The following is a 54,732-nucleotide window of genomic DNA, read 5'->3' as shown; positions in this document are numbered from 1 at the left end:
TGAGAAGCTGATGTTTTGGGGATCGGTGGTGCGCAGCTTGTCTCCACTGAAGGGAAAGTTGATCAGGGGTGGGTCATTGAGTACTACCCAGGCATTGGCCCGGGACTGGTTGGAGATGCGCACGCTGCGGTTGTACTCCAGTACTTCGATGGTGAAGGTGTAGAAGCCTTCGGGCAGCTTGCCGCTTTTGATGAACTCAGCGCGGGTGATGCCTTCAAAAATCAGGTTGTTGGGGTTGAGGTAGCCTCGAATATCAAAGCCTGAGAGCATCTCGGGTACGCCACCCTGCAGCACGAGGGCCGGGGGCACATAGGCGGGGCTGGTGTAGAGTCGCACGCCGGCACCTTCTATGGTCACACGCAGTTTGGCTCGCAGATCACGGCGGTCGAGCTCCATCACGTGGATGATCACCTGCAGGTTGTTGGCATCTGCGGCAGTGTAGTACGACAGCACAGGGCTGTATGGGGGAATGAGCGTGGTGGTGACCTGGACGGGGTAGGTTTGGGCACGGCCTGCAATGAGGAGCAACAGACACGCAAGCATCAAAAAATACCGCATCCATTGTCTGCCTGCTGTCCGGGCACAGAAAAGGCGGGATTTATTCATTCAGGATAGTGAGTAGCTGGAAACCAGCGCTGAAAATAAATCCGAAAAATGTAAATACCAAAAAGCGGTGGGAGATATCACAACATCCAATCAAACAAAAAAAACGGGCTCCAAAAATTTGGAGCCCGTTTGTATGAACTATATCTCTGATCGTAAGCCTTACAGCGTACGCTTCACTTCTTTCTCTGTGAATCCTTCTATGATATCTCCCTCCTTGATGTCATGGAAATTCTTAATAGAAACCCCACATTCGTAGCTCTGCTTCACTTCGGCCACATCATCCTTGAATCGCTTCAGCTGGTTGATTTCACCTGTGTGAACCACGATACCATCACGCACCAGTCGTACTTTGTTGGAACGTTTCACGGTTCCTTCAGTCACATAACAACCGGCAACCGTTCCCACTTTGGTGATTTTGTACACCTCACGCACTTCTATGTTACCAGTGATTACTTCCTCGGTAGTAGGCTCAAGCATACCTTCCATCGCATCCTTCACGTCATTGATGGCGTCATAGATGATAGAGTATAGCCTGATCTCGATTTCCTCGTTCTCAGCCACTTTACGTGCACTGGAAGATGGTCTTACCTGGAAACCGATGATGACCGCATCAGATGCAGAAGCCAGCAACACATCAGATTCTGAGATCTGACCCACGGCTTTGTGGATGATATTCACCTGCACTTCTTCGGTAGAGAGTTTCAATAACGAATCGGAAAGTGCTTCAATAGATCCATCCACGTCACCTTTCACAATCACGTTGAGCTCCTTGAAGCTACCGATGGCCAATCGCCTACCGATCTCATCCAGTGTAATGTGCTTCTTGGTACGGATAGACTGCTCACGCTGGATCTGCTCACGCTTGGTAGCAATCTCACGGGCTTCCCTGTCAGATTCCATTACGTTGAACTTATCTCCCGCCTGTGGTGCTCCATCCAGTCCCAGCATCAGCACAGGCGTGGATGGTCCTACATTGGTGAGTTTCTTCCCTCTGTGGTCAAACATGGCTTTTACCTTACCAAAGTTTGATCCGGCCAATACCACATCCCCCACTTTCATGGTACCAGACTGTACCATCAGTGTAGTCACATAGCCACGACCTTTGTCCAGGGTAGCTTCTATTACGGAACCAACTGCAGGCTTATCCGCATTGGCTTTTAGTTCCAATAGTTCTGCTTCAAGCAAGACTTTCTCCAGCAACTCATCGATGCCTTCTCCGGTCTTGGCGGAAACATGCTGGCACTGGTATTTACCGCCCCAGTCTTCTACTAGTATATTGATTCCCGAAAGCTCCTCCTTGATTTTATCCGGATTGGCGTTGGGCTTATCTACTTTGTTAATGGCAATTACGATAGGTACACCGGCCACTTGTGCGTGGTTGATGGCCTCCTTGGTCTGTGGCATCACCGCGTCGTCCGCAGCCACCACGATGATCGCAATATCAGTGATCTTGGCACCCCTGGCTCGCATGGCCGTGAAGGCTTCGTGACCAGGTGTATCCAGGAATGCGATTCGTTTGCCTGTCTCAGTCATCACGTCATAAGCACCAATGTGCTGTGTGATACCACCGGCCTCACCTTCAGTGACCTTGGAATCTCTGATAAAGTCAAGGAGAGAAGTTTTACCGTGATCCACGTGTCCCATGATGGTCACGATAGGTGCACGATCGGTCAAATCCTCCGGACTATCTTCGGCTTCTTCTATTTCAGTGTCGTCATCCTCAGAAGTAAACTCTATGTCGTAACCAAACTCATCGGCTATTACTGTGATGGACTCTGCATCCAATCGCTGATTGATTGACACGAACATTCCAAGTGACATACAGGTAGAAATCACTTCGTTGACCGATACATCCATCAGAGATGCCAGGTCACTGGCCGAAATAAATTCGGTCACCCTGAGTGTTTTTGCATCCTCCTGCTCCGCCTGCAGCCTTTCCTCCTCAGCTTCTGCTTTGGCACTTCGCTTGTCTTTTCTGTATTTGGACCTCCCCGTACCGCTTCCTGACTTACCACCAGAAAGCTTGGCCAGTGTCGCTTTGATTTTATCCTGAATTTCTTTGTCAGAAAGCTCTTCGGTCTTTCTCAGATCGCGCTTCTGACCTCTGCTACCCGGTGCTCCCCTCGGAGGCAGAGCTGTAGTATCTCTACTCTGTCTGTTGGGCGCAGGGCTGTTAATTCTTTTCCTTGGTCTCTTTTTGCGATCCTTTCGCTCATCAGAGCTGGCCACCGGTTTAGGCTTCTTCTTATCTGCCGGCAGCTCGATTTTACCCAAAACCGTCAAGCCTTTCAGCGAATCTGCCTTAGCGGCGATGGTCTTTTCCTCAGGTTTTTCAGGTTTCTTCTCTTCTGCCTTAGGAGCTGCAGGCTTAGGTGTCTCTTTCACCTCTTCCTTAGGCTTCTCTGCTTCTACAGGAGGTTCAGGTTGCTTCTCTTCAGCTTTAGGCTTTTCCTCTACCGGCTCTGGCTTTGGCTTCTCCTCCACCGGCTCTGGTTTCTCAGCTATTGGCTCTGGTGCCTTAAGAGTCTCTTCCTCTTTCTTCTCCACCTCTTTCGGTGGTTCAGGCACAGCTTCTTCTTTCGCCTTTTTCTTAGGTTCCAGATCAATCTTGCCTATCACCTTAGGTCCTTCCAGTTTCTGACGGAGTATTACCTTGTCAGTATCGTCCGCCTCTGGCTCAGCTGGCTTTTCTTTCTCCTTTTCTTTTGGCGCCTCTTTAGCATTGTTGTCTTTGATGAGGATTTCCTCCTCGTCATCACCTTCGCTCTTGTCGGTATCCTGCGAATCTTTGATGACCATGTTGTCAACATGCTTGTTTCCAATGGTTAAACCAGAGGCCTCCTCTTTTTCCATGGCAGAAGAAGCAAACTCCTTGGATAGCAAGGAATATTGTTCCTGGGTAATTTTCGAATTGGGACTGCTATCCACCTCAAAGCCCTTTCCGGATAAGTAATCCAGAATGGTGCCTCTGCCGACATTCAGTTTTCTAGCAACCTGACTTAATCGATAAGTTTTCTCTTCTGCCATATAATTTTGTCCTGTATTTTAAAAGTAGCTGGTTATTCAAATTCTTGTTTGAGGATGCTCAATACAAATTGAACAGTTTCTTCCTCAAGGTCAGTTCTCCTGACCAACTCCTCTCCGGATAATGTCAAAACACTCTTTGCGGTATCTAAACCAATTCTTTTTAGTTCATCAATTACCCAACTTTCAATTTCATCTGAAAATTCATCCAGATCCACATCTTCGTCTTCAAGGCCATCGAGTTCACGGAACACATCTATTTCCAGACCCACCAATCTTGAAGCCAGTTTTATATTTTGTCCTCCTTTGCCTATGGCCAGGGATACCTGATCAGGTTTCAAAAAAACCGACACTCTGTCTTTCTCCTCGCTGATCTTCATGCTGAGGATTTTAGCGGGACTCAGTGCTCTGGCGATGTAAAGTTCAAGATTATCTGTGAAATTGATCACATCGATATTCTCATTTTGTAACTCTCTTACAATGGAATGAATTCTTGATCCCTTCATACCTACGCATGCACCTACAGGATCTATTCTGTCGTCATAGGACTCTACCGCCACCTTGGCACGCTCGCCCGGCTCCCGCACCACATTCTTTATGGTGATCAGGCCGTCGTACACCTCAGGAACTTCACTTTCGAAAAGACGCTCCAGGAAGGTTGGGGAAGTTCTGGACAAGATAATCTTAGGATTACCATTGGACATTTCTACCCTGTGCACAATTGCGCGCACAGAATCTCCCTTTCTGTATCGGTCCTTTGAAATTTGCTCGTTCTTAGGAAGGTTCAACTCATTGCCCTCTCCATCGATCAAAAGAATCTCACGACTCAAGGTCTGATACACCTCGCCTGTGATAATCTCGCCAACCAAATCTTTATACTTCTGAAAAAGGATGTCCTTCTCCAGGTCCTTGATCTTCTGAATGAGTGTCTGACGTGCAGTCATCACAGCCCTTCGTCCAAAATCTTCAAGCTTAATTTCTTCAGAAACCTCTTCTCCGATTTCAAAATCAGGCTCAATCTTACGCGCTTCGGTCAAACTAATCTTGTCATGATCCCAGATGTCTTCTGAGTTGTCATCCACGATTTCTCTGAATCTCCAAATCTCAAGGTCACCTTTATCGGTGTTGATGATAATATCAAAATTATCATCTGTCTTATATTTCTTGCGAATCATGGTTCTGAAGACATCCTCCAGAATCCTGATCATCGTAGGTCGATCGATATTTTTGCCCCTGGCAAAATCCGCAAATGAATCGATTAAAATTCCAGTATCCATTGTTTACTTGAATGAAACTAATACCATTGATTTACTTATTTCATTGAAATTGATTTGATGCTGCCGAAGCTCTTTCTTCTCCTGCACCTCTATCATGATCATTTCACTATTCACTTCTTTGAGCAATCCGCTTATCGTGGAAGCATCATTCAGCTCCACTTTCAGAGACCTGCCAATGTTCTTGGTGTATTGTCTTACATTTTGCAATGGGAAATCAACCCCCGCAGAAGAAACCTCCAAAAAGTACTTGTCTTCAAAAAGTTCTTTTTCTTCGAGAATCTGAGCCAGTTGTCGGCTCACAGCGCTACACTGATCGATGGTCACCCCATGATCACCATCCAGCAATACAATAAGGCGCTGATTACCAGCATTTCCTTTCAGAATGACCCCAACCACAAAAAGCGAAGGATCATCCGAAATGATCTCATGTACAAATTGCGATATCTCTTCTTCCACTGGTTTCACCACAACCATTTATTATGAATAAAAAGAGGGGACCTGCGTCCCCTCGAACCTAAATTCTATATTTGCATGCAAAGCTAACAGAAAAAATATTCATTTCAAATTGGCTAAAAAACAAACTATTAGGCGCTGAGTTCGTCATAAAGTAGATATTTTTAAAAAATTTAATTAGATGATCGGTAAACTCCGAATTGTAAACTCCCTCACCAAGGAGAAAGAGGTCTTCGAGCCATTAAGTGCTCCGCATGTAGGAATGTACGTTTGTGGGCCTACAGTATATAGTGATGTGCACCTGGGGAATGTACGCACATTCATCTCCTTTGATGTCATCTATAGGTATCTCCAGTTTATAGGATATAAAGTCCGGTATGTCCGAAACATCACTGACGTGGGTCACTTGCTGGATTCCGGCGAGGATAAGATCTCCAAAAAGGCCAAACTGGACAATCTGGAGCCCATGGAAATCGTTCAGAAATATGCCAATGACTTCCACAGGGTGATGGATACCTTCAATGCCCTAACACCGGATATCGAACCTACAGCCACCGGACATCTGATGGAGCAACTGGTGATGATAGAGCAACTAGTGGAGAAAGGATTTGCCTATGAGTCCAATGGCTCTGTTTATTTTGACATAGAAAAATACAACGAGGCCCATGAGTATGGTAAGCTCAGCGGTCGCAAAACCGAAGACCTTCTCAACCAGACCCGTGAGCTGGATGGGCAGTCGGACAAGCGAAACCCACTGGATTTTGCCTTATGGAAAAAAGCCGCCCCAGAACACATTATGCGCTGGAAAACCAAGTGGAGTGACGGATTTCCGGGCTGGCACCTGGAGTGCTCTGTGATGAGTACCAAATATCTGGGAGATGAGTTTGATATACACGGCGGGGGCATGGACCTTAAGTTCCCTCATCATGAATGTGAAATAGCCCAAAATGCCGGGTCTACCGGGAAAGATGGCGCCAAGTACTGGATACATACCAATATGCTCACCGTCAATGGCCAGAAAATGAGCAAATCACTCGGCAATTCATTCCTTCCCAGCCAGCTGATCTCCGGCAACCATGAGCTGCTTCAGCGTGGTTACAGTCCCATGACCATCAGGTTTTTTATGCTGCAGTCTCATTATGCCAGCACGCTGGACTTCTCCAATGATGCCCTCAATGCTGCCCAAAAAGGATATACCAAACTGGCCAACGGCTTGCGTCTGATTAAAGGCTATGAGTTTCCAGAAGGGCTGGCAGACACTCCGGATCCCAAGCAGGTGGAGCAGATCAACAAGATTTGTGACAACTGCCACCATGCCATGAATGACGACTTTAACACGGCATTAACCATTGGCCATCTATTCAATCTGGTCAAAAAGGTGAATTCCATTCAAACGGGTCAGCTCGAACTGGCAGCCATCGGAAAAGACACATTCGAGCGAATGAAGGAAACTTTCATTTCTTTCACGGAAGAAGTCCTGGGGCTGAAGCTCGAGTCTTCGGTCTCTTCTGATCACCTGCTGGAAGTGATTCTAAATGAATACAAGTCGGCCAAGGAAGCCAAAAACTATGAAAAAGTGGATGAACTCCGAGCTCAGCTCAAAACCGAGGGCGTGATCGTAAAAGACATGAAAACCGGAATAGACTGGGCATTTGAGGAATAAAAATGAGGATTTGAATAAAAAAAGCCCCTTGGATTGACATCCAAGGGGCTTTTTGTTAATGATGATTAGCGATCAGCTTCTCCTTATGCTTTTTAAGCTGCCTTCTTAAGGCCTCTACTGCCTCATCCGTGGCTGCCTCAAAAGATCTGGATTTCTCCTTGGCAAAAAGCTGACTGCCAGGGATATTCAATTTGATCTCTATTAATTTATTTTCATTCGCATCATCTTGCTCTACCCTTAGAAACACTTCCCCATCTATAATCCTATCATAGAAAGTATCCAGTTTATCAGCCTTGTGCTGGATAAAGTTGACCAATTTTTCGTCAGCGTCGAAGTGGATAGAATGCATTTGTAGTTTCATGATACTAAAATTTAAAAGGTTAAACCATTAAGCTTTAGGATGAGCCTGGTCAAAAACTGACTTCAGCTTCTCCATAGAATTATGTGTATAAACTTGGGTGGCTGCCAAACTGGTGTGACCTAAAAGGTCTTTCACCGCATTGAGATCGGCCCCCTTATTTAATAAATGCGTGGCGAAGGTGTGCCTCAGAACATGAGGGCTTCTTTTAGAAATGGTTGTGACTTGATCAAGGTATTTTTTCACTATCCGATACACCATCATAGGGTATAATTTATTACCACTATCCGTTACCAACAAATAATCACAGAAGCCAAACTCAGCGTTTCGCAATTGTTGGTATTCCTTTATGGACTTAACGATATATTCGGCAGTTGGTATAACTCTTTCCTTATTTCTTTTTCCTAAAACTTTGATGGACCCCTGATAGAGGTTTATATCCGGGTCGGAAAGGTTAATTAACTCCGTCAGACGGATGCCGGTGGCATATAGTAGCTCAAGAATGAGTCGGTCCCGTGCACCGGGAAAATCCTTAGAAAATTCAATTTGATCGAGCAGGGTGATCATCTCACTTTCCCTCACAAAGGAAGGAAGCTTCTTGTCTACTTTTAAAGACTTGAGACGGCCTGTTGGGTTGCTGGCCACATGTTCCCGTGCCAGAAGGAATTTAAAGAAAGCCTTCACAGAGGCCATCTTGCGGTTGACAGACTTTGGCTCAAGGCCAGACTCCATCAGACTGACCATCCAATTTCTCAAATGGGCATGCTGAACTTCTCTGAAATCAGAAATTTCAAATTCTGCACTTAAAAAAATCTCTAGCTGAGTTAAATCCTTACGGTACGCAGTGAGCGTGTGTTCGCTATAGCGCTTTTCGAATCGTAAGTATTTGAGGAAGGTGTCAATCATAAGCTAGTACTTCCCAGAAGCTGAGAAATACTAACTTAATAATTAAGTATCATTTATCCCTGTTTGGGATTAGTTATTTTCACGCTCGCGCAGGTGCTGAATGTATTCAGCCTTGATCACTTCGTGTCTTCTTTTTACAGAAGGCTTAGTGAAAAAAGTTCTTTCTCTGAGTTCTCTCAAAACACCTGTTTTTTCAAACTTCTTCTTGAACCTTTTAAGCGCCTTGTCGATTGACTCGTTTTCTTTTACGTTTACTACAATCATCGTTTTTCTATTTGAGCTTGCAAAAGTAGAAGAAATTTTATTGCGAGCAAAGCATTATCTCAATACTTCTCTGGAAATCACCAATTTTTGTATCTCCGAGGTGCCTTCCCCGATGGTGCAAAGCTTGGCATCCCGGTAATACTTCTCTGCCGGATAGTCTTTGGTGTATCCATAGCCTCCAAAAATCTGCACGGCTTCATTGGCCAGCTCCACAGAAATCTCTGATGCATACAACTTGGCCATTGCTCCGGCCTTCGTGACCGACTTGCCCTTATTTTTGAGCTCCGCCGCCTGATGGGTCAATAACTTGGCCGCCTCCAGCTTAGTGGCCATCTCGGCTATTTTGAAGGAAATACCCTGAAAACTACTGATGGGTTTGCCAAACTGCTCGCGCTCCTTGGAGTATTTCACGGCCACATTCAGGGCACCTTCTGCGATCCCACAGCTCAAGGCGGCAATTGAAATTCTTCCACCATCCAGCACCTTAAGGGACTGCACAAAACCATCTCCCACTTCGCCAATCAGATTGGCGGCCGGAATCCGGCAATTATCAAAGATCATCTCAGCAGTCTCCGAGCACCGCATACCTAATTTGTTTTCCTTTCGTCCGCCAGAAAAACCAGGCGTGCCACGCTCCACAATAAATGCAGAAGCATTGCGTGAAGCGCCTGCCTCTCCTGTTCGGGCAATGACCACTGCCACATCGCTGGAGATGCCATGGGTAATAAAATTCTTGGCGCCATTCAACACCCATTCGTCTCCTTCCCTTATAGCTACCGTCTTCATGTTGCCCGCATCCGAGCCGGTATTGGGCTCTGTGAGACCCCAGGCACCTAACCATTCTCCTGAAGCCAGCAGCGGAAGGTATTTTGCTTTTTGTGCTTCATTAGCATGCTGATAGATATGCCCGGTGCACAAGCTATTGTGTGCCGCCATAGACAGCCCTATGGAGCCATCAATTTTTGACAACTCTATGATGGCCGTAACATATTCATGGTAGCCAAAGCCCGATCCTCCGTATTCGTGGGGTATGAATACGCCCATCAGGCCAAGTTCTCCGAGTTTATGAAACAGTGCTCTTGGAAACTCCTGAGATTCATCCCACTCCATTTTAAAGGGCTCTATTTCCTTCGCACCGAAATCCCGGATCATCTCCGAGATCATTGCTCTGTTTTCTTCCTCCTGTTTTATCTGAGGATCGTCTGTTAATAGTTGCATGTTTGTTTTGGGGTATAATGTTGTTCCTCACAAAATTAGCAATCTAAGTTCAGTGTTTCAGTTTTAAATAAACTTTTACATGTTAGGTCAGGATTATTCATTTTCCGACCAAAAAAATTACTTTTGCCCCCTATTGAACTAAATGTTACTGTAAAATGAAAATTGCTGTAGTTGGAACCGGATATGTAGGATTGGTAACTGGAACCTGTTTTGCTGAAACAGGAAACCATGTAACCTGCGTGGATATAGATGAGAAAAAAGTACAAATGCTTAACAATAAGCAGATCACCATCTATGAGCCCGGGCTGGAGGTGCTTTTTGAAAGAAACATTCGACAAGGCAGGTTGGAGTTCACCACAGACCTGAAAGAAGGCATCAAAGGCGCAAAAATCATTTTCCTGGCTCTGCCTACCCCTCCCGGTGAAGATGGATCTGCGGACCTGAAGTATGTCCTCAAGGTGGCTGAAGATTTGGGTCCAATATTGGAAGACTATACAGTGATAGTAGATAAGAGTACTGTGCCCGTGGGTACAGCGGATAAGGTACATGCTGCGATCGCGGCTAATGCCAAAGTTGACTTTGATGTGGTTTCTAACCCTGAGTTTTTAAGAGAAGGGGTAGCCGTAGATGATTTCATGAAGCCTGACCGTGTAGTCATCGGAGCAGAATCCGACAAAGCCAAGAAGGTGATGGAAAAACTCTATGGACCATTTGTACGTCAGGGAAATCCAATCATTTTTATGGATGTGAAGTCGGCGGAACTTACAAAATATGCAGCCAATTCCTTTCTGGCCACTAAAATCACTTTCATGAACGAGATCGCCAACCTGTGTGAGCTCCTGGGAGCTGATGTGGATATGGTCAGAAAAGGTGTGGGTACGGATACACGTATCGGTAAACGCTTTCTTTTTGCGGGGATTGGATACGGAGGAAGCTGCTTCCCAAAAGACGTACAGGCACTGGCCAAATCTGCCAGCCAGGCGGATTATGATTTCAAAATCCTGAACTCCGTGATGGAGGTAAACCAAACACAGAAAGAGAGACTCATCGATCCTTTGAAGGCCTATTTCAACAATGACCTGACCGGAAAAACCATTGCCATCTGGGGATTGGCATTCAAGCCGTATACTGACGACATCCGTGAGGCTCCGGCTTTGGAAAACATCTCTAAACTTTTAAGCCTGGGGGCTAAAGTAAAGGCTTACGATCCTGAAGCCATGGAGAATGTAAAAGGAGTATTTGGTGATCAAATTTATTTCGCCGAAGATGAGTATGATGCTCTTGAGGATGCGGACGCATTGATGATCATGACCGAATGGCCGGTATTCCGCACACCAGAGTTTGACAAGGTGGAGGCCAGCCTGAATAATAAAGTGATTTTTGATGGAAGAAATCTATATGAGCTCGGACAAATGGAAGAACTCGGGTTTACTTACCACAGCATTGGAAGAAAAATAATCAATGGCTAAACCTCAAATCCTGGTCACAGGGGGTCTCGGATACATTGGCTCACATTCGGTGGTGGAACTCCACAAAGCCGGATATGAGCCAATCATTATCGACAACCTATACAACTCTACCGAAGCTGTCCTTGACGCTCTGGAAGAAATCATGGGTGAACGCCCTGTATTCAGGAAAGTGGAGATGTGTGATAAAGCCCCTCTGCGGGCCTTGTTTGCAGAGTTCCCCAATATTGTTGGGAGCATCCATTTCGCCGCATTTCTGCAGGTGAAAGAATCCGTGGAGCAACCGGTGAAGTATTATCACAATAACCTGCTTTCCACCACCAACCTGCTAGAGCTTTCTCTGGAGTTTGGGGTGAAGAATGTGGTGTTCTCTTCTTCCTGCACAGTATATGGCAACCCGGAAATCCTGCCTGTAAAGGAAAATGAATCTATTAAACCTGCGCAATCTCCTTACGGAAACACCAAAAAAATTGGAGAGGAGATTATCAAAGATGCCTGTGCTGCTCACGACCTTCAGGCCATTTCGCTCAGGTATTTCAATCCCATAGGGGCTCACCCCTCCTCACTTATAGGAGAGGTACAGCACGATGTACCGCATCATTTGGTTCCCTACATTACAGAGACTGCAGCTGGCAAACGTCCATTTGTATCAGTACTGGGTGGAGACTATGACACCAGAGACGGGTCATGCATCCGCGACTACATTCACGTCATGGACATTGCCCGGGCGCATGTCAACGCCTTGTCCCGACTGTTGAAGAACGAAAACGAATCCAGCTATGAGGTCTACAACCTTGGATCAGGCACCGGTAGCTCGGTGATAGAGATGATCAAGGCCTTTACTGAGGCAACCGGACTGGACGTGCCCTACCAAATCAGTGACCGCAGGCCTGGTGATGTGGAAGCAGTGTATGCAGATATAAGCCTTGCCAAAGAAAAGCTGGGCTGGAGTCCTCAGTTTGATCTAAAGGAAATGCTGAAGAGTGCGTGGGACTGGGAAGTCAAGCAGTCCAGGAATTAATTAGTATCATTCAACTTCCAATTGTATTCCTTGTAGGTGATTTTGGTCTCCTCTGAAATTTTTTGATCAGCATACTGATTGATGAAATCCCTGAGTGGCATAAGCTTCCCGAAATCACCACCAAACCAATCAAATATTTTGGAGAGTTCCGCTGACTGTTCGGTGATATCATTTCTAAAGTCATCGTTGATAAAAGCCCTGGCCTGCTCGTCTAACTGACGCTGCAGTAAAGCTCCTTCATAGGCTTCTCTTCTTAGTTCCGGACACGAATATGAAGCACAATTAATCGCAAAATGGATCCGAGGTTCTGCCCACTTCTTTCTGAGAATATTGTGCTCAATGTTGTTCAGGTCATACTGCTTCCCAGCAATTTCAATGAATTGGATGTCCCAGGGGGTATTCACAAAAGGCACCTGAATGCTACTGCCAATATCCTTGATGCTTTCTACGGGGTAGTATTTCAACACCAAATCGATGGTGGCGGCATTGTATAAGTTAATCCAGTAGGCCATCTGGTCGTCCTCTGACCAGTTAGAATCATTGGGAGCATTGTTGCTAAGTAGCTCAATGTATGCTGTCAACTGCACACTATCCGTCATAAATCCCTGATAGTTCACCAGCCCTTCATCGGTTACGTGTCGCTTCAGCAGCTCATCAAAAAGCCGGTGGCTCACAGGTTTTGTTTTAGCTTGTTGAGGGTTTAAGGTCCCACAGGCGTTTAAGAAGAATAAACCAACTAACAAGATGGCTACTCGCATATGATCAGGCTTAGTTATCAGTTATTTTTAAGGAAACTCAAGGTAACATAACTAATTATCAGAAATGATTGTTACCACCAAACCAATGACTGTCTCATGAAGCATTCTATCAACCTGGCCCTAATGATAATCACCCTGTTGCTCTCGGGTAGCGCATGCCATGACAAGACAGAAGACCCAAAGCCCTCACATGAACAACTACAGGTGGCTATATTGATCGGCATCAACCAACACAGGGTGTCGCAGGGGCTGGTGGCGCTAAAGGAAAATGACATCCTGGACAGAATAGCCACGGAACACAGCACCAGCATGGCTAAGGGCGAGATTCCATTAAGCCATGAGGGATTTGTTCAAAGGTTTGAGCAAGCGAGTAAAGAGACTGGTGCTTCCGCCATAGGTGAGAATGTGGGCAGTAATTATGCTGATGCCGATGAGCTGGTGAGCGCCTGGCTTGCCAGTGAAGAAAACAGGGAAAATATTGAATCAGATTATACCCATGTAGGCATAGGCATTGCCGATGATGCTGACGGCAACCGCTTCTTCACTCAATTGCTGGCCAGAATCTAAATTCATCATTTAAACTCCCAAAAGATGGTCAAAATTTTATCTTTGCGGCTATGGCAAATTCTGAAGAAGCAGCAACGCTAAAAAATATAGCCTCACACTGCAAGGAATACGGTTTTATTTACCCCTCAAGTGAGATTTACGATGGTCTGGCAGCTACCTACGACTATGGCCCATACGGCTCAGAGTTGAAAAACAACATCAAAGAATATTGGTGGAAAGCCATGGTGCGCCTCAATGAAAACATTGTGGGCATAGATGCGGCCATCTTCATGCATCCAACCACCTGGAAAGCATCCGGTCACGTAGATGCATTCAACGACCCTTTGATTGACAACAAGGATTCAAAAAAGCGCTATCGTGCTGATGTCCTGATCGAAGAGCAAATGGCCAAGATTCAGGCCAAAATAGACAAGGAAGTGGATAAGGCCGCCAAGCGATTTGGTGACACTTTTGACAAAGATCAGTTCATCACCACCAACCCAAGGGTGGTGGGCTATGCGGAGCAGATTGCCGAAATAGAAAACCGCATGAAGTCTTCGATCGAATCCGGAGACCTGGAAGCACTGAAGCAACTCATCGTGGACCTGGACATTGCAGATCCCATATCGGGTACCCGAAACTGGACCGACGTGCGTCAGTTCAACCTGATGTTTAGCACCGAGCTGGGGTCAGTAGCAGGAGAATCCGGCAAAATTTACCTCCGCCCGGAGACTGCACAAGGTATTTTTGTCAACTACCTGAACGTACAGAAAACCAGCCGCCTCAAGCCTCCCTTTGGTATTGCCCAGATAGGAAAAGCTTTTAGAAACGAGATCATCGCACGTCAGTTTATCTTCAGGATGCGTGAGTTCGAGCAGATGGAAATGCAATTTTTCATCCAGCCCGGCACTGAAATGGAATGGTACGAACACTGGAAAGCCAAAAGGATTGCCTGGCACAAAGCCCTTGGATTGGGTGATGACAACTATCGTTTCCACGATCACCTGAACCTGGCTCATTATGCCAATGCCGCCTGCGACATAGAATTTAACTTCCCAATGGGATTCAAAGAATTGGAGGGGATCCACTCCCGTACTGATTTTGACCTGGGAGCGCACGAAAAATTCTCTGGAAAGAAACTTAAATATTTTGATACCGCTACCAATGAGAGCTACACACCTTACGTGCTTGAAACGTCTATAGGTCTGGACAGAATGTTCCTGGCTGTGATGTCAGCCTCTTATGTAGAAGAAAAGCTGGCGGATGGCAGCGAACGCACCGTCCTCAAAATACCACCGGTGCTGGCACCTGTAAAAGTAGCAGTGCTTCCACTACTGAATAAAGATGGGCTCCCTGAAAAGGCAGAGGCCATCATGCGTGAACTCAAGCTTGATTTCAATGCCCAGTATGATGCCAAAGACGCGATTGGAAAACGTTACAGAAGACAGGATGCTATAGGTACACCCTACTGTGTAACTGTGGATCACCAGACATTGGAAGACAGCACCGTCACCATTCGCGAAAGGGACAGCATGGAACAGCAAAGAGTTTCTATCGAAGAGCTAATTGGCACTTTGGAAGAAAAGGTGAGCATGAAAACACTCCTCAAGAAACTCTAAGCTTTGATCTCCGGGATTGTCATTGCGCTGGGGGGATTGTTTGGGCTGGGTGTTTATTACCTGCTCTTCGGCAATCTACTGAGTGAAGCCACCATGGCAGGTCTCAGAATCAAAGGTGGCCTCAGCTCAGCGCAAAAGGAAAAGCTTAACAGCCATTTCCAATTCTATCAGCAACTGCCACCCAAATCGAAGGCCCTTTTTGAGTATCGGGTGGCTAAGTTTATTCGGATGAAGGAGTTTGTGCCGCGGAACATGACCCATGTCACCGAAGAGATGCAGGTGCTGATTGCTGCCTCGGCCATCCAGCTCACCTTTGGCTATCCCAAAGTATTTCTGAGCTACTTCAAGTACGTGATCGTCTTCCCGGACCAGTTTTTCAGCAACTCCGGACAGCGCTATCACAAGGGTGAGGTAAACCCAAAAGCTAAGGCTATTGTCCTTTCGTGGAAGCATTTTGTGGAAGGCTATTCAAAATCTGATGGTGTCAACCTGGGCCTGCATGAAATGGCCCATGCCCTGCAGCTGGAAAACATCGTGATGAATGATGAATATGACTTCCTGGACAGTGAAGCCATCAAACACTGGCAAGCGCTGGCTTCAGCCGAGATCGTCAGAATACAGAATGATGCCGCTTCATTTTTCAGGGAATATGGTGCCTCCAATCATGCGGAATTTTTTGCGGTGGCAGTAGAGAACTTCTTCGAACGACCAGTCGCATTTCACGATTACCAGCCGGCCCTGTACAGTGCATTGGCCCGGCTCCTAAAGCAGGATCCAATGTTGCTAAGTCGTAAGTGAGACTTTTGAAAACTGAAAACAACCAGATAACGTTTATTTGCTAACTTGTATAAAAGAAAAACTTATGACGGAGATTATTTTTATTGTTGAAGAATCTGCGGAAGGAGGGTTTGAAGCCAAAGCACTTGGAGAATCTATTTTTACAGATGGAGAAACCATTGATGAGCTGAAACAGAATATAAGAGAAGCTATTCAATGTCATTATGAAACAAACGCCCCCAAGATTGTACGCTTACACTATGTGAAAGAAGAAGTATTTGCGGCATGAACCTGCCAAAAGACTTGACCGGATCTGATTTAATCAAACTATTGACAACCTTGGGATATGAGCCCACCCGTCAGACTGGAAGTCACATCAGACTGACTACCAGAGAAAATGGCACCCACCACATCACGGTTCCAAATTACAAGCACTCAAAATAGGAACCCTGTCTGGTATCCTAAAAGACATAGGCCATCATTTTAGCATCAGCAAAGAAGAAGTGTGGGATCGCCTAAGTCGAAGGTGACAATCAATAAGAATAACCGTACTGCCAAGGAAACAAGGAGCTCCTAATCGATTAAATAAGCACATCACTTTGACGAAATCCCTCAAAATGCGGAGGATTAAAGGGTTTAAATAAATTCGGGGTTAAGTTTGCGTCCACGGTACCTGAGCGACTCTATCTAAAGCATGAACTGGTTACAACTACTCTCTCCCAAAAGATTCGGTGACAAAACCGAAGCGACAATTTCAAAAGACAGCAGAAGCCGGTTTGAGCAGGACTATGATCGCCTTATTTTCTCACACCCATTCAGGAAGCTCCAGGATAAAACTCAGGTTTTTCCGCTACCGGAAGATGATTTTGTACACACCCGCCTCACCCATAGCCTGGAGGTGAGCAGCGTAGGACGCTCTTTGGGCAAAGCGGTGGGCGAACGCCTACTGGAAAAGTACCCGGAGCTCTCCGAACGAGGGTTCACTTTCTATGATTTTGGAGGTATCGTGGCTGCGGCCAGCCTGGCCCATGACCTGGGCAACCCCCCTTTTGGACACTCAGGAGAATCGGCCATTTCTTCGTTCTTCACGGATAACCCCAAGGGCAAAACCTTCCAGCAAAAAGTGGATCTGGCCGAGTGGTCTGACCTCATCAGCTTTGAAGGCAATGCACAGGGGTTCAGAATCCTTAATGACGAAGAAAACAGTGCCCTCAGGCTCACCTTTGCCTCCCTTGGCGCGTTCACCAAATACCCCAAGTCTTCCTCAGCACCCAAAGACCAAAACCGCAAAAGCCAGAAGAAATACGGCTTTTACAAGAGCGACGGTAAAAAATTCTCTGAGCTGGCTGCCGAGATGGGGCTCACGTCTCTGGGGAAAGAGGCCTGGTGCAGGCATCCACTTACCTTTTTGGTGGAGGCGGCTGACGACATCTGCTACAACATCATAGACCTGGAAGACGGCTGCCGACTGGGGCTTGTGCCCTATGAAACCACCCGAGACCTGATGGCGGCCATCATTGGTGAAAAATACCAGCAGGAGAAGTTGGAGCGCTCACGAAATGTCAACCAGAAAATTGGTCTGCTTCGTGCATTGGCCATCTCGCAATTGATCGGTGAATGTGTGGACCTGTTTCTGAAAAAAGAAGAAGACATCCGCTCCGGCTTATTTGACGGTGCGCTCACCGAGCACATTCCTTCAGGTAAAGCCCTTCAGGCCATCACCACCCTTTCCATTGAAAAAATCTATCGCTCCAAACAAGTGCTGGAACGCGAGGCTGGTGGATTTGAAGTGATCGGACGGCTGATGGAAGCCTTTTGCATGGCCACATATCACAAGTTCTTTGACAAGGAAAATTACACGCCCCGAATGAAATCGATTTTCCGGTTATTGCCGGATTCCTTTCAGGATAAACTGGATCAGGAGCAAATGACAGTATACGATTCACTGCTCATCGTCATGGATTTTATCTCCAGCCTGACCGACTCACACGCCATTAAATTATACAAAACCATTTACGGTTTTTCACTTCCGGTTTCTAAAGCATAAAAAGCCTCTTTATCAACTACTTAATTGAGTTCTCGGAACTGATAAAATCATTACATTTGCAGCTTCATTTTCCATGTGGACACGTTTAGCCAATATTATCCTCAAGTACCGAATCTCCCTAATGATCGTTTTAGGGGTGATAACCATCTATATGGGGTACCAGGCCCAGTACATTCAGTGGTCATACGACATGGCCAACATCGTTCCTGAGGACGATCCCGACCAGGAATATTTCAGACAATTCAAGCAAACATTCGGTGAGGATGGCAACATCCTGGCACTAGGCTTCAAGGATAGCGCCATCTACCAGTCAGACAATTTCAAAAAAATGAAATACCTGACCCGCGAGCTGGAGAGCATCAATGGGGTAAAGGACGTGCTCGGGCTGGCCAACCTGAAAATGCTGGAGAAGAACAATGAAAAGAAGCGCTTCGAATTGGTCCCGGTCTTTCCGGAAATCCCCGAAGATCAGGCCAAGCTGGATACCATGCTGGCCTTTGCCAGAAACCTGAAGTTTTACTCAGGGCAGCTCATCAACGCTGAAAACGGAGCCACGCTGATCCTTGTCACCGTGGCGAAAGAAGCGCTGAATTCCGAGTATCGTCACACCATGGTGGCCGATATCGTGCGGGCGGGGGATCAGTTTCATGATGCCACAGGGATCGATGTGAACTATGCCGGGCTGCCTTACGTGCGCTCTGTCAACACGCTGAAAATTAAGGAGGAGCTCAATCGGTTTCTCGTCTATTCTGTCATCATCACCGGGCTCATCCTTTTTGGTTTTTTCAGGTCACTGAAAGCCGTAGTTTTCCCGCTGATCATCATTGGGATGATTGTGGTATGGGTACTGGGAACCATCTCCCTGCTGGAATATAAGATCACCCTGCTCACCGGATTGATTCCATCGATCATAGTGGTCATCGGTATCCCCAACAGCGTGTATATGCTGAATAAATACCACCATGAGTTTTCTACCCATGGTGACCAGATGAAGGCGCTTACCAAAATCATTAAAAACATTGGGATCGTTACCTTCATTACCAACTTCACCACGGCGGTGGGCTTCTTTGTGTTGGTGTTTACAGGCATTCCCATCCTGGTAGAATTTGGGATCGTGGCTGGCATCAACATCATGTGTACGTTTATCGTGAGCACGATCATGATCCCGTCGGTATTTTCGCTTTTCAAACCCCCGACCAGCCGACACCTCAAGCATTTGGACTTTAAAATGCTCAATGGCGCCCTGGTGGGGCTGGATGTACTGGTACACAATCACCGAAAGCTGATCTTCATTGCCACGGGCATTTTGGTGGCCGTGTCTGTCTATGGGGTCATGCAGCTTCAGTCCAACTCTTACATGGTGGATGACCTGCCGGAGGAGAGCCCATTGGCCAAGCAGCTCAAGTTTTTTGAGGAAAATTTCAGTGGAGTCATGCCTTTGGAAGTAATCGTGGATACGGGCACTAAAAAAGGGGTGCAGAGTCTGAACAACCTCCGCAAGATCAATGAATTTGAGATGTTTCTGGATTCTCTGGAAGGCATCTCCCAGCCGGTCTCGGTGGTTAGCTTTATCAAAGCTTCCCGACAGGCCTTTTATAATCAGGACCCGGCTTTTTATTCCATCCCCAATAACCGGGAAAGTGCGTTTATCCTCCGCTACCTCAAAGAAGAAAGCGACGAGGGAGGCATTGCCAAATCCTTTGTGGACAGTACGGGGCAGTTTATCAGGATCTCCCTGAAAATGCCGGATGTGGGGTCCAACAAAATGGACTCGCTCGTGAACACCGTCATCAGTCCCAAGATCGATGAGATATTTGCCGACGGAAAAATGGACGTGAGGATCACGGGGACCGTTCCCCTCTTTATCAAAGGCAACAAATACCTGATAGATAACCTGATCACTTCCATGATCTTCGCGTTTTTCATCATTGCGGTGATCATGGCCCTGCTGTTTAAAAGTTTCAAAATGATCGTGATCTCCATGATCCCCAACATGATCCCGTTGTTACTCACAGGAGCGATCATGGGCTTTTTCGGAATTCCCCTGAAGCCCAGCACGGCACTGATCTTTAGCATTGCCTTTGGGATCTCCGTGGACGATTCCATTCACTTCCTGGCCAAATACCGTCAGGAATTGCACGCACATAATTTTTTCGTCCCCATAGCCGTCAGCCGAAGCCTGCGCGAGACCGGAGCCAGTATGATCTATACTTCCATCATTCTGTTTTTCGGATTTGTGATCTTCACCCTTTCAGAATTTGGCGGTACGGTGGCCCTCGGGAAACTTACTTCCATCACCTTGTTGTTTGCTATGCTCACCAACCTGATCGTGCTACCTGCACTGCTGCTTCAGTTTGACAGTGGCAAGCGTAACAAGGAGGATCATCCGTACATAGACGATTTTGCGAAAGCAGACTATGACAGTGAGGACGAAGAAACAGAAGAAGACAAAAACACATAAAAAATAGAGGAATAGGTGGCTAAATATCCAGAGTACAAACAGGTCAATTATCCGAAAGTGGCAGAGGAGATCCTCAGGTTTTGGGAGGATCATCAGATTTTTGAAAAGTCAGTAACCGAGCGGGAAGGTGCCCCCACCTTCACCTTCTATGAAGGGCCGCCATCAGCCAACGGCACCCCCGGCATTCACCACGTGATGGCCCGGGCAGTGAAAGACATTTTCTGTCGGTACAAAACCCAGAAGGGTTTTCAGGTGAAACGAAAAGGCGGCTGGGATACCCACGGACTTCCGGTAGAGCTGCAGGTGGAAAAAGAGCTCGGCATAAAAAAAGATGACATTGGCAAAACCATCTCTGTAGCCGACTACAACCAGAAGTGTAAGGAGGCGGTGATGAAGTTTAAGGATGAGTGGGACCGACTCACTCAGCAGATGGGCTACTGGGTGGACCTGGATGATCCTTACATCACGTTTGACCAGAAGTACATGGAGTCCCTCTGGCACATTCTGAAAAAACTTTATGACAAAGGGCTGGTCTACAAAGGCTACACCGTGCAGCCCTATTCGCCTGCCGCTGGAACCGGACTGAGCTCCCATGAGCTGAACCAGCCGGGCACCTACAAGGATGTGAAGGACACCTCCGTGGTGGGGCAGTTTAAGGTGAAAAAAGACGACCGGTCAGCGTTTCTATTCAGCTCACCGGATGAAGACGTGCGGATGCTGGCCTGGACCACCACACCCTGGACGCTGCCTTCCAACTGTGCCCTGGCCGTGGGTGAGAAAATCACCTACGTGAAAGTGAAGACTTTCAACCAGTACACCTATGCGCCTATCAGTGTAATATTGGCCAAAGCTTTGGTCGGAAAGTATTTTGCCGATAAGGCCAAAGACCTCAAACTGGAAGATTACCAGGCGGGTGATAAACTCATCCCCTTTGAAATCACTCAGGAATTTTCCGGTAAGGACATCCTGGAGGTGCGCTATGAGCAGCTGATGCCCTACGTGACCAACGAGGACCTGGAAAAGAATGCTTTCCGCGTCATCGCAGGAGACTTTGTGTCCACCGAGGATGGTACCGGGATCGTGCATACGGCCTCCGTATTTGGGGCAGATGACTTTAGAGTGGCTCAGCAAAACAATGTGCCTGCCATATTGATCAAGGATGAAACCGGTCAGGATGTGCCTTTGGTTAACAAAAAAGGGCAGTTTGTGGAGGAAGTCACTGACTTTGCAGGCTACTACGTGAAGGAAGAATACTATGACGATGAAGTGCGCAATGCTCCGGACTTCAAGCCAACGGACGTCCTCATCGCCATCAAGCTGAAAGAGGAAAACAAGGCGTTCAAAGTAGAAAAGTACGAGCACAGCTACCCACACTGCTGGCGTACGGATAAGCCCGTGCTTTATTACCCGCTGGATTCCTGGTTTATCAAAACCACCGCGATGAAAGATCGGTTGGTGGAACTCAACAAAACCATCAACTGGAAGCCGGCCTCTACCGGATCTGGCCGCTTTGGCAACTGGCTGGAAAACCTCGTGGACTGGAACCTTAGCCGTTCAAGGTTTTGGGGGACTCCCCTGCCTATCTGGGTGACCAAAGACCGAAAAGAAGAAATTTGTATCGGCAGCATAGCCGAGCTACAGGCCGAAGTGAAAAAATCCATCGCGGCAGGATACATGAAGGAAGAAGTCGGGGACGACTTTGACCTGCACAGGCCCTATGTGGACGATGTGGTGCTGGTGAGTGCCAGCGGTCAGCCAATGTATCGCGAGTCTGACCTCATCGATGTATGGTTCGACTCAGGCGCCATGCCGTATGCCCAGTGGCACTATCCTTTTGAAAATCAGGATACTTTTGACGCCAACTACCCGGCCGACTTTATCGCGGAAGGTGTGGACCAGACCCGGGGGTGGTTCTTCACCCTGCACGCCATTTCTACTTTGCTCAACGACAAAGTGGCCTTCAAAAATGTGATTGCCAATGGCCTGGTACTGGATAAAAATGGCAACAAGATGTCCAAGCGACTGGGCAACGCCGTGAACCCATTCGAAACCATGGACAAGTATGGCCCGGACGCTACGCGCTGGTACATGATTGCCAATGCCAACCCATGGGACAACCTGAAATTTGACATAGAAGGAGTGGCCGAAGTGCAGCGTAAGTTTTTCGGTACGCTCACCAACACGTATTCTTTCTTTGCGCTTTATGCCAACCTGGATGGTTTTGATTTCTCTAAACCAGTCCTGCCGATGGATCAGCGCACCGAGAGTGACCGCTGGGTTATCAGTCGACTGAATAGCCTCATAGCTGAGGCCGATGCGGCGTTCAACGACTATGAGCCAACCAAAGCAGCCCGCGCCATCCAGAACTTTGTGACGGATGACCTGAGCAACTGGTACGTGCGCCTGAACAGAAAACGGTTTTGGGTGGGTGAATACAATGCCGACAAAGAAGCCGCTTATCAAACGCTCTATACGGCCCTGATGACCGTAGCCAAGCTGTCAGCACCTATTGCGCCATTCTATGCCGAGCACCTCTTCCAGGACCTGAACAAAGTTTCGGGCATGGATACCAATGCATCGGTGCACCTCGCCAATTTTCCGGTATCGGACGCCGGACTCATTGACGAAGAGCTGGAGAAAAGAATGCACCTCGCTCAGAGTGCTTCTTCCCTGGTACACAGCTTGCGCAAAAAAGAAAAAATCAAGGTTCGTCAGCCTTTGCATAAAATCCTGATCCCCATCCTCAACGAAGCGGACAAGGACAGGATCGCTCAGGTGGCAGCGCTCATTATCTCCGAGACCAACGTGAAGGAAGTGGAGTATGTGGACGATGCCTCAGGCATTTTGGTGAAGAAAATCAAGCCCAACTTCCGTAAGCTGGGCCAGCACTTCGGACCCAAAATGAAGCTCCTGACCCCACTGATCAACCAGATGGATCAGGCGCAGATCAAAGTGCTGGAGCAAACCGGCGAATATGCCGTGGAGCTGGAAGGTGAAAAAGTGATGCTGGGACTGGAAGATGTGGAGATCACCTCTGAGGACATCCCGGGCTGGCTGGTAGCCAGTGAAGACGGCCTCACCGTGGCCCTGGACATCACCATCACCGATGAGCTGAAGAAGGAAGGACTGAGCCGCGATATGGTGAACAGACTTCAGAACCTGAGAAAAGATCAGGGACTGGAAGTACAGGATAAAATCAAGGTGAGCTACCATACCAATGACGAATCGTTGAAGTCGGCGGTAGAAGCTTTTAAAAGTTACATCCAAAAGGAAACCCAGGCGCTCTCGTTGGAGTATGTAAATGAGGCGAATGGTGGCACCCTGCTGGATATCGACGGCCTGGAGCTGACCGTGGCGATTGAAATAGCGAATTAAAATAGTCAATAGTCAATAGTCGATAGTTAATAATCGATAGTCGATAGTCAATAGTTTTTAGTTCACAGATCGAAACAGTGGACTATAGACTATGGTCTATTGACTCATACACAAGAATTAAAAATGGAGAAAAAACGAACACCTCTATACATCTATTACCTCATCAGCTTGCTGGTGATTGCCATCGATCAGGTGGTGAAAATGGCTGTGCACTTCAACATGGACCTGGGGTCCAAAGGCCAGATCAAGATCTTTGGGGACTGGTTTAAGCTGCACTACCTCACCAACCCGGGCATGGCTTTTGGCATGCAGATCGGCTTTATAGACAATGGCAAGCTGGTGCTGACCCTCTTCAGGCTGGTTGCGATGGTGGCCATCGGCTATTACCTCTATACCCTTTATAAGAAGGAAACTTCCAGGGGGCTGCTCATCTGCATCGCCATGATATTGGGTGGAGCCATCGGCAACCTGGTGGATAGTATTTTCTACGGGGTCTTTCTGGACAATGCGCCATATGATGCGCCCACACCCTGGTTTTATGGTCAGGTGGTAGACATGTTTTACATCGATATCTGGGAGGGCCGCATTGCTGACTGGGTGCCTATTCTGGGTGGAGATTACATGGCCCTGTGGCCGGTTTTCAACATTGCGGATGCGTCCATCTTCATGGGCATCACCTTTATCCTGATCTTTCAGAAAAGCTTTTTCGGTCATGAATCTGAAAGTACGGATCAGACGGAAGTGAAGGCAGAGCAATAAACAGGGCAATCCGGTCGGGTGCCGGAGATCTTGTGACTAAAAACGGCTAATTAGACACCTGTCGCTTACTTCTTTTATGCAGCTGGCGGATTCGTTCTGCAATGGTGGCCTTCTCTGGATCCTCTCCGGTTTCAATGTATCGCGAAGCAATGGTCTTGCAGCCACTGCACAGCCCATTGAGCACAATATCGTGTAGGTCATTGAGATAGGGCTTGTAATTAATCAGTCGTTTTTCAGAGCTGCCGCAAGTACAGAATATCTGACCCGTATAATCCTCCAGGTGGCTCCATGAATTTCCCATGATCATCCTGAATTCCATTTGTCCGAGCTCAATGTCACTTGGTTCTATTTTATGCTCCTTTCTCTTCTCCATGAATCAAATTTAACCTGATTAGATCGATTGTCGGGGCTTTACTAGCCAAAACTAACAGTCTTGGAGACCGAGTCGCGTAGACCGGGTCGCGTAGACCCGTCAGGTTATGGGTCTCAATCACCCCCATGTGCAAAACCAGATCCAAGGCAAAAGAGACTTCTGGTCAGTGATCTCTTTCCTTCGTGTTGTCTATTTTCGCATCTCTTTCCCGAATATAAATACCACAAACATGAAATCATTCCTCCTGTTAGCGGCCCTTTTAGTACTGTCCACAGTCGCTTCAGCTCAGATCCTAAAAGTCAACAAAGGGAGCATCGACTCTGACTCCTCTGGCTACTTCATGGGGAGCACCAGTGTGGACTTCAACCTGAACAATAAAAGCGCGACCGCCGAGCAGAGCATCACCTACACGGGACTGGAGGCAGATGCCGACCTGGTGTATGTAGGGCAACGCCATGCCTACATCCTCATCAACCAGCTCAACTACTTTAAGTCCACCGGTGGGCCTTTGATCAGCACGGGCTATGCACACTTCCGTACCAACTTTTTGCGCAAGCAGCCACTCTCCTATGAGCTCTTCACCCAGGTGCAGTATGACGGGGGGCGGAAGATGCCCCTGAGGTATCTCCTGGGAGGAAACCTCCGCATCAAAGTGGCCGCCACCACCAGCTCCCGTTTGTTTGTGGGCATAGGGATGATGTATGAAAAAGAAAACTGGAAAATGCTCACCGATGAAAGCCAGATCATCCACAAAGACCTCCTGAAGTCTACGAACTACATCAGCTATAAGCAGGCCTTCAACGAGCATGTGAACATCAATGTGATGGCCTACTACCAGGGTGGCTATGATCGTGATGCGAAGGTATTCAGAAGCAGGATCAGCGGAGAGGCCGTGCTGAATGTGAAACTCACCAACCTACTGACCTTCAATACGTCTTTTGCGGCTCAGTACGAAGACCACCCCATCATCGCCATCAATAAGCTGGTATACTCCCTCACCAACGGGTTTAAGTTTTCGTTTTGAGGGTGGCTCAGGAGCGCTGTCTAGTACGCAATCTTGAGTTATTCCATATGTTGCACTCTCCCCCCTTTATGGTATTTTTGGAAATGTGAATGCGTTATTCGAAAACGCTTCGTATTTTACTATTTATTTTAAAAACCCACCGATCCCGTGAGTACATTTCTAGAAATAGAATCCGAAATAACTTCTCAATACCTATACGATGATAATCCAAGACCATGGATAGTTGGTTTCAGCGGAGGAAAGGATTCCACAATGTTGCTTCAACTTGTTTGGTATTCCATCAAACAAATTCCAGCTGAACTTAGGAAAAGACAAGTCTATGTGGTCTGTAATAATACACTTGTGGAAAACCCAAAAATTCTCAAGTATACAGAAGAGGTGTTGGATAAAATTGAAAAGGCGGCGGTAAATCAATCTATGCCCGTGATGGTGGTAAGGACTACACCTAAACTAGAAGATAGCTTTTGGGTCAACCTAATAGGTAAGGGATATCCAGCCCCAAATAATGCATTCCGCTGGTGTACGGAGCGACTTAAAATAAATCCAACAACAGAATTTATTAAGAACAAGATCAGTGAGGTAGGTGAAGCTATTATTTTACTCGGAACGAGGAGTGAAGAAAGTGCTTCTCGTGCTCGTAGTATGAAAAAGCATGAAGTTGAGGGACAAAGGCTTAGAAAGCATGTCCTACCAAATGCCTTTGTCTATGCTCCTATTAAGGATGTAGTAGTAACTGAACTATGGCAATATCTAAATCAGGTCCCATCCCCATGGGGAGCAAATAATAAAACCCTCAATGCTCTTTACAGAAATGCCAATAGTGGTGATTGTCCACTTGTAATTGATGATACCACTCCTTCATGTGGGAAAAGTCGCTTTGGATGTTGGGTATGTACAGTGGTGAGTCAAGATAAATCCATGGATGGACTTATTCAGAATGGGGAAGAATGGATGGAGCCATTAGCTGAATTAAGAGAAATGCTTGTGGAATACAGAAATGATCCGGATTGGAGACAACCAACTAGAAGGGACGGCTCGGAAGGCGTGGGGCCATATACGATAGAGAAAAGAGCTTACATCCTGGAAACCCTTTTAAGAGCACAGAAAGAGGTTCATGAAACTGAACCTGATATCAGTTTGATCAATTATCAGGAATTAGTAGCTATTCAAGTTACGTGGTATAGAGATAACTATTTTAAATTCAGCGTTGCGGACATTTATAATCGAGTATATGGTACCGAGCTTACAGATCATGATTTCAAAGACCACTTGATTTTTGAGAAGGAGATACTGAAAGAATCATGTGCCGAGTCTCCTGATGATTACCAGCTTATTAACGAGTTACTTGAGCTTCAAAAGGCAAAAACTATTATGGTTAGAGCCAGAGGTCTGCAAAATGATCTGGAAAACAGACTTGAACAATTCGTAAAATCAAATTGAGATGCTGATAGATAAAATTACCTTAAAGGATTTTAGAATTTATCAGGGCATTAATGAGATTTCATTTCTTCACCATCCTGAAAAAAATGTAACAGTCATTGCCGGAAATAATGGATTTGGTAAGACTACATTTCTGACCTCTTTGGTTTGGTGTCTTTATGGTAAGCTCATGACTGATGTAGATGAGCGGTTTAGAAGAGAAATCTACGAAAGTGGTGGATACAAACGTTTTTGTAGAAAATCCATCAATAGAGCTACCTGGTTAAGTTCCGAGAAGGAGAACCTGAGAAATCGATTGGTTCAATTACGAGGAAGGGAAAAAGATCAGACTGAGATGCAGATTGATGCATTCAATACTTTTAGTGTAAGTGTTGTCATATCAGATATTTTCATTCCATCGGTACCATGTAACAAAGTAGAAGTCATAAGAACATTTAATGCAGAATCGGAAGAAGAAACTGTAGAGGTATTAATTGATGGGCGGGTAAATGAATTGACTAAGGAAGTAGGTTCTGAGATATTTATTCACGATTTCATTATGCCCAAAGAGATCGCTAAGTTCTTCTTCTTTGATGCTGAGAAAATAGTGTCATTGGCTGAAATACGCACGATTGAAGAGAAAAGAGAACTGAGCAGAGCTTATACCGAGGTTCTGGGAATTAAGAAATATGAAGATCTTAAACGAAATCTCGAGAATATTAGGTTCAGACTCAGGCGTAGTGAGGCTAGCGATGATGACAGGGTTCAGTTAGAGAAGCTAAACAAGGCCATTACGGATAATGATAAACTTCAAAGTCATTATCGAGAAACCCTGGAGTCGAAGAGAGAAGAGTATGCAAGAAAGCGCGAGGAGATAGAAAAGTTACAAGAGAAACTTATTCGAGAGGGTTCTTCAATAAGTTTAGAGGAACTAGAAGACCTAAAAGTCTTGAAAGAAAATACAGCTACTGAATTCAAAAATGCTTCTCTAAAGTTTAAAGAATTCTTAGAAATGGCACCTTTTGCTATTGCCTCAAAAAAATTAGGGCAGGTGAATAAATACTTATTAAAAGAGGAGGAAAATCAGGCCTCTAACTTATCCTCAGAGTACCTTAAAAGTAAGGTCAATTCAATTGAGCGTGCAATAGCAAAGAACAGTAAGAATTTGGGTATTGACCATGATGTCAGGAAAAAGCTGGTAGATATTTTGCTTTCAGAATTGATTGTGTCTGGTGATCAGAATTTCAAACCATTATTAGACTTTACATCTGAGCAGACCAACCGGTTTCGAGCACTGTATGATAATGTGCAAAATGCTTATGCCTCTCGATTCAAAGCTTTGGTTCAGGACATGAAACTGAAGCAAAGCTCAATGGCTATCCTGGTGAGTAAGTTGGCTGATGCTGAGACTAAGGAAGATGATGTAGTCATACAAGAAATTCGAAGGCATAAGAAGATACTCGAAGATGACATTCAAGAAGTGGAAGAGGAAATCGTGAAGCTGAGGGTGAAGCTAGAGTCTCAGGTAAATGAGTCGAAAACCCTTCATAAACGACAGTCTGAACTCAGTAAACGGGTGAATGTGGCTACTATTGATACACAAAAAGATGAAGCTGCTGCTCGATTGATCAAGGAATTGAAGGTGTTTTTGGAGCGACTGAAGGAGAAGAAAAAGGAATCTTTGGAATCTAAGATATTGACTGAGCTTCAACGCTTGATGCATAAGCAGCACTTTATTGATCGTGTAGAAGTCGTATTGGAGGAGGATTTATTGGATATCGAGTTTTACGATGCTCAGGGGCAAATCATTAATAAGGATGGATTATCTAAGGGTGAGCAGCAATTGTACGCTACCGCTCTTTTGAAAGCCCTGGTAGATGAGTCCAATATCAAGTTTCCAATCTTCATAGATAGTCCGCTGCAAAAATTTGATCAGCAGCATGCGAATAATATCATTAAAGACTTTTACCCTTCCATTTCTGAGCAGGTAATCTTATTGCCATTGTTAGAAAAGGAACTATCACATAAGGAATATCAAAACCTTTATCCACGGGTATCAAAGACCTATTTAATCAGAAATAGAGATAAGGATTGCTCTGCTTTTGAGGCTTGTAAGCCTTCTGAATTGTTTGATGAAATAAAAGCTGAATCTCATGTTTAATACCATCAAGACCTCCAGAGAAAATAAAGAGCGTGTGATTCACCTTACCCGAAAGTTGAATCTTGGTGCAGAGAATGTTATTGCTCGCTTAGCTCTTACCTATTCATTGGCGCAAGATCGAATGGTCAGTCTGTCAGATGTGCAGGATTCTCAAGGGAAAGAATATAGCTACAAGGTATTATTTGGAGACTATGGGGACTATTATCTAGCCATGCTTTGTGTCCATTACAATCTACATATTTCAGATAAGGATTTGGCCAGATATGTCAAGATGCATATTGATGATGGCCTTGAGTTGCTCGATTCCGAGTTTCAGAAGTCTTCTGGTAATGGTATAGATTTTTTGATTCAAAAGATTGATCAGGGATTATCGTAAACAATGAAAAGACGAACGATTAATCAGGCAATAGAAGAGGCTCTTAAAAGAGAGGGGATACCTCTGAGGGCTAAAGAGCTCTATAATAGGATTGTGGAAGATGATTTATACAGGTTTAAAGCAATCAACCCTGAACATATTGTTCGTACCCAACTAAGAAGGCATAGTATTAATCTTGATTTTCCCACTGCTCATAAATCAAAACATTTCGTTTTTCTTAAAGATGGTACATATTGGTTAAAAGGAGTAGATCATCCAACTCTTCAAGACCAACAGAAACCTCAAGCTAAGAAAGTGGCTAAATATGAGGAAATAAGAGAGCTGCATAAAAAGTATTTAGTCAATTTCAAGCATTCCATTTTAAGTCAATTGGGTGAAATAGATCCGTTGGAGTTCGAGCACTTTTGTAGGAAGCTGTTGGCTGTATATGGATTTAGAAATATGAAAGTAACTCAAAAGTCCAAGGATGGGGGCATTGATGGGTATGGAGAGTTGAGAATTGGTCTTGCCACAATGCAAGTAGCTTTCGAATGTAAGCGATGGTCAGCCACCGTTGGAAGACCTAAGATCAGTCAATTCAGAGGAGATATTCAAGGTAAGTTTCAACAAGGTATATTTTTCACTACTTCAAGGTTTTCGCGGGAGGCCAAGGACGTGTCGTTTCAAGCAGGAGCTGTTCCGATAATTTTGGTGGATGGAAATGGCATAGTAGAGCTAATGATAGAGAAAAGATTTGGAGTTGAAAGAGAAGATTTGCCAATTTATACAAATGCCATGGATTTGGTACTCCAGAATAATGAATAGCTATGTTAAGAGACGCTGACTTTAAACCGGTATATGCTTCAGGTGAATATGAGCCAGCTGAGTTCTTTATAGAAGCTCTTGTTAATAGTAATTCATTTGATCTTGGTTTAGGTTATTTCAGTTCTAGTGGGTTTAGAGCACTCTCAATTGGATTTGCTTATTTTCTTAAACGGGGTGGTAAAATGCGAATCATCGTAAATAACATTCTCAGTGAGGAGGATAAGAATGCCATATTAAAAGGACAACAAAGAGATATAAAAGCAAACCTTGAAAAGGGAGTAATCAATGATATTCTGAAGCTAAAAGATGTTTTATCTAAATCTGATGAGCATTTTTTTAATTGTCTTTCCTGGCTGATTGCAACGAATCGATTGGAGATTAAAGCCACTATTCCGAAGAGAAACAAATCCGGTATTGTCCACCAGAAGTTTGGAATTTTTGAAGATCAAACTAATGATCAACTTGCTTTTACAGGGTCTATTAACTTTTCTGCTAATGCGCTTATCAACAACGTTGAGTCTTTAACATGCGATTATTCCTGGAACGACAGCTCAGTCAGTAAAGACAGAATAACTCATTTTAAAGATTTGTTCCATAAGACCTGGATGGGTTTTTCGGATGTTGTTGAGATAATTCCGATGGAAAAAACCAAAGCCATTATTCGAGGAGAATTCCCGATAAAAGACCTTGATCAGTTGATTGAGGACGAACTGAGTTTAATTCAAGAATTTTCTACGGGTTATGAGTTGCCTGAATCTTATCAAAGAAAAGTTGATGAACTGATAAGTAAACTCGAGCCGACTACTTTGAAGATCAAGTCCTCTACAGAACTTCCAAAACTTAGAGAGTATCAAGAAGGTGCAATAAAAGCATGGAAGGATAATGGATATCAAGGCATGCTGGCAATGGCCACTGGAACAGGAAAGACCTTTACCGCACTTGCTGCTACATGGGAGCTTATTAGGGAAAAAGAACGCCTATTTATTATAATCTCGTGCCCTTTTATCCACCTAGCGGAGCAATGGTGTCATGAAGCGTTAAAATTTGGTTTAGACAGTATTTTAGTTGGTGAATCCAGGGATTTGTGGGAGGAAGAAGCGGCCAGACAGGCCCAACTCTTCAGAAGAAAAAGGATAGATCGTGTGGTGTTGATTACTACAAATGCCTCTTTTTCTTCACCAGTATTTCAAAAAATTATAGGTCCATGCATTGAGGAAAGTCTTTTGATTATAGACGAAGCTCACTATGCGGGAGCGTTTTCGATCAGACAATTATTACCAACAGGTTGCTCGTATAGGTTGGGCCTAAGTGCAACTCCTGAACGGCACGGTGATGTAGAGGGAACTCTGGCCCTATTGGACTACTTTGATAAGATCGTTTTCGAGTTTCCGATCAAGGATGCCATTGGTCGCTTTTTGACACCTTACTATTATTACCCAATTCCAGTTGAATTAACTGAGGAGGAGTTTGCTGAATACTGTTCCCTTAGCGATCAAATTGTCCGCTTAGTGGGTAAGGACGATTTGGATAGTAAAGAGAGGTTGGAAAAGCTTGCCATCAAGAGAGCAAGAGTTCAGAATAACTCTACCAATAAGGTGAAATGGGTAAGAGAGAATATTCAGGATAAACCTTTAGATTTTAGTCTGTTTTATGCCGGAGATCAGATTTTTGGACCAATAAAGGAGTTGTTAGGAAAGGACTTCAAGATCAAGCTTCATGAGTTTACATCCAGGCAGAACAGGAAGAAGCGCAGAGAATTATTGAAAGAGTTTGGGGAGCAAAAAATCCAATCATTGATGGCTATGAAATGCCTTGATGAAGGAGTGGACGTGCCTCCCACACGTGTGGCGTTTTTTTTAGCATCCTCAGGAAATCCACGAGAGTTTGTTCAGCGGAGGGGAAGAGTTTTGAGAAAGCACCCTGGAAAAGAGCATGCAATTATCTATGATCTGGTTTCAATGCCGCCTCAAAGGTTTATTGTGGAGGGAAGGAATAGCAAGTCTTTTCATGCTGTAAAAAGTGCGTTTACCAAAGAGTATAAGAGAGTGCAAGAGTTTTCAAGTATGGCCATCAATCAATATGATTCTATGAATCAATTGTACGCAATGGCGGATCAATTAGATTTATTAGATATTACGAAAGATTAATTAATGAAACGGAATAACATTGGTCGTTTGGAAGAAGTCCTCAATCAGATAGAGGATGAAAAGGTGCGGGAAATTGTGAGGGGTGTTTTTAAAGTTGAAATAAGTTATAGGTCAACTGAGAGAGTGAATTTTCCATGGCAGAGAATAAGGGATGTCATTGAAGGGGTGGCCAGAACCTCGCAATTACAGTTGGAAGATAAACCGCATGCGAATGAAGCTACAAAGAATTGAGATTGAAAACTTTGCGTCATACTACGCAAAGAGTGATCCTATCTATCTTGATACTGATCCCAAGAAACCGCTTATTATTTTTATTGGAGGTACAGGATTCGGTAAAACCTCGCTATTTGATGCTATAAACTGGGCTTTATATGGAGAAGAGTATGAAAGTGACTTGTTAAAGGTAAAGGAGCGTAGTATTGTCGATTATTTGAACGAGACTGCACTGAGTGAAGCTGCAAATGATGATGTTCGACTTAATATGTCCGTTACGTTGTATTTTGAGCATGATGGTGATAATGGTTTAAAAGAATATTATATCAAGCAATCATTGCTACTACAACCTAAGAAGGATAAAGAGGGCAGTATTTCCGCTCAAATAGTTGATCGAAATCACAATCTCAAGGAAATCACTCCACAGGGAGATCATGAGACTATTCCATACACTCGTACTTTCTTAGATGAGATATTACCCAATAATGTAAAAAGTTATTTTCTGTTTGATGGTGATAGGATACACAATCTTGCCAAGCCTGGAAACAGTCAGGAGGTGCAGGATGCTATCTATAGAGTGGTAGACCTAGAGATCGTTCGGAATGCTTGTGAGCATCTTCAAGAAACAGCAATCTGGTATGGGAAAAGAGCTGCAAAATCTGCCAAAGGAGAGTTGGGAGAGGTTGAAAATGCTTACAGCCAAGAGCTTAAATTTCAAAATGATCTAAAAACCAAAATTGGAGATATAAAGAAAGAGCGTCAGGCCATTAAGGATCAAATTGAGTTGATCGATGCTAAGCTAAAAGATTTGCCAGAGACAAAGACTTTGCAAGAGCGGAAGAACCAGTTGAATAAAGAGCTGAATCAAAATAGGGAGAATCAGAAAGTACTTAAAAACCAGATGCGGGAAGAGGCATCTAAGGCTTTTCTTGGTTTGGCTAATGTTCCTTTGAAAGAGCTTCGTGATTTGCTAAAGGAAAAAAGAGCCAAGGGGGAAATTCCCAAGCACATTAGGGAGACTTTTTTTCAGGATCTATTTGATCAGGAGGAGTGTATTTGCGGGACAGAATTTGTGGCAAAAGAAGGGAATCCAGTTTATGATACTTTAATGATCCGGTTGGCAAGTGAGAAGAACAGATCGGCAGAGGAGGATCAGCTAATTGATCTATATCATGTCTTGAATAACGCTGAAAGTATCATATCTAACTCCAGAGAAGAGCTAACGATTAAAGAAGATGGTGTAATTGAACTTGAGAAGGAGGAAAAGAGTCTCGTTTATCAGATTCAGGAAATAGATGCGGAATTGGGCGAACTGCCAATTGAAGATGTCACCATCTTAATGAGTGACAGAAAAAAGAGAAAAGATAGGGATGATGAATTAATTGCCGAACTCAGCACTAAACAGGAAGAGCGGATCAACTCTGAGAAAAAACTGAAAGAGTTAGATGACGAAAGGAAAGCCTTAGGTAAGAAGCAGGAAGAGGCAGGCGCTCAGCATCTGCGAAGTGAGCTGGCCAAACAGGCAGGAGACGTTTTAAATACTTTGTATGATGATTTTGCAGAGAAAAGTCGAAAAACTGTTGAGGACCTAACGATTGAAGAATTTAAGCAATTTGTTATTTCCTCGTCCGGATATCAGGTGGCCTTAAGCAAAGATTACTCACTTGAAGTGCTTGACTCCAATGGGAATAGAGCTTTGCAGCGGTTGTCGATGGGGCAATCTCAATGTTTAAGTCTTGCTTTTATCACAGCTATTTCAAGAGTCTCACGTAAAAATCCTCCGTTGGTGATCGATATGCCTTTTAGCCGACTCGATCACTCGGTTCATGCAGCAGTGTCGCAGCGACTTCCGAACCTTGCAGATCAAACTATTTTATTTCTTATTCCTGAAGTAGAATGGAATAAGACCACACAACCCAACCTATCCAAGTATGCAAAGCATGTCTATGAAATGTATTTTGATGAGACCATGAGGCAAACCACCATAACTGAAGTGAAGTAGTATGAAGAACCTTAGAGTATATATCGATAAAGATAAGCATGAGACTTATGAAAAACTGGTCAAACGAGGTTCAGAAAACCCGGATCATTTCCCTTTTCAAACCATGAAGGATTTGTTCATGCTTTCTGCGTGTCTGGGGTTTAAACATGATGCTTTTGAGGAGATAGGCTCTTCTAAAGATATCTTTAGTTCGGATGTCTTTGATGAGAAAGTAGATATTCCAATGATCATATCCCTTGCCTATGCAAAGGACAAGAATCTGATGAATTTACTGGATGGTAGAAAAGTATTAGATATAGCTCAAGGCTATGCCAATGGTGGAATCGGATATGTGGTAGAGGAGGTTATCAATAACCCTGGCAAGCCTTTGAATAATTTGGTGGAGATGATTTTAGATTAAAAGAATTGAGATGGAATTAATGAATATTCTCTTCACAAAAGATCAGAATGATCTTTTCAAAAGACAAAGAATCGAAAATACAGAGGAAATATGGATATGGAGAACGGTCAATATCTTTGTTCCATCTCTGATAATAATTACGCCTCTGATTATAAGTTCGTTTCTACCACAATCTAGGATTAGTGTTCAAAATCTATTACTAAATGGCTCATTTTCGCTACTTGGAATAAATGTTTTGTTTAGTGTTGCCACTCATCTTATTAACTCTAGTAAATTAAAGGATGAGAAAGTAGAAACTCAAATAATGCAAATTAGAGTTAGACTTATTGTCTATCTATCTGCATTGCTAATTTTTGGTTCAATATTTTATGTCCTTCAAATAGCGTTTCAAATTGATTCTTATGGCAAAATGATCACCGTAGGCATTGGATTTCTTATTTCTAGTTTTTTTTCCATCGGAATTAGTGAAAGGACATTCTTGATTCGAGATGACTTAGTAGGCAAGCCTTTTAATGATGAAATTAATTCAGGTGTCGAACGTTTAACTAGAAGTCTTGATGACCTTCACTAAGAGTAATATAATTGAAGCCAGAAAGGTTGTTCAGAACAATCAGGAGTTTCTAATCGGAACCTTCCAAATAAGACAAATTAGAAAGTTTACTCGATTTACTGAACATCTTATTGTTGGCTATGAAGATGTTGAAGAAGGTGATGTCGCTATTGAAGGGAAACGGCAAGTTATCCCTATTTACAACCCTGAGATCCAAAGAAAAACTAAAGCAACGAAAGTTGAAGGTATTGCGGACTTTCTAATAAATGACCCAATGGCAATGTTTCCGACTAATATTGTCATAGCTATCCCCAATCAGGTTATTGAATCTTATGAAGAAAAAAATAAAGGAGTTAAAATTATTTTAAGTGATTTGGTTGAGACGGAGTTAACCAAGCCAAATGGCGATGTTTACCTTACGGTAATAGATGGTCAGCATAGAATAAGAGGAATTGAAAGAGCAATTGAGAAGATTGAAGCTGAACTGAATACAATTGAAAAGGTAATCCAAGATGCGAATAGCAAAGAGGAATGGGAAAAGAAAAGAGCACGGTTTTCTTTACTAAAGAAAAGATTGCTAGACTTTGAATTACTAGTTACCTTCTTTATTGACCCAACCTTAGAGTATCAAGCGATGATTTTCGCAACGATAAATAAGACACAAACCAAAGTCCCTGAAAATTTAGTATTCAGTCTATTTGGGTTAACTAAGGATGATTCTCCTCAGAAAAGTTCCTTAGAAATTGTTCTAGCCTTGAATGGAATAGATAAGTCACCGTTTTCTAATAGAATTAAACTTGTAGGCGGGAACTATGCTAAAGGAGTAAATGTACCTTTATCGCAAGCAACTATGGTCAAATCAATCCTATATAATATTTCAAACAATTATCGAGAGGCCGAGATTGATAGATTTAAGAAGCGATCAGATTTAAAACCAAATCCAAAAGGATTAATTTTTAGAAAGTATTATGCCAATAATGAAGATTTTAAAATAATAAGAATTTTGTATTCATTTTTCAGTGCCGTTCAAGATGTCTTTATTGATGAAGGTGGTAAATCATTTTGGAATATAACAGGGCACGAAGTTTCAAATATTCTGCATACGAATGTAGGATATCAGGCATTAATTAGAGTTCTAATCTATATTTTACCTAAAATAGATGAAGAAAACCGGGATAAAAAAGAAGTTTACTTCGATATATTGAAGCCTGCCAAAGTTGTCAATATTGGAGATAGTGGAGTAGAAAAAAGATATCCCTTTACAAGCTCAAGTATTTCAATACTGTCAAACGACATTATAACAAAGTTAGGAATATAGTGATTTGTGCCTCTCTTAAATTATCAATGTTCTTAAGATATTCACAGTAGCACCTATAGTACTTGCGCAATTGTTGATATCAGAGTGAGTCGAAAACCTACCCAGGCTAAACCTCAAGCTGGAATATGCATCTTGTTCATTTAGTCCCATTGCAGTTAGTACGTGTGACGGCTCGACTTTGGTGGAACTACAGGCAGAACCATTAGAAACAGCAATGTTGTCAAGTCCTGCTATGATTGCATCTGCATCTGCTCCTTTAAAACAGATGTTCGAGACATTGTAAAGCCTATTTGTAGGGTGCCCGTTGAGCACTGTATCGGACATTTCAAGAAAAGTTCGTTCGAGCTGATCTCGTAGCTCTTTTATTTTCTCCTGATCACTTTTCATTTCCTGAAGTGCTATTTCTGCAGCAGCTCCCAAACCTACAATTCCGGGGACATTGAGCGTACCACTACGCGCTCCTCGTTCATGGCCACCACCATGGATCAATGCATCAAGTTTGACCTTAAATGGTCGTTTACTCCTCAAGTACAAGCCACCGACACCTTTCGGTCCATAGAACTTATGGGCAGAGAAAGCCATGATGTCAATGTTCATTTCTTTTACATTAACAGGCATTTTCCCTACTGCCTGAGTAGCATCTGTCATGAAAAAAGCATCCTTCTGGTGTGCCAATTCAGCAATCTCATTGATCGGTTGAATAACCCCAGTTTCATTATTGACCAGCATTACGGATACAAGGGCTGTATCCGTTCTTATTGCTTTTTCCACTTCCACTAAATCAACTATACCATATTGGTCAACTGGTAGATAAGTAACTTCTACGCCTTTTGATTCCAGGTATTTACACGTGTCCAACACAGCCGGGTGCTCTGTGGATACTGTAACTATGTGTGCTCCTTTTTCTTTATAGAATTCTAAGACTCCTTTTATTGCAGTATTGATTGCTTCAGTGGCTCCTGATGTAAAGATCACCTCACTTGGGTCTGAACCTATTAAAGAGGCTATTTTTTCTCTCGCTGACTTCACAGCCCTACTTGCCTCTACACCTGGTCTATGATTACTTGCAGCATTGGCATACAGATTGGTAAAATATGGCATCATCGCCTCCAAAACCCGTGGGTCTAAAGGTGTAGTAGCGTTGTGGTCGAGGTAGATGATTTCTTCTTGCATTTTGCCTAAATTCACTTCTATGACGAAGGAAGAACTAATAGAAAAGTTTCAGAATATAAAAGTACATAAGAGTAAAGGAAAGATATCGGTACACAAGCCTCTTTTGATCTTATTAGCTTTGAAGGCCTTCAAAGAAGGGCAAAAATCCATGCCCTATGAAGAGATCGCTCCAACATTGAATAGACTCATTAAAGAAATTGGAAATGCCCCATCTCCAAGGGCCAACTATCCCTTTGTGAGATTAGTCCATGACAAAATCTGGTCCCTGAACAAGCAGCAGCTTGTTGATGATTTCCATGGGGAAGATCCTACAGGTAAATTCCTTGTTGAAAACAAGGTTAGCGGAGGGTTTACCGCAGATATTCAAAACAATTTGACTAAAAACCCTGAGAACATCGAAATATTAAATGGAGTGGTAACAACTGTTTTCTTTGAGAAGGAATTACATAAAAAATTGGAGACGCTCCTTTAAGGTTTTCTTAGTATTTATCGTTTAGCCCACTTTTTGATTTTCCTTCATCAAATAAATGTTCAACCCTAAATCATTTCAAACATGGCTAAAAGTGGAAACAGACCGCCAAACGCTCCAAGCACGAAACCCGGAAAACCATCGGGTGGAGGAAGAGAAAACAACCCTCCCAGTACTAAAAAGTGAGTTTTTGAAGGTGTCCCGAAAGGGCACCTTTTTTATTTCTTTTCAAATTCAGAGAAAACATCACCAGCATCATACAAATAAGCATTCCCTTTTTTCGTATAGCGAAGTTTACCAGCCATACGCATGTGCATCAGGTCACAGGAAGATATTTTGAGTGCTTTCTGCACTTCTTTGCTTTTCAGACTGGGTTTTTGGTCGTCATTCATGGGTTACTAAGTTGACATTTCGATATTTTAATCCACAGAGGAATTGATCCACCTCAGCAGGATCGTCTTACTATAATCATCTCCATCGAACGTATCGCTAAGATGCATAATAGAACGATCCACGTAAAATTGGGCTGGGCCACTCTTGAAATCCATGTACGAAAACGTAGCAATCTTTTTACCATATCGTGGCACCTCATAATACTCCCATATCGTCCGAATCTTTACATCAAGGCTCGGAACCTGATAAAGCTCCATGTTCCATTCTCCTTCATAATTTAATTCAGTAATCCACTTGGGGAGCCTCTTGATAACTTCATCCCAGCTCCGATAACTTTCTTGAGCTGGAGAGTTCACCCGCATATATTTGATGGCTGAAGAGCATAAATGGAAGATCGGTCTGTACGCTTACTTTGTATAGCTGATGTGATCCCATTATAATAGATTTATAAAGTTTAACAATCAAAGAATCAACCCCCAAAATCCCACAACTCTTTCGGATGTACATCCAACCCTGTCGCAATTTTTTCTAATGTGGAAACTGTAGTGTTCTTTCCACCTACCAGCTTCACCAGGTTAGCTTTTTCAATATTAGACCGGTTGGCCAGTTCTTGAAAAGACAAGTTTCTCTCCTTTCTTAGCTGATTGATCCTCTGACCTATGGCCTCAAAAATTTCCTTTTCATCGGTCATAAGCCAATTGTTATACTAAAATTAAACAATGTCGATGTTGTATACACCACCGTACGTGGTCTTCTTAAATTGAGGACGAACATATAAACACACCAAACTATTCAACTATCTCGCCGTTCTACGTCCGCACCTTTCATGAAGCCACTCTAAGCCTCATATTAACCAACCGCACCCAGCACTCCGAACAACCGTAGGCACACCCCCTGACAACAGGTTGTATAGGGTCAAGCAACCGTATGTAGAACCCCTTACAACCGTATGTGCTGCCTGGAGCCGACGTATCTCTTGTCTAATTGATGAAATTTAGACTTTTTTCCGTGTATTACCATTCTCCGTCATCTTCTGGCACATTCTTTGTTTAATACAATTCAAGTCCACACAGAGCGCTCTCAACGGATTCATTCAATTCTTTTTTCACATTTTAAATACTACAATAATGTCTGTTCATTTCAAAGTAGTGGAGCGCCCGAATCCCAGGGATTTGACGCTTCCCAATAAGTACTATGCCCACATCGTCAACGGTGACGATATCACCTTTGCAGAACTCGCTCAGCTCATCAGTAAGGTTTCCAACCTCAACTATGGATCGGTGGTAGGTACGCTCGCCACATTGGTAGAGGTCATCGAACTGCAACTGATTCATGGTCGTCAGGTACGACTCAGCGACCTTGGTACCCTTTATCTCACTCTGTCTAGTGAAGGGGTAGACAGCAAGGATGGTTTTTCAGCTGCCAACATTAAGAAAGCCGCCATTCGTTTTAGGCCTGGTCAGCGCTTAAAAGCCCTGGTGCGCAATCTCAAGTTTGCCAAGCTGGGAAATAATGGCACAACCGCAGAAGAAGACGAGATCGATGCCTGATGGTGAGTGTTGTTTTTTATTCTGATTGAAGAACCCTGTTCAGCAATGGATGGGGTTTTTGTATGAGCGATACATCTGATCATAATCTTACGCCCCTTCAGGGCTTTCACCTGCTAGTGGTTCAGCACGAAGGACTTTGGCCTTCGTTGGTGATTTTGGCCCTTTCAGGGCTGACACATATTGATAATTTTGATGATGTTATTAACATATTTCCGGGTGATAAGAATAGTAATCATCGAGGCAAAACCTTTAGCTTTGATAAAAGTACATAAGTCCTGAAAGGAGGACAGATGCGAAAGCAGGGTGGCCCTGCGCAGAAACGAAGTTCATAAGTAATATAACCTACCGGCCCTATGGGACAATCACTAGTAAAAAACTACGTGCATATCGTCTTCAGTACGAAGCACCGGCAAGAGCTTATCCACCCTCCGGTGGAAGAGGAACTACACGCTTACCTTGGTGGCATCTGCAAAAAACTAGAGTGCCATCCCATAAAGGTAGGAGGATACACAGATCACATCCATATACTATGTATGCTTTCGAAAAAGACAGCACTCATGAAACTGGTGGAGGAGATAAAATCACATTCTTCCAAATGGATCAAAACGAAGGGGAAAGGTTACGCTGACTTTTACTGGCAGGACGGCTATGGGGCTTTCTCAGTAAACCCGGCAGAAATAGAAGTGGTCGTCAGGTATATAGAGAATCAAAAAGAACATCATTCCAGAAAAAAGTTTCAGGATGAGTATCGCGCATTGCTTAAAAAGTATGAGGTAGCATATGACGAGCGATACGTGTGGTCATAATCTTACGCCCCTTCAGGGCTTTCACCTGCTAGTGGTTCAGCATGAAGGACTTTGGCCTTCGTTGGTGATTTGGCCCTTTCAGGGCTGACACATATTGATAATTTTGATGATGTTATTAAAATAGTTCCGGGTGATAAGAATAGTAATCATCGAGGCAAAACCTTTAGCTTTGATAAAAGTGCATAAGTCCTGAAAGGACGACACATGCGAAAGCAGGGTGTAGCCCTGCGCAGGAACGAAGTTCATAAAATAAGCCACGAAGTGGCGTAATCCCCTGCTGGCGGGCTTAGGGCCTCCACATACAGCGTAAGACCTGTCAAATTTCAGCCTTTCAACCAACCACCACGCCTGCACCTTCCGCCATTGCACCAAATGACTCCAGGTCAAAACCCCGCTCCCGCATCATCGACTCAAAGGCCTCCTGAGCATCTGCTGACACAGTCACCAGCAGGCCCCCGCTGGTCTGCGGGTCGGACATCAGGCGATAGTCCATCCCTTCGGCCAGGGTGATCTTATGGCCATAGCTTTTCCAGTTGCGGTGGGTGCCGCCGGGCGTGCAGTTGAGGTCCAGGTACTTTTGCACAAAGTCAAATCGAGGCACCTTATCCAGTTCAATTTTTGCAGAACATCCACTCGCCTCGCAGACCTCCAGCAGGTGTCCGCCCAGGCCGAAGCCCGTCACATCCGTGAGGGCGTTCACCCCCTCAAAAGCTGCCAGCTCCTGCCCGATCTGATTGAGCTGGAGCATGGTTTGCTTCGCCAGGTCCAGGTCCTTAGGATCGGTCAGTCCTTTCTTCTGAGCAGTAGTCACCATGCCAATGCCCAAAGGCTTGGTCAGGTATAGCAGGTCTCCCGGCTTTGCGGCAGCGTTCTTCTTTACCTGAGTCACCGGCACCCTGCCCGTCACTGCCAGCCCGAAGATAGGCTCCGGGGCATCAATGCTATGCCCTCCCGCCAGGGGAATCCCTGCATCCGCACAAACCTTGCGTCCACCCTCCAGCACCTGGCCTGCTACCTCTATGGGCAGCTTATCTATCGGCCAGCCCAGGATGGCAATGGCCATGATGGGCGTACCTCCCATGGCGTAGATATCGCTGATGGCATTGGTGGCGGCTATGGCCCCAAAATCAAACGCATCATCCACAATGGGCATAAAGAAGTCCGTGGTACTGATGATGGCCGTGGTACCATCCAGGTCGTAGACCGCCGCATCATCCTTGGACTCATTGCCCACCAGCAGGTTCTTGAAAATAGGCATTTTCCGGCCATCCGTGCTGATGATCTTGTCCAGTACCTCAGGGGCTATTTTGCAGCCGCATCCGGCACCATGGCTATATTGTGTGAGCTTGTATTCCATTATATTTTAGATAAAATTTCTTGTGCGATCTGCATGGGGTCGCTGCTAAGGGTCTCTACGTGCAGCCGGATGTGATCCCTTTTTCCTTCAATGGATTTGCCGTAGCGCTTGTCATAGTACTTCAGGATGATCATTGCAGCTTCATGTGCATCGCCATGTTCAATGAACTCCAGTGCTTGTCGGGCTTCCTTTTTCCCCAGCTTTTTCTGAATGCTCTGGGTGGCAATGACCAGCCGCTCCAGGGACACATGGCGGTAGTTCAGCACCAGGTTTTTGACCCGTACAGGCCGGGCCACTTCCAGAAACACATGGGGGCTCTGCTCTTTCTGATGATAGAGTCCGGCGACCAGGTCCACCCGCCCAATGCGCATGGACTCGTCCTCTACCCAGATCCTGCGGGTGCGGTCCAGTTTTCTGAATTCCTCAAACAACCTGTTCTGAAACTGCTCTGAGGTGGGCTGCTCCTCTGACTCCTGCCGGCCAAAAGCGGAACCCTGATGGCACGCCAGGCCTTCAAAGTCTACCATCTGCTCCCCAAGTTCCTGTAGGGCATAGAGTACCTCCGTTTTGAGTGAGCCGGTGTACCCCGTCAGCACCATCAGCGGCAGGGGTTGGTCAAAAAACTCCAGTGCCTCGCGCCGGTACGCTTTGTACCCGCCATTGAGGATGGAAACTTTGAAGCCGTTGGTCTCCAGCAGCATGGCCACGCTGTGCGATCGGTTGCCGCCACGCCAGCAGTGCACCAGCAGCTCCGGCGACTGAAGGCCCTCAGCAAACTCTATGAAACCACTCATTTTCGGTCCAATGAAATCAAGACCCCTTTTGAAAGCGGCCTGGGGGCTCTCCTGCTTAAAGAGCGTACCCACGATCACCCGCTCCTCATCAGACAGCAGCGGCATGTTGAGCGCATTGGGCAGGCGTCCCTGCTCATACTCCACTGGCGAGCGTACGTCGATGATGGGGAGCTTTTCTCCAAGTGAAAGAAATTCCTGTGGATCTATCTGCTTCATGTGGCGCCGCAAATATAGCGCACTCCTTGCAGGAAACAGGCCCTTCAGCAATCACTCATTCAGTGCGCAGGCTTTTCACGGGATTCACAAGGGCGGCCTTCCATGCCTGGTAGCCAATGACCATCAGAGCCACGACCAAAGCGATGAGCGAACTCAGCAGAAACATGTCTGCACCGATGCTAATCCGGTAAGCAAAATCCTGCAACCACTGCCGCATGAGCCACACCGTAAGCGGGATGGACAATGCCACGCCCAGTCCCAGCTGCCACGAAAAGGTACGGGCCAACAGGTGGAAGATCTGAAATGGCGAAGCACCAATGACCTTTCGGATACCGATCTCCTTCTCCCGGCTATTGACTACCAGTACGGTAAGCCCCAACAGCCCGATGGCCGCTATGAGGATGGAAATAACTGTTGCTACCGCAATGAGTTTATTGAGGCGGGCTTCATTCTCATACTGCCGGGCCACATTATCATCAATGAAAGCATACTCCAGGTTTCTATTGGGAAAAGTAGACTCCCATGCCTCAGTAAGTATTTCCTGCACTTCGGAAAGCTGTGATCCGGTGAATTTGAAAAGCAGTTTGGGGATCATTGAGTCCTTCATACCAACGTCTGAAACACCCCGAAACATGGGCTGAACATTTTGGGTGATCACGAGGGGCTCTATTTCCTGATGGAGCGAGGAAAAATGAAAGTCTTTGACCACCCCAATGATCCGGTGCTCACCAAAATCATTGCCTGGGAGTGTCTTACCAATGGGATTTTCCAATCCAAAATAGTCCACGGCTGTTTCATTGAGCAAAATGGACTGGCGCTCATCTAATCCGCTGCCTTTTTCAAAGTCGCGCCCTTCTACGATTTTCATATCAAAAGCCGAAAGGTAAGCCGCATCCACGGCCAGCATGCTAAACGTGCGAAAAATCCCCTTGTCATCTGTAAAAGACAGTTCCGCCCACCCCGGTGTGCCAAACGTATGACTGGCCATGGTAACATTCGACACCTGTGGGTGCGCCTCAATGCTGGTCTTCAGGAGCTCCGCATTGGCCCGGGCAGAGGCGATCCGTTCAGCCATCCGGCCGGACTCCGCACTGGAAAACATGGGCACTGAGACAAAGGCTTCGTACTGATAGCCAAGGTCCTTGTCCTGCAGAAAACGAATTTGCTTTTGCATGATGAGGGCACTGCTGATCAGCAACACCGTGATCACAAACTGGAAGGTTACCATCACCTTGCGCACCCAGTGCTTCCCCCTGGAGCCACTGGCGGAGCGCATGATGGTCATTACTTTGGTACTGGTGAGGATGACGGCAGGATAAATACCAGCCAACAACCCGATGGCCAGCCCAAGGGCCAAAAACACACCGAGGTGCCACCATTCAAACAGGTAAACAAGGTCCACACCGGTGAGGCGGTTGAAAGTTGGAATCAGGAAGACCGCCAGCACTCCGCCAATCCCCATGGACACAATGGCCACCAGTACACTCTCACTGAGGTATTGCATCATCAGGGAACGCTTGGCAGCTCCCAATACCTTTCTCATCCCTACCTCATGTGCCCGCTTGATCGACTGACCAATGGACAGCGTTGTGTAATTGATACAGGCAATGAGCAACACCAAAAAGCCGATCACCGCCAGTACATACACGTAGACCGGGTTGCTCACCGGAGCAATGCCCACTGGGATATCCGGATTCAAGTGGATGTCTGTGAGGGGCTGAAAACCAATGTTGTACTCGTCCCTGTTCATTTCCTCCCCCAGGTAGCTCATCACCACATCCTGCGATTTGGCATTGACACTTTCAATGCTCGCCTCCTCCTTCACCAGCGCGTACGTTTCAGGCCCCACCATCATCCAGGCCGTCAGGCTTCGCTCTCCCAGTAATTCCCGATTGAGCACATTTGAAATGGCCAGATCAAATTTGATGCTCGAACTTTGCGGAATGTTATCCAAAACAGCCGTGATGGTAAACGGGGTGGTATTTTCATTTAACTGGAGCTGGAGCGTTTTTCCGATGGGGTCCTCATCACCAAAGTATTTTTCAGCATAGGCGCGTGAAATAATGAGGTCGTAGCGACCGGCGAGGGGTTTGGTCACATTGCCATGGATGAGGTCAAAATCAAAGACTTTAAAAAATTCAGGACTGATGATCGCCACGGGCTCACTGATCACACCCTGCTCATGGCGACTCACCGGAAAATTTCTCACATGATACTGCACCACCTCCTCAAATTCGGGAAAGTTTTCTTCAAACAAATCCTCAAACCGCACAGGGGTATTGGAGTTGAAAAATACCTTGCCCTCTCCATAGTCTTCCAGCAGCCAGGCCCTGTAAATTCTATCCTTTTTGCTATGAAAATGATCGAAGGTCACTTCCTGAGTGACATAAAGGCCCAACAGTACAAAACAGACAATACCGATAGAAAGCCCTACCGTATTGAGGATGGTATTAAACTTATCTCGCCACAATACCCTGGCGGCTACTTTGAAGTGCTGACCTGAAAACATAATGAAGTTGTTTTTGAGTGGATTATTCTTTTTGATGGCGGACCAGCGAAACGACCGCAGTACCAACCAGGCATATTGCCAATTGGCCCGGGCCTTGCTTTTTTTGGTGATGGTTCGGTAATAGAGCTCATATAAATCGCCCTGCAAATCCTCCAGCAGGTAAGGATCACAGTACCATTCCAGCAGGCGGGTGGCCCATCGGGGTGGGTGGCCGGATGTGGGGTTTTGCTCCATCAGCTCGGAGAAAAGGTGAGTTTTGGAAGCTTCTGATACAACTCCATTCGCACAGCCATGGATTCTTCCAGGACCTGACGCCCTGCCTGCGTGAGCATAAAATATCGCTTTCGTCGGCCTCCACGCTCCTGTGTGGCCCCCTTCATTTCTGAGCCTACCAGCCCCTTTTTCTCCAGGCGGCGCAGTACTGAGTGGATGGCGGTAACGTCCACCAGTCGGTTGGCTTGCTTGTGGAGCTCATCCAAAATGGCTACGGCATATGCCTCATCCAGCAGTGCACCCACCGTGAGCAAAACCAACTCCTCCAATTCCCCTATTGATTCTCTTTTCATCAGAATATTAGTTGTACAAAGATACAATAATATAATATCCTGTTGATTTGTACAACTAATGAATCAAAAGCTTAACCCTTTTTAACATTCGGGAAGCGAGGAAAGCTATCTGAGGGGTTTGATGCCGATGTGGCAGCCTTCTATGCAGTATCGGTAGTATAGTTTCAGGTGATCACCTTCCCCCTCTATGGAATACTCCGCGGTTTCTTTGGATTTGCGCCCGGTTCTCACCTCCGCAAGGGAAAGGATGTAGCCGCCAGAGGCCGTATCGGTCAACACCCGATAGGTATTGAAATCCTTGAGTCCGTCATAATTGGAAGTAAACACACCGCCAGCTTTGAACTCCAGGAGCTTCACCGGTGAATCCGGGACTTGCTCCACGATGTATCCGCCCCCGGGCGAGTAGCCATATTCAAACACCTGCCATTTACCTACCAGCGAGCGCTCATCATCGATCAGCACACAACAGTCATACTGACTGCAGGAGCAGATCAGCAGAAAAAGAAAGGGGATCAGAATGGATGTCGATTTCATAGTCTTCCGGGGTTTGCTCTATTAGACACATCATCCGGTCAAAGGGTTTGACTAACCAATTACAGCGTTTGGTAACCAAAGGGAATATTTTAATAGGTAGGTTCTTTTTGCAGGGCCTTTTGTAACTTTCAATTGAGAAAACCCCATTGCCATTATGCCAAAAATCAACCTGAGCAGATCCATTTCCATCAATGCACCCATTGACAAGGTTTACCAATGTGTGAGCGATCTTGGCCATTGGACCATTTGGTCGCCCTGGCTCATCACAGAACCGGAAGCTAAAGTAACACTGGCTGAAGACCACAAGTCGTACTCATGGGAAGGCAACCGTACAGGATCTGGAAATATGAAAATTGCTGCAGAGCAAACCAACCAATCCATAGATTTAGACCTCCAATTTATCACACCATGGAAGTCTACCGCCAAGGTGCGTTTCGACCTGGTCGAACTGAACGGAGGCACTCAGGTTACCTGGCATATGGACAGCAGTCTCCCCTTCTTTATGTTCTGGTTCAAAAAAATGATGATCGCCTTCATAGGTATGGATTATGATCGTGGGCTGGCGCTGCTAAAAGACTATTCAGAAGATGGAAAGGTGCATTCTAAGTTGGATTTTGAGGGCATCAATACCTATCCGGGGTGCCAATACATTGGGATTAAAAATGAATGCAGTATTGATCTGCTGGGAGAAAAAATGGCGGCTGACTTTCAACACATCGGGAATTATGTGGCAGATAAGAACGAACTGATCAGCGGTGAAGCACTCTCCATCTACCATAAATGGGACATTGTGAACCGCGTGGTAGTATTTACTTCCGCCATCCCTGTCAAACATATTCCTAAAGAGCTGCCCGAGGGTTACATTACAGGAGAAATTCCCTCTGTGAAAGTGTACACCCTCAAACACACCGGACCATATCACCACCTGGGCAATGCCTGGACCACACTCAACAGTATGTACCGCAACAAGGAATTTAAACTCAACAAGAAAATCTTTCCGTTTGAGACCTATAAGAACAGCCCGACAGAGGTACCCGCTAACGAACTCATCACCCAGATACACTTTCCCATCAAATAGTTGCCCGAAAAATCAGGCTGAGTAAACCGCGGGGTTTAACTTAGCCGGCGAATCAAAACCACCGCATCCATTGCTACCAAATAAATCCCTCGGAGTGGTCCTGGCCATTACCGGTATCTTATTGTTTTCCAGCAAAGCCGTCATGGTGAAGCTGGCCTATCAGTACGGAGTAGATACCGTGTCTCTCTTACTGTTTCGTATGGTATTTTCCTTACCCATATACGTGGCGATCGCAGCGTTCAACCGGCCCAAAGAAAAGATAGCGGGCAAGGACTACGCCTGGTTAATTCTTTTTGGGTTCATTGGCTACTACCTGGCCAGCTACTTTGACTTTTTGGGGCTCATCTACATCAAGGCCAGTCTGGAACGGTTGATTTTATTCATCTACCCGACACTGGTGTTGCTCATTTCCTTTGTCTTTCTCAGAAAAAAAATCACCAGCAAACAGGTGATAGGCGTGGTGGTCACTTACCTGGGAGTGTTCATCATCTTTGTGTCGGAGCTGAGTATCAGTGATGACTCCTCAGTCATATGGGGGAGCATCTTGATTTTCCTCAGCGCCCTCACCTATGCGAGCTATCTGGTAGGCTCCGGATGGCTCATTCCGAAATTTGGCGCCACAGCCTTCACCTCCTATGCCATGATTGTCTCCTGTATGGCGGTGATTCTGCACTACTCCCTGCAGCGACCTGAGGGACTACTGAACTTTCAGCCGGAAGTATATTGGATTGGGCTGGCCATGGCCGTATTCGCTACGGTGATCCCGTCCTATCTGGTGAGTTTTGCCATCAAAATATTAGGTGCCAGTGACTTCTCCATCTTTGGGAGCCTCGGCCCTATCTCCACCATCGGTCTTGCTTATCTCTTTCTGAGCGAAACCCTCACCTGGACACAATTTCTGGGCGCAGGTGTGATCATAGGTGGGATCGTACTGGCCGAAAAGAAAAAGACGGGACTGAAGAAATAACAATGATCGCGGGCTTTTTTTGTCCTGTATAGCATGATTATCAATAAACCCTTTGCTATGTTGGGATATTTCTAAAAAAGAATGTCAATACTACCATTTACGTAATAATTACGTAACTTTGTTGCCACAATCACAAAAAACAAACGCCTATGACACTGCTTAGAGTACACGATCATCAGCAAGATCTGACCAACGAATTTGTGAAAATCGCACAAAAGACCATCAAAAAAGGAACGAGCAATAAGCAGCAGCTATTTTTAATGGGTCAGGAGATGGGCTTTTGCAATGATGAGATTCGTGTGCTCCTGGAAGATGCAGTGTCATCAGAGGTTTCTTTATAATCTTACCCTGATCCCCGGACCTATCAAAAAGAAAGGTTTCTGCTCACTGAGCAGATAGCCGAAACCTGCATAGAGGGGAAAGGTCAGCTTGTTGTCACTGGAAGTAGGATAGAGCGAACCAATCACCACCAATCCCACATCCCGACTGTTGCTTTCTGTAAAGTTGAATGCATCGATGGCAATGAAACCAGCCCCCAGCTTATAGGGTCTGTACTTGGCAATCCGGCCGGGTTGGTAAAAACTCATCTGGGCAATCATGGCAAAACTGGGTCCCCCAAAATTTCCAAAGTTTCCGGAGCCATGCTTTAAGATTAAGAGCCCCGCCGGGAATGACACATCAATGTCGAAGTTGTAATCCCGCTTCAGGTGAATCTGGATTTTCTTGGAGCGGCCATCACCCCCATATTTTGATTTCACATGGCTGATCTCCAACTCTATTCGTGACCATTCCTCAAGCTCAGAGGTCTTTTTGGATAAAAAATTATTCAGGTTAATGTCTTCGCTCCGGCAGTACTTGTCGTCGTAATGCACAAAGCGCGGAGAGGTCTCTCCCGGGCAGATTACCACCTCATCAAACTGATACAGCTCGATGAGATTACCTTTTTTGTTGGAGATCTTCACCTTGATGGTCAGGTACTGCTTACCAAAGAGGTCTTTGCCTTCATCTATTTTACCCCGGTCAAAATCAAAAACCAGGTCTGTAAGTGTGTTTTCATAGTAAACCGGCTTTTCGATATCGCTCACCACCAGCTGCCGGTCCCCAAAGTCCAGGTTGATAAAGTCAAACGGTCTGGGGCGCTGATACTCATCTACTTTCAGGTTTTTTCCGGTGGACTTATTGTGATTGAAAATCTCAATGTTATTCGTATTGATCGTCAGTGGCACCTTGATTCTGAAAAGTGATATGTTTTCATTTTTGATCAATGAATCATACTCCAGGTTGCTGGCACCCGGGAAGCTAAAAGCAGCTTTGTGCAGCCCCTCACCCTCCAGCCTGATGTTCAGCGTCTCGCCCGGGTAAACCGTAGTGCCTCGCTGCCAGTCTTTGCCCTCGCGCTGGATAAAAATCTCCTGGATGGTGGTTTTAGGGGTAATGTCCAGATTGCTCACAAAGCGTGCATCGTCCCCATCTTTGATGTACAGATAGCCATCGGACTTTCTATGGTAGCTGTAGGGCCTCAGCAAACAAAGCACCCGGTCGTTATTGAGCCGGGCTTTGGTGTACAGCTCGGCAATCAGCGCACCTCCGGATTCTTCCTGGTCTTCTATGCGGTAGGTTTTCCCTAGTCTCAGAAGTCGGTTATTGTCTATCTGGATCTCAATGGCCTCCTTCTTGTCATCTTTTGGGGTGACCTCCTGCGCATCAAACTGCAAAAAGGCCAGCCTCCCCGAACGGATTTTGAAAGTATAGGTGAGTGGTTTCAATTGATACTTCGGACGGCCAGCTTCCATCGTGGGTTTTCTGAGTGTAAAGGGCACCTCCACCTGCTGATCACCCAGGGTGTTCGGCAATAAATGCAGTAGCAGTTTTGGACCTTCCCGCGTCATCCGATAATTGATGGGCAAGCCTTCAGTCCACCGGTTATCCACCAGAATATTCTCCGGGTTGTTGCTCGTCAGCTCGAAAACCTTTTCCTCCCCAATATAAAGCTCCTCGCTGCCCGGATACAGCTCCACGTAGGTTTTCGTATACGGGAAGAGTGGCATGTCCACGTATTCCACCACAGAGTCTTGCCTGATCCCAAAGGTAAATTTCAAAAATTCGCTGTTGGTCAGTTGGTTGAACCGAACTTTGAATCGGGCATAATCACTGAACATCATCATGGAATCCAGGGGATAATAATCTCCTGAGGACGCTAGCGAAATATCAGTGATCTCAGAATCTCCATCAAAAAACAAATAAACTTCTGCTATTTCATCTTCCTGATCGTACTGAAAAGCCAGCATCTCTTTCTGATTCCTGACCAGGGTATGCCTCGACCAGGAGTACTCCATGGTATCTATGTACATCTTAGCCTCCAATAAGGAGCCTTGCTGGAAGGTCATTTGAGAAAAACCGGAGATAGCACTAAAAAGGAGGAGGCAAAAGGCCCCAAAGGAAATAGCTGACTTGATTTTTTGCATTGCTGCAAAGATGGCAAAGCCATGGCAAGTGTACAACACCTAAATCTCAGTGGTCTCTTCCGTAATGATCTGCGGCTTACCCTCCAGGGTTTTATGCACGGGACACCTGTCGGCTATTTCGATTAGTCGCTTACGCTCTGCCTCTGTCAGATCCCCCTCCAACCTGATCATCCGCCTGATCTGATCAATCTTGCCCTTGGCATCTTCCGTCTGCCCGCCATCCTGCTGATGTACCTTATCGTGGGTAAGCTTCACTTTGACCTCCTTCAGGTCTATTTTTTTGTGATCCGCATACATGCGAAGGGTCATGGCGGTGCAAGCCCCGAGTGCAGACAGTAAATAGCCATACGGAGAGGGGCCATGATCCGTTCCTCCACTGCCTTCGGGTTCATCTGCCAGCAAATGGTGTTTACCCGCAGTGATCTCAGTGAGGAAGCCCTGATTTGAGAGACGGGCCCAAACCTCGCCCTCCGGTGCCACATCCTCAGCATGATCTGCCTTTATATAGCGGGCAGCCCATGAGGCGACCATATTGCCCACATAGAGTGAGTCTGCCTTTTGGCTCAGCAGGTGATCTGAGCCATCCAGCGTGATAAAACTCTTGGGATGCATGGCCTGCTCATAAATTTCAGCGGCATTATCTATCCCTACTATTTTGTCCTGCGGAGAATGCATGACCAGCAGTGCCTTACCCAGCCGTTTGATCACTTCTCCTTTGCGATCCTTTTCCAAATCCTCCAGAAACTGTTTTTTGATCTTGAACGGCCGCCCTCCGATGTTGACCTCTGCCTCGCCTTTCTCCCTGATTTCCTCTTCTCCATTTTTCAGGAGCGCTTTCACGTGTGTGGGGCTGGAGGGAGCGCCTATGGTCACCACGGCCCTTACCTTCTTGAGGGCTCCTGCCACGTGCAACACCGCAGCTCCTCCCAGCGAATGCCCGATAAGGATTTGAGGCGCTTCGAATTTTTCTTCCAGAAAATCATAAGCCTCTGTGAGGTCAGACAAATTGGATGAAAAATTGGTGTCTGCAAACTCACCACCACTTTGGCCCAGCCCGGTGAAATCGAACCTGAGTACAGCCATCGCATTCTGCGTAAGTGCCGAACTGATGTGATCCAGGGCTTTGAGCGTACTGGAGCAGGTAAAGCAATGAGCAAAAAGGACGAACGCCTTTGGCTTCCCGGTCAACGGAAAATCCATCCTCCCCGATAAGTCCTGACCTGATTTATTGACAAACGATACTTTTTGTGATCTCATTTCTGAACCCGTTAGTTTGCAAATCGTTAACTTGAAAATTAAAACCAAGAGGCCTGTACTCCGGCCTTCAAGCTAAATCTAACATTGATACGTATAAACGCCGCCTGTTTGACATTGTTATTAGCCTGTACGTCATTGTATGGACAAACGCTCTATTATGATGTGATCAGAAACGACAAGTCCATGGGCCAGACGGTGGTCAAACGCATACTGAAGGGAGAGGAACTCACCTATCACCTGAACACCAAAACGGAGCTGAGAGTGATTTTTCTGTTTGACATAGAATACGACCTGAAAGAGACTTTCAAAAAAGGAAAACTCCTCTCCGGTACTGGTTTCAATACCCTGAATGGCAGTGTGCAAAAAGAAACCCAAATGGTTTTGAAAGAAAAGTTCTATGAGCTGGTCATTGATGGCATTCGCACGGAAATTCACGAAACCAACATTACAGAGTCGGTCTCAGAAATCTATTTTGAAGAACCACACCATAGCAAGCAGGTGTTTTCTGCCTACTTTGGCCGATACCTGGATTTTGAAAAGGTGGGAGAGCGCCAGTATTCGCTCACCTCGCCGGATGGCACCAATGTATATACGTATGAAAATGGCATTTGCACCAAAGTAAAAGTGACCCGCGACTTTGCCACTTTTGAGTTCATATTGAAACCCGAAAGCCTGATGGCCGTGAGAAATAAGCAGATCACCGGTAAAACCTATGATTAGCACCCTGAAAAAAATCGTTCTTCCGCTCTCCATTTTGGTCATTCTTGGCTTCCTGCTTTTTATGATCAATCAGATTTCAGGAGTTTACCTGATGCTGAAGGAGGTGAATGAGCTCACCGCGAACGTGGTTTTGGTACTGCTCAGTGCTTTGGGTATTGGGCTTGTTGGCTGGCCGGTACTGCTTTTTTTAAAGCTGCCCCGGGCCATCTCTTTGCCAACCAGTGCCGATGAGCTCCCCCGGTACCGACAGCAGCTCCTTAAACGTCTCAAAAAAAATGAACTCTTACGAGCCGAAGGCCTGCAGCCGCAGCAGGTTGAGGACCTGCAGGAGAGTATCCTGGTGCTTAACCAGTCGGCCAACAAAGTCATACAGCAAACTGCCACCGCAGTATTTCTCACCACTTCCGTATCGCAAAACGGCAAGCTGGATGCGCTCACCATTCTGGCCACACAATCCCGCATGGTCTGGAAGATTGCACATATTTACTATCAG

Annotated in this window: 52 protein-coding genes (1 of these 52 only partly in view); 31 read left to right on the top strand and 21 right to left on the bottom strand. The window is 45.4% G+C overall.

Annotated elements, in window-relative coordinates; genetic code table 11:
• The 4 genes from RIH33_RS16440 to rimP form a co-directional block, all read right to left on the bottom strand.
• On the bottom strand, nucleotides 1-606 hold a 606-nt coding region (locus RIH33_RS16440; RefSeq protein ID WP_406658720.1), incomplete at its 3' end, for a hypothetical protein.
• A 159-nt stretch (nucleotides 607-765) separates the two neighbouring features.
• Nucleotides 766-3,633, bottom strand: a complete 2,868-nt coding sequence (gene infB, locus RIH33_RS16435; protein ID WP_406654970.1) for a translation initiation factor IF-2 — start codon at nucleotides 3,631-3,633, stop codon at nucleotides 766-768.
• A 32-nt stretch (nucleotides 3,634-3,665) separates the two neighbouring features.
• The gene (gene nusA / locus RIH33_RS16430; protein WP_406654969.1) at nucleotides 3,666-4,907 is read right to left on the bottom strand and encodes a transcription termination factor NusA; all 1,242 of its coding nucleotides are present in this window, start codon (nucleotides 4,905-4,907) and stop codon (nucleotides 3,666-3,668) included.
• Between the two features lie 3 nt (nucleotides 4,908-4,910).
• Entirely contained in the window at nucleotides 4,911-5,372 is a 462-nt protein-coding gene (rimP, locus tag RIH33_RS16425; RefSeq protein WP_406654968.1) for a ribosome maturation factor RimP, read from the bottom strand.
• Between the two features lie 169 nt (nucleotides 5,373-5,541).
• On the opposite strand from rimP, the gene cysS reads away from it, so the two are divergent.
• Nucleotides 5,542-7,023 (top strand): cysteine--tRNA ligase, encoded by a 1,482-nt coding sequence (cysS, locus tag RIH33_RS16420; RefSeq protein WP_406654967.1) that lies wholly within the window; start codon nucleotides 5,542-5,544, stop codon nucleotides 7,021-7,023.
• A 55-nt stretch (nucleotides 7,024-7,078) separates the two neighbouring features.
• Here the strand turns inward: cysS and hpf are convergent, their stop codons facing one another.
• From hpf to RIH33_RS16400, 4 genes are all read right to left on the bottom strand, one after another.
• Nucleotides 7,079-7,384, bottom strand: coding sequence for a ribosome hibernation-promoting factor, HPF/YfiA family (gene hpf, locus RIH33_RS16415; protein ID WP_406654966.1), 306 nt, complete (start codon nucleotides 7,382-7,384; stop codon nucleotides 7,079-7,081).
• A gap of 27 nt (nucleotides 7,385-7,411) precedes the next feature.
• The gene (locus RIH33_RS16410; RefSeq protein ID WP_406654965.1) at nucleotides 7,412-8,287 is read right to left on the bottom strand and encodes a tyrosine-type recombinase/integrase; all 876 of its coding nucleotides are present in this window, start codon (nucleotides 8,285-8,287) and stop codon (nucleotides 7,412-7,414) included.
• 69 nt (nucleotides 8,288-8,356) lie between these two features.
• Complete coding sequence (gene rpsU, locus RIH33_RS16405) at nucleotides 8,357-8,551, bottom strand: 30S ribosomal protein S21 (protein ID WP_159582704.1); 195 nt, start codon at nucleotides 8,549-8,551, stop codon at nucleotides 8,357-8,359.
• A gap of 54 nt (nucleotides 8,552-8,605) precedes the next feature.
• Nucleotides 8,606-9,769: an acyl-CoA dehydrogenase family protein gene (locus RIH33_RS16400; protein ID WP_406654964.1), complete on the bottom strand. Its 1,164-nt coding sequence runs from the start codon at nucleotides 9,767-9,769 to the stop codon at nucleotides 8,606-8,608.
• Between the two features lie 155 nt (nucleotides 9,770-9,924).
• On the opposite strand from RIH33_RS16400, the gene RIH33_RS16395 reads away from it, so the two are divergent.
• Both RIH33_RS16395 and galE read left to right on the top strand, forming a co-directional pair.
• Nucleotides 9,925-11,238 carry a UDP-glucose dehydrogenase family protein gene (locus RIH33_RS16395; protein WP_406654963.1) on the top strand — a complete coding sequence of 438 codons (1,314 nt, stop codon included), beginning with the start codon at nucleotides 9,925-9,927 and terminating at the stop codon, nucleotides 11,236-11,238.
• A complete protein-coding gene (galE, locus tag RIH33_RS16390) occupies nucleotides 11,231-12,256 on the top strand; it encodes a UDP-glucose 4-epimerase GalE (RefSeq protein ID WP_406654962.1) in 1,026 nt (341 codons plus the stop codon). The genes RIH33_RS16395 and galE overlap by 8 nt, the downstream gene beginning before the upstream one ends.
• Here the strand turns inward: galE and RIH33_RS16385 are convergent.
• Nucleotides 12,253-12,930, bottom strand: a complete 678-nt coding sequence (locus tag RIH33_RS16385) for a DUF547 domain-containing protein (protein WP_406654961.1) — start codon at nucleotides 12,928-12,930, stop codon at nucleotides 12,253-12,255. The genes galE and RIH33_RS16385 overlap by 4 nt on opposite strands.
• A gap of 180 nt (nucleotides 12,931-13,110) precedes the next feature.
• Between RIH33_RS16385 and RIH33_RS16380 the strand changes: the two genes are divergently transcribed.
• The 9 genes from RIH33_RS16380 to RIH33_RS16340 all read left to right on the top strand — a co-directional run bounded on the left by RIH33_RS16380 (nucleotide 13,111) and on the right by RIH33_RS16340 (nucleotide 24,598).
• Nucleotides 13,111-13,581, top strand: a complete 471-nt coding sequence (locus tag RIH33_RS16380; protein ID WP_406654960.1) for a CAP domain-containing protein — start codon at nucleotides 13,111-13,113, stop codon at nucleotides 13,579-13,581.
• A gap of 50 nt (nucleotides 13,582-13,631) precedes the next feature.
• Complete coding sequence (locus RIH33_RS16375) at nucleotides 13,632-15,179, top strand: glycine--tRNA ligase (RefSeq protein WP_406654959.1); 1,548 nt, start codon at nucleotides 13,632-13,634, stop codon at nucleotides 15,177-15,179.
• A gap of 3 nt (nucleotides 15,180-15,182) precedes the next feature.
• Nucleotides 15,183-15,977 (top strand): zinc-dependent peptidase, encoded by a 795-nt coding sequence (locus tag RIH33_RS16370; RefSeq protein WP_406654958.1) that lies wholly within the window; start codon nucleotides 15,183-15,185, stop codon nucleotides 15,975-15,977.
• Nucleotides 15,978-16,041: 64 nt separating this feature from the next.
• Entirely contained in the window at nucleotides 16,042-16,245 is a 204-nt protein-coding gene (locus RIH33_RS16365) for a 2-oxoisovalerate dehydrogenase (RefSeq protein WP_406654957.1), read from the top strand.
• Nucleotides 16,242-16,400, top strand: coding sequence for a type II toxin-antitoxin system HicA family toxin (locus RIH33_RS16360; RefSeq protein WP_406654956.1), 159 nt, complete (start codon nucleotides 16,242-16,244; stop codon nucleotides 16,398-16,400). The genes RIH33_RS16365 and RIH33_RS16360 overlap by 4 nt, the downstream gene beginning before the upstream one ends.
• Nucleotides 16,401-16,650: 250 nt before the next feature.
• Nucleotides 16,651-18,003 carry a deoxyguanosinetriphosphate triphosphohydrolase gene (locus RIH33_RS16355; RefSeq protein ID WP_406654955.1) on the top strand — a complete coding sequence of 451 codons (1,353 nt, stop codon included), beginning with the start codon at nucleotides 16,651-16,653 and terminating at the stop codon, nucleotides 18,001-18,003.
• Nucleotides 18,004-18,076: 73 nt separating this feature from the next.
• Complete coding sequence (locus RIH33_RS16350; RefSeq protein WP_406654954.1) at nucleotides 18,077-20,464, top strand: RND family transporter; 2,388 nt, start codon at nucleotides 18,077-18,079, stop codon at nucleotides 20,462-20,464.
• Nucleotides 20,465-20,479: 15 nt separating this feature from the next.
• Nucleotides 20,480-23,839: an isoleucine--tRNA ligase gene (gene ileS / locus RIH33_RS16345; protein WP_406654953.1), complete on the top strand. Its 3,360-nt coding sequence runs from the start codon at nucleotides 20,480-20,482 to the stop codon at nucleotides 23,837-23,839.
• 123 nt (nucleotides 23,840-23,962) lie between these two features.
• Nucleotides 23,963-24,598: a lipoprotein signal peptidase gene (locus tag RIH33_RS16340; protein WP_406654952.1), complete on the top strand. Its 636-nt coding sequence runs from the start codon at nucleotides 23,963-23,965 to the stop codon at nucleotides 24,596-24,598.
• 46 nt (nucleotides 24,599-24,644) lie between these two features.
• Here the strand turns inward: RIH33_RS16340 and RIH33_RS16335 are convergent, their stop codons facing one another.
• Nucleotides 24,645-24,971 (bottom strand): hypothetical protein, encoded by a 327-nt coding sequence (locus RIH33_RS16335; protein WP_406654951.1) that lies wholly within the window; start codon nucleotides 24,969-24,971, stop codon nucleotides 24,645-24,647.
• Nucleotides 24,972-25,200: 229 nt separating this feature from the next.
• Here RIH33_RS16335 and RIH33_RS16330 point away from each other — a divergent pair, with 229 nt between their 5' ends.
• The 11 genes from RIH33_RS16330 (at nucleotide 25,201) to RIH33_RS16280 (ending at nucleotide 37,385) form a co-directional block, all read left to right on the top strand.
• A complete protein-coding gene (locus RIH33_RS16330) occupies nucleotides 25,201-25,995 on the top strand; it encodes a hypothetical protein (protein ID WP_406654950.1) in 795 nt (264 codons plus the stop codon).
• Nucleotides 25,996-26,142: 147 nt separating this feature from the next.
• On the top strand, nucleotides 26,143-27,435 hold the full coding sequence (gene dndC / locus RIH33_RS16325) for a DNA phosphorothioation system sulfurtransferase DndC (RefSeq protein ID WP_406654949.1): 1,293 nt from the start codon (nucleotides 26,143-26,145) through the stop codon (nucleotides 27,433-27,435).
• Between the two features lies 1 nt (nucleotide 27,436).
• Complete coding sequence (locus RIH33_RS16320; protein WP_406654948.1) at nucleotides 27,437-29,575, top strand: AAA family ATPase; 2,139 nt, start codon at nucleotides 27,437-27,439, stop codon at nucleotides 29,573-29,575.
• A complete protein-coding gene (locus tag RIH33_RS16315) occupies nucleotides 29,568-29,951 on the top strand; it encodes a DndE family protein (RefSeq protein ID WP_406654947.1) in 384 nt (127 codons plus the stop codon). The genes RIH33_RS16320 and RIH33_RS16315 overlap by 8 nt, the downstream gene beginning before the upstream one ends.
• 3 nt (nucleotides 29,952-29,954) lie before the next feature.
• Nucleotides 29,955-30,755 (top strand): restriction endonuclease, encoded by an 801-nt coding sequence (locus RIH33_RS16310; protein ID WP_406654946.1) that lies wholly within the window; start codon nucleotides 29,955-29,957, stop codon nucleotides 30,753-30,755.
• 2 nt (nucleotides 30,756-30,757) lie between these two features.
• Nucleotides 30,758-32,902: a DEAD/DEAH box helicase family protein gene (locus RIH33_RS16305; RefSeq protein WP_406654945.1), complete on the top strand. Its 2,145-nt coding sequence runs from the start codon at nucleotides 30,758-30,760 to the stop codon at nucleotides 32,900-32,902.
• A gap of 3 nt (nucleotides 32,903-32,905) precedes the next feature.
• Nucleotides 32,906-33,133, top strand: a complete 228-nt coding sequence (locus RIH33_RS16300) for a hypothetical protein (RefSeq protein WP_406654944.1) — start codon at nucleotides 32,906-32,908, stop codon at nucleotides 33,131-33,133.
• Nucleotides 33,114-35,117, top strand: coding sequence for an AAA family ATPase (locus RIH33_RS16295; RefSeq protein WP_406654943.1), 2,004 nt, complete (start codon nucleotides 33,114-33,116; stop codon nucleotides 35,115-35,117). Before RIH33_RS16300 ends, RIH33_RS16295 begins: the two co-directional genes overlap by 20 nt.
• Nucleotide 35,118: 1 nt before the next feature.
• On the top strand, nucleotides 35,119-35,517 hold the full coding sequence (locus tag RIH33_RS16290) for a hypothetical protein (protein ID WP_406654942.1): 399 nt from the start codon (nucleotides 35,119-35,121) through the stop codon (nucleotides 35,515-35,517).
• 10 nt (nucleotides 35,518-35,527) lie between these two features.
• Nucleotides 35,528-36,088, top strand: a complete 561-nt coding sequence (locus RIH33_RS16285) for a hypothetical protein (RefSeq protein ID WP_406654941.1) — start codon at nucleotides 35,528-35,530, stop codon at nucleotides 36,086-36,088.
• On the top strand, nucleotides 36,075-37,385 hold the full coding sequence (locus RIH33_RS16280) for a DGQHR domain-containing protein (protein WP_406654940.1): 1,311 nt from the start codon (nucleotides 36,075-36,077) through the stop codon (nucleotides 37,383-37,385). Before RIH33_RS16285 ends, RIH33_RS16280 begins: the two co-directional genes overlap by 14 nt.
• 15 nt (nucleotides 37,386-37,400) lie before the next feature.
• Here the strand turns inward: RIH33_RS16280 and RIH33_RS16275 are convergent, their stop codons facing one another.
• Entirely contained in the window at nucleotides 37,401-38,558 is a 1,158-nt protein-coding gene (locus RIH33_RS16275) for a cysteine desulfurase family protein (protein WP_406654939.1), read from the bottom strand.
• A gap of 19 nt (nucleotides 38,559-38,577) precedes the next feature.
• Between RIH33_RS16275 and RIH33_RS16270 the strand changes: the two genes are divergently transcribed.
• Nucleotides 38,578-39,030: a hypothetical protein gene (locus RIH33_RS16270; RefSeq protein ID WP_406654938.1), complete on the top strand. Its 453-nt coding sequence runs from the start codon at nucleotides 38,578-38,580 to the stop codon at nucleotides 39,028-39,030.
• A 215-nt stretch (nucleotides 39,031-39,245) separates the two neighbouring features.
• On the opposite strand, the gene RIH33_RS16265 is transcribed toward RIH33_RS16270, so the two are convergent.
• The 3 genes from RIH33_RS16265 to RIH33_RS16255 form a co-directional block, all read right to left on the bottom strand.
• A complete protein-coding gene (locus tag RIH33_RS16265; protein WP_406654937.1) occupies nucleotides 39,246-39,419 on the bottom strand; it encodes a hypothetical protein in 174 nt (57 codons plus the stop codon).
• Nucleotides 39,420-39,446: 27 nt separating this feature from the next.
• Nucleotides 39,447-39,776 (bottom strand): hypothetical protein, encoded by a 330-nt coding sequence (locus tag RIH33_RS16260; protein WP_406654936.1) that lies wholly within the window; start codon nucleotides 39,774-39,776, stop codon nucleotides 39,447-39,449.
• A gap of 113 nt (nucleotides 39,777-39,889) precedes the next feature.
• Complete coding sequence (locus RIH33_RS16255; RefSeq protein WP_406654935.1) at nucleotides 39,890-40,111, bottom strand: helix-turn-helix domain-containing protein; 222 nt, start codon at nucleotides 40,109-40,111, stop codon at nucleotides 39,890-39,892.
• A gap of 436 nt (nucleotides 40,112-40,547) precedes the next feature.
• Here RIH33_RS16255 and RIH33_RS16250 point away from each other — a divergent pair, with 436 nt between their 5' ends.
• Together RIH33_RS16250 and tnpA are read left to right on the top strand one after the other, a co-directional pair.
• Complete coding sequence (locus RIH33_RS16250) at nucleotides 40,548-40,970, top strand: HU family DNA-binding protein (RefSeq protein WP_406654934.1); 423 nt, start codon at nucleotides 40,548-40,550, stop codon at nucleotides 40,968-40,970.
• 353 nt (nucleotides 40,971-41,323) lie between these two features.
• On the top strand, nucleotides 41,324-41,776 hold the full coding sequence (tnpA, locus tag RIH33_RS16245) for an IS200/IS605 family transposase (protein ID WP_406654933.1): 453 nt from the start codon (nucleotides 41,324-41,326) through the stop codon (nucleotides 41,774-41,776).
• Between the two features lie 331 nt (nucleotides 41,777-42,107).
• On the opposite strand, the gene selD is transcribed toward tnpA, so the two are convergent.
• The 5 genes from selD to RIH33_RS16220 form a co-directional block, all read right to left on the bottom strand.
• Entirely contained in the window at nucleotides 42,108-43,133 is a 1,026-nt protein-coding gene (selD, locus tag RIH33_RS16240) for a selenide, water dikinase SelD (protein ID WP_406654932.1), read from the bottom strand.
• Entirely contained in the window at nucleotides 43,133-44,143 is a 1,011-nt protein-coding gene (gene mnmH, locus RIH33_RS16235) for a tRNA 2-selenouridine(34) synthase MnmH (RefSeq protein ID WP_406654931.1), read from the bottom strand. Before mnmH ends, selD begins: the two co-directional genes overlap by 1 nt.
• A 55-nt stretch (nucleotides 44,144-44,198) precedes the next feature.
• On the bottom strand, nucleotides 44,199-46,886 hold the full coding sequence (locus RIH33_RS16230) for an ABC transporter permease (protein ID WP_406654930.1): 2,688 nt from the start codon (nucleotides 46,884-46,886) through the stop codon (nucleotides 44,199-44,201).
• Nucleotides 46,886-47,218 carry a PadR family transcriptional regulator gene (locus RIH33_RS16225; protein ID WP_406654929.1) on the bottom strand — a complete coding sequence of 111 codons (333 nt, stop codon included), beginning with the start codon at nucleotides 47,216-47,218 and terminating at the stop codon, nucleotides 46,886-46,888. Before RIH33_RS16225 ends, RIH33_RS16230 begins: the two co-directional genes overlap by 1 nt.
• Before the next feature lie 105 nt (nucleotides 47,219-47,323).
• The gene (locus RIH33_RS16220; RefSeq protein WP_406654928.1) at nucleotides 47,324-47,752 is read right to left on the bottom strand and encodes a hypothetical protein; all 429 of its coding nucleotides are present in this window, start codon (nucleotides 47,750-47,752) and stop codon (nucleotides 47,324-47,326) included.
• 154 nt (nucleotides 47,753-47,906) lie between these two features.
• On the opposite strand from RIH33_RS16220, the gene RIH33_RS16215 reads away from it, so the two are divergent.
• The 3 genes from RIH33_RS16215 to RIH33_RS16205 all read left to right on the top strand — a co-directional run bounded on the left by RIH33_RS16215 (nucleotide 47,907) and on the right by RIH33_RS16205 (nucleotide 50,138).
• Nucleotides 47,907-48,830: an SRPBCC family protein gene (locus tag RIH33_RS16215; protein WP_406654927.1), complete on the top strand. Its 924-nt coding sequence runs from the start codon at nucleotides 47,907-47,909 to the stop codon at nucleotides 48,828-48,830.
• 70 nt (nucleotides 48,831-48,900) lie between these two features.
• Nucleotides 48,901-49,797, top strand: coding sequence for a DMT family transporter (locus RIH33_RS16210; protein WP_406654926.1), 897 nt, complete (start codon nucleotides 48,901-48,903; stop codon nucleotides 49,795-49,797).
• 149 nt (nucleotides 49,798-49,946) lie between these two features.
• Nucleotides 49,947-50,138: a hypothetical protein gene (locus tag RIH33_RS16205; protein ID WP_406654925.1), complete on the top strand. Its 192-nt coding sequence runs from the start codon at nucleotides 49,947-49,949 to the stop codon at nucleotides 50,136-50,138.
• Here RIH33_RS16205 and RIH33_RS16200 read toward each other — a convergent pair.
• Nucleotides 50,133-52,262 carry a hypothetical protein gene (locus tag RIH33_RS16200; RefSeq protein WP_406654924.1) on the bottom strand — a complete coding sequence of 710 codons (2,130 nt, stop codon included), beginning with the start codon at nucleotides 52,260-52,262 and terminating at the stop codon, nucleotides 50,133-50,135. The two genes, RIH33_RS16205 and RIH33_RS16200, sit on opposite strands and share 6 nt — an antisense overlap.
• Nucleotides 52,263-52,301: 39 nt before the next feature.
• Nucleotides 52,302-53,519, bottom strand: a complete 1,218-nt coding sequence (locus tag RIH33_RS16195; RefSeq protein WP_406654923.1) for an alpha/beta fold hydrolase — start codon at nucleotides 53,517-53,519, stop codon at nucleotides 52,302-52,304.
• A 108-nt stretch (nucleotides 53,520-53,627) separates the two neighbouring features.
• Here RIH33_RS16195 and RIH33_RS16190 point away from each other — a divergent pair, with 108 nt between their 5' ends.
• Both RIH33_RS16190 and RIH33_RS16185 read left to right on the top strand, forming a co-directional pair.
• The gene (locus RIH33_RS16190) at nucleotides 53,628-54,239 is read left to right on the top strand and encodes a DUF6134 family protein (protein WP_406654922.1); all 612 of its coding nucleotides are present in this window, start codon (nucleotides 53,628-53,630) and stop codon (nucleotides 54,237-54,239) included.
• Nucleotides 54,232-54,732, top strand: partial view of a DUF697 domain-containing protein gene (locus tag RIH33_RS16185; protein WP_406654921.1) — the beginning only. It continues 510 nt past the right edge of the window; the window shows 501 of its 1,011 coding nt (coding positions 1-501); it begins with the start codon at nucleotides 54,232-54,234; the stop codon falls past the right edge of the window. Before RIH33_RS16190 ends, RIH33_RS16185 begins: the two co-directional genes overlap by 8 nt.

Origin of the sequence: Marinoscillum sp., from assembly GCF_040222955.1 — a bacterium.
Lineage (GTDB): Bacteria > Bacteroidota > Bacteroidia > Cytophagales > Cyclobacteriaceae > Marinoscillum.
Note: the sequence above shows the minus strand (reverse complement) of the source record. Positions and strands in the feature narration are given on the sequence as shown.

Bases quoted from the DNA above. Each gene is read 5' to 3' on its own strand.
- infB (WP_406654970.1), bottom strand. From the start codon at position 3,633: ATGGCAGAAGAGAAAACTTATCGATTAAGTCAGGTTGCTAGAAAACTG.
- nusA (WP_406654969.1), bottom strand. From the start codon at position 4,907: ATGGATACTGGAATTTTAATCGATTCATTTGCGGATTTTGCCAGGGGC.
- cysS (WP_406654967.1), top strand. From the start codon at position 5,542: ATGATCGGTAAACTCCGAATTGTAAACTCCCTCACCAAGGAGAAAGAG.
- hpf (WP_406654966.1), bottom strand. From the start codon at position 7,384: ATGAAACTACAAATGCATTCTATCCACTTCGACGCTGACGAAAAATTG.
- RIH33_RS16410 (WP_406654965.1), bottom strand. From the start codon at position 8,287: ATGATTGACACCTTCCTCAAATACTTACGATTCGAAAAGCGCTATAGC.
- rpsU (WP_159582704.1), bottom strand. From the start codon at position 8,551: ATGATTGTAGTAAACGTAAAAGAAAACGAGTCAATCGACAAGGCGCTT.
- RIH33_RS16400 (WP_406654964.1), bottom strand. From the start codon at position 9,769: ATGCAACTATTAACAGACGATCCTCAGATAAAACAGGAGGAAGAAAAC.
- RIH33_RS16395 (WP_406654963.1), top strand. From the start codon at position 9,925: ATGAAAATTGCTGTAGTTGGAACCGGATATGTAGGATTGGTAACTGGA.
- galE (WP_406654962.1), top strand. From the start codon at position 11,231: ATGGCTAAACCTCAAATCCTGGTCACAGGGGGTCTCGGATACATTGGC.
- RIH33_RS16380 (WP_406654960.1), top strand. From the start codon at position 13,111: ATGAAGCATTCTATCAACCTGGCCCTAATGATAATCACCCTGTTGCTC.
- RIH33_RS16375 (WP_406654959.1), top strand. From the start codon at position 13,632: ATGGCAAATTCTGAAGAAGCAGCAACGCTAAAAAATATAGCCTCACAC.
- RIH33_RS16365 (WP_406654957.1), top strand. From the start codon at position 16,042: ATGACGGAGATTATTTTTATTGTTGAAGAATCTGCGGAAGGAGGGTTT.
- RIH33_RS16360 (WP_406654956.1), top strand. From the start codon at position 16,242: ATGAACCTGCCAAAAGACTTGACCGGATCTGATTTAATCAAACTATTG.
- RIH33_RS16355 (WP_406654955.1), top strand. From the start codon at position 16,651: ATGAACTGGTTACAACTACTCTCTCCCAAAAGATTCGGTGACAAAACC.
- RIH33_RS16350 (WP_406654954.1), top strand. From the start codon at position 18,077: ATGTGGACACGTTTAGCCAATATTATCCTCAAGTACCGAATCTCCCTA.
- RIH33_RS16340 (WP_406654952.1), top strand. From the start codon at position 23,963: ATGGAGAAAAAACGAACACCTCTATACATCTATTACCTCATCAGCTTG.
- RIH33_RS16335 (WP_406654951.1), bottom strand. From the start codon at position 24,971: ATGGAGAAGAGAAAGGAGCATAAAATAGAACCAAGTGACATTGAGCTC.
- RIH33_RS16330 (WP_406654950.1), top strand. From the start codon at position 25,201: ATGAAATCATTCCTCCTGTTAGCGGCCCTTTTAGTACTGTCCACAGTC.
- RIH33_RS16320 (WP_406654948.1), top strand. From the start codon at position 27,437: ATGCTGATAGATAAAATTACCTTAAAGGATTTTAGAATTTATCAGGGC.
- RIH33_RS16315 (WP_406654947.1), top strand. From the start codon at position 29,568: ATGTTTAATACCATCAAGACCTCCAGAGAAAATAAAGAGCGTGTGATT.
- RIH33_RS16310 (WP_406654946.1), top strand. From the start codon at position 29,955: ATGAAAAGACGAACGATTAATCAGGCAATAGAAGAGGCTCTTAAAAGA.
- RIH33_RS16305 (WP_406654945.1), top strand. From the start codon at position 30,758: ATGTTAAGAGACGCTGACTTTAAACCGGTATATGCTTCAGGTGAATAT.
- RIH33_RS16300 (WP_406654944.1), top strand. From the start codon at position 32,906: ATGAAACGGAATAACATTGGTCGTTTGGAAGAAGTCCTCAATCAGATA.
- RIH33_RS16295 (WP_406654943.1), top strand. From the start codon at position 33,114: ATGAAGCTACAAAGAATTGAGATTGAAAACTTTGCGTCATACTACGCA.
- RIH33_RS16290 (WP_406654942.1), top strand. From the start codon at position 35,119: ATGAAGAACCTTAGAGTATATATCGATAAAGATAAGCATGAGACTTAT.
- RIH33_RS16285 (WP_406654941.1), top strand. From the start codon at position 35,528: ATGGAATTAATGAATATTCTCTTCACAAAAGATCAGAATGATCTTTTC.
- RIH33_RS16280 (WP_406654940.1), top strand. From the start codon at position 36,075: ATGACCTTCACTAAGAGTAATATAATTGAAGCCAGAAAGGTTGTTCAG.
- RIH33_RS16275 (WP_406654939.1), bottom strand. From the start codon at position 38,558: ATGCAAGAAGAAATCATCTACCTCGACCACAACGCTACTACACCTTTA.
- RIH33_RS16270 (WP_406654938.1), top strand. From the start codon at position 38,578: ATGACGAAGGAAGAACTAATAGAAAAGTTTCAGAATATAAAAGTACAT.
- RIH33_RS16265 (WP_406654937.1), bottom strand. From the start codon at position 39,419: ATGAATGACGACCAAAAACCCAGTCTGAAAAGCAAAGAAGTGCAGAAA.
- RIH33_RS16255 (WP_406654935.1), bottom strand. From the start codon at position 40,111: ATGACCGATGAAAAGGAAATTTTTGAGGCCATAGGTCAGAGGATCAAT.
- RIH33_RS16250 (WP_406654934.1), top strand. From the start codon at position 40,548: ATGTCTGTTCATTTCAAAGTAGTGGAGCGCCCGAATCCCAGGGATTTG.
- tnpA (WP_406654933.1), top strand. From the start codon at position 41,324: ATGGGACAATCACTAGTAAAAAACTACGTGCATATCGTCTTCAGTACG.
- selD (WP_406654932.1), bottom strand. From the start codon at position 43,133: ATGGAATACAAGCTCACACAATATAGCCATGGTGCCGGATGCGGCTGC.
- mnmH (WP_406654931.1), bottom strand. From the start codon at position 44,143: ATGAAGCAGATAGATCCACAGGAATTTCTTTCACTTGGAGAAAAGCTC.
- RIH33_RS16230 (WP_406654930.1), bottom strand. From the start codon at position 46,886: ATGGAGCAAAACCCCACATCCGGCCACCCACCCCGATGGGCCACCCGC.
- RIH33_RS16225 (WP_406654929.1), bottom strand. From the start codon at position 47,218: ATGAAAAGAGAATCAATAGGGGAATTGGAGGAGTTGGTTTTGCTCACG.
- RIH33_RS16220 (WP_406654928.1), bottom strand. From the start codon at position 47,752: ATGAAATCGACATCCATTCTGATCCCCTTTCTTTTTCTGCTGATCTGC.
- RIH33_RS16215 (WP_406654927.1), top strand. From the start codon at position 47,907: ATGCCAAAAATCAACCTGAGCAGATCCATTTCCATCAATGCACCCATT.
- RIH33_RS16205 (WP_406654925.1), top strand. From the start codon at position 49,947: ATGACACTGCTTAGAGTACACGATCATCAGCAAGATCTGACCAACGAA.
- RIH33_RS16200 (WP_406654924.1), bottom strand. From the start codon at position 52,262: ATGCAAAAAATCAAGTCAGCTATTTCCTTTGGGGCCTTTTGCCTCCTC.
- RIH33_RS16195 (WP_406654923.1), bottom strand. From the start codon at position 53,519: ATGAGATCACAAAAAGTATCGTTTGTCAATAAATCAGGTCAGGACTTA.